The organism is Mangrovivirga halotolerans (genome assembly GCF_026241165.1).
GTDB classification, from domain to species: Bacteria; Bacteroidota; Bacteroidia; order Cytophagales; family Cyclobacteriaceae; genus Mangrovivirga; species Mangrovivirga halotolerans.
Window position 1 is genome coordinate 173015 of record NZ_JAPFQN010000001.1, and the last position, 57671, is coordinate 230685.

Genomic DNA, 57671 nt, shown 5'->3' on the forward strand with positions numbered 1-57671 from the left:
TCTTTTCCTTCAACACCCACCTTACCAGCTTCTTTAATCGCTTGTTCAGTTTTATAATGTTCGTAATCGGGTAGTTTAATCACTTCAGCCCGAATAAAACCTCTTTCGAAATCAGTATGAATAACCCCGGCAGCCTGTGGCGCCTTCCATCCTTTTCGAATGGTCCATGCTCTGACTTCCTTTTTACCGGCTGTGAAGTAAGTAATCAAATCCAAAAGCTCATAAGATGCTCTGATTAGCCTGTTCAACCCACTTTCCTTAAGACCATACTCTTCAAGAAAGATTTGTTGTTCTTCTTCATCATCCATCTCTGCAATTTGAGACTCAATTGATGCGCAAACCATGATTACTAAGGCATTCTCATTATTTACTGAATCTTTCAAAGCATCAACATACTTGTTACCAGAAATTATCGAATCCTCATCTACATTTGCAACATAGATAACAGGCTTAACGGTTAATAACTGTATATCTTCAATTACTTTCAATTCTTCATCAGTAGCCTCCACAGCACGGGCATTATTCCCTGACTCCAAAGTCTTTTTAAACTTTTCAAGCACTTCCAGATCTGCTTTTGCAGCCTTATCACCTGTATTGGCAATCTTTTTTACCTTCTGAATTTTCTTTTCAACACTTTCAAGGTCCTTTAGTTGAAGCTCAGTATCAATAACTTCTTTATCATTTACAGGATCCACCTTACCATCTACGTGAACTATATTATCATCTTCAAAACATCTGATAACATGTATAATAGCATCTACCTGTCTGATATTACCAAGAAATTTATTTCCAAGCCCCTCACCTTTACTAGCTCCTTTCACAAGTCCGGCAATATCAACGAATTCAATAATCGCTGGTAAAACCTTCTCAGGATCCACAAGATTTTTAAGAATACCTAATCTCTCATCAGGTACCTTAATTACTCCCACGTTTGGTTCGATGGTACAAAAAGGGAAATTCGCTGCTTCCGCTTTATTTTTAGACAATGCATTAAATAATGTTGATTTACCAACGTTAGGTAGCCCAACAATGCCACACTGTAAACCCATTCTTCTTAATTATTTTTAAAAACGTAATATTGATTATATCCACTATAAAACTCCAATACTGTTACTCTCAACACTGTGTATACAGGGATAGCTGCAATCATTCCGACGACACCCGCCAGATTTGCGCCCACAAAGATAATAACAAAAATCTCAAGAGGATGAGCTTTTACACTTTTTGAAAAAATTAATGGTTGAAAAATCATATTATCCATGATCTGTACTACTGCAAAGACTGTACAAATCTTAACTACAAGTATTAACAATGATCCACCATCACCATTTCCTAATAACTGGGTACTTAAACCGATCAGAATCCCAAAGGTAGCCCCCATTATCGGGCCGACATAAGGTATCAGGTTAGCCAAAGCGGCAAATAAAGCGATCGTTATAGCATATTTGATGCCGAGAATAGATAAACCAACAGAAGCGACTGTAAATATTGCTGTCATTTGTAATAACAGACCCACGAGATAATTAGTTAAAAGTCTCTCTATCTTAGTTATGGCAGTAATAGTTACTTCAAAATAACTGTTAGGAATTAACTTATTAAATTGCCTTCTTACCATGCCTTTTTCATATAAAAGGAAAAAAGTTATAAAGGCAACAGCAAGAATTCCAATAAAAAGACTACCGGTAAATCCTACTAATGTATTTAATAAATTGCTAACGTTAATTCTAGTGATAAACCCAACAAAATTATCCTTTATCGAATCTTTAATAAATCCTCTTGACTCTGATGTCAAATTATTATTAATAAGAAATTCTTCCAGCCAGTTAACTGGTTCAGCAGCTGTCCTGAAGAGTTTGTCGTAATTTAAATTAGCAAGAACATTTATCTGGTCAGAAATAAGGGGAATAAATGTAATGATAAAGAGTAACACCACAAGTAACAGTACCAGGAAACTAAAAATAACTGCAATTACCCTTGGTACCTGAAACCCAAAAACAGATATCTGGCTAAGGTAATTTGCCGGTCCTCTTAAAATGGCAGCAAAAATTACCGAGATTACTATATAGACAAATATATTGGAGAAAAACCAGGCGAGAAAAATAAAAAGTGCTACACCCAGAACTACATATATGATTCTTTTTTGGAACATGGCTAAAAATAAAAAAGGCCTACCTAATTTGGTAAGCCATTTGAGTTTTTATTTTAGTCCCATTTCAATTCATCACCGAACGACGATCCAATTTCGTCTGCTTCTTCTTCTTCTTTAGGTCTATACTGATCAAAATCAACCTCAGGAAGTAATTCGGTTTTGATGTGGTCTACTGTATTTTGAAGGGCAAGAATGAATTTATCAAAATCCTCTTTATACAAAAAGATTTTATGTTTTTCGTAATAAAATCCATCTTCTTTATGACGACGCTTGCTTTCAGTAATTGTTAAATAATAGTCATTTGACCTGGTTGCTTTAACGTCAAAAAAATAAGTCCTCTTTCCCGCTTTCACACGTTGAGCGAATAACTCATTCTTGTCTTTGTTATCTTCCACAATTCAAAAGTTTAAGTTTAAATAATCATGAATGAAAACAACCGGAAGGACTGGAAATCTACCCGACTACCTTTCATTCTCAATCCAATTTTAGTCACCAATATAGTATATAAATATTCATAAATGCAAATGGAAAAATTATTTTCATTCAAATTATCAATCCTGCAATTAATTTTTAGTGATTTATTAACCGTATCATTAACTTTCAATAATAATGAAAGATCAGGATAATAAAATCTATAAGAATTTTGAATTTCTAGCGAGGCAACTCGTGGAAGGATTCATTACAGGTCACCACAAATCTCCATACCATGGGTTTTCAGTAGAATTTGCCGAACATAACCCATATAATACAGGAGAATCGACCCGCCACATTGATTGGAAAGTATATGCACGTACAGATAAACTCTACACCAAAAGATATGAAGAAGAAACCAACCTCCGGTGTAGATTACTTATCGATCATTCTGCAAGTATGCACTACCCTGAACCTGAAAAGGAAAAATTACAATTTTCTCTTCTTGCAGCTGCAGCTCTAAGTTACCTGATGCAAAAACAACGAGACGCTGTTTCCGTTGGTTTTTTCAGTGATAAAATGGATAATCAAACCGACTGTAAATCAACGGGAAATCATCTTTCTAATATTTATTCACTGCTTGAAAAAGAATTACAAAACCAACCTCCTAAAGGAGTAACCAAACTGAGTGATGTGTTACATACTGTCGCCGGAACTATTCATAAAAGATCTCTGGTGATTTTGTTTACAGATTTTATTTCTGATGCAGAACAATTAGAGGAAGTTTCTGTTGCGCTTCAGCATCTCAAGCATAAAAAACACGAAGTAGTAATCTTTCACGTATATGATAGTGAAACTGAGCTCAATTTAAACCTTGATGACAGGCCATATCTTTTTGTTGATAAAGAAACCGGGGAAAAGTTAAAATTAAATCCAAGTGAAGTGAAAGAAGAGTTTTATAAAACTCAACTGAAAGAATTTGCGATGATTGAAAACAGATGCAGAGAATTGAAAATGGACTTTGTACCATTGGATATCAGGAAAGATCTTAAAAATGTATTGCTGACCTACCTGAACAAAAGAAAAAGAATGAGATAAAAAAAGCCCTCCAATTCAGGAAGGCTTAAAATTTATTCTCCGTGTAACCACGCTTTTTTCTCCATTAACTCATCCTCAGTCTCCTCATAATCCGGATCAGGTACACAACAGTCCACAGGACAAACAGCTGCACATTGAGGTTCTTCATGAAAACCTGTGCACTCCGTACATTTAGCCGGAACTATATAATAAAATTCGTCAGATACCGGTTCTTGAGGCTCATCAGCATCTACTGAGGAACCATCTTCAAGTTCAACTTCGTCGAGTTCAGTACCCCCGCCCCAGGTCCATTCAACACCACCTTCATAGATAGCTGTATTGGGGCATTCGGGCTCACATGCACCACAGTTGATGCATTCGTCTGTGATCATTATTGCCATAGTAGTAGTTGTCTTTTTTTTATTGCGTAACAAAAATACGCACTTAAAGTTTGCAATCAAACCAGATTACTTTCATTATACGTATTTCTCATTCATTTGATTATTTTTGAATCAAATTTAAATAAACATGAATCACCCACAAATAGATACCTGGATAGAATTAGGAAACGAACTCAATTCTTTAAGCGAAGAAACTTTGGAAGATTTAGCCTTTAAAGCGGGCCAAAGGAATCCATGGTTTACTAAAGAGTCTGTAGAAAAAGCTGTTCAGGGAATCGCTACCCTCCTCAAAGAGGAAAATTTAAGATCATGGCTTAATAAATACCCTGACATTCCTGTTAGCTCACCAAAGAAAATTGGTATAGTAATGGCTGGCAATATACCTGGGGTCGGATTTCATGATTTATTAAGTATACTTTTGAGTGGTCACATTGCTAAAGTTAAATATAGTTCTCAAGATCAGGTAATTATAAGTTTTATATTAAACAAATTATTTAAATTAAACCCACAACTATCTGAAAAAGTTGATATTGTGGACAAATTAAAAGATTTTGACGCTGTTATAGCAACAGGTAGTGATAATACAGGAAGGTATTTTGATTACTACTTTGGAAAATATCCTAACATCATAAGACGTAATCGAACCTCCGCCGCGATTCTGACAGGTAAAGAATCCAGTGAAGAATTAAAAAATCTTGGGGATGATATCTTTACTTATTTCGGGTTAGGATGTCGAAACGTTAGTTTATTGTTGGTTCCTGAAGGATACGAGTTTAAAAGCTTTTTTGAGGCAATAGAAGGATTTAACTCTATTATAAATCACCATAAATACAATAATAACTACGATTACAATAAATCTATTTATCTAGTAAATAATGAAAAACACTTTGATAATGGATTTTTACTATTAAAAAAGGCTGAAAATCAAATAGTATCTCCTATTAGCGTAGTTTATTATAAAGAATATAAAAACCAAGAAGAACTTCTTAATTATCTTGAATCTGTAGATGACAAAATTCAATGTATCGTTGGAAAAGATAATAAGTATATTGACTTTGGTGAAGCACAAAATCCTAAACCCTGGGATTACGCTGACAATATTGATACGCTTCATTTTTTAAGCAATCTGTAGTAAGTTGGAGAAAATTAAAAATTAATGAGACATCCAGATAGAAAAAGTTATTTTGATTTTTTGCCTTCTCCGTTTGGAATAGCAGTTATCCTTACGGTTGTTACCATGATCCTATCGATTATTCTTGGTTCAGAGGAAGAATCAGGGATTCTAAATAAATCGATGGCAACATTAGAGTATTGGAACAAAGGCTTTTGGGACCTTCTGGCTTTCTCTATGCAAATGTCTTTAATATTAATATTAGGACATACACTGGCCAAAACTCCAATGGTTGATAAGGCAATTAATTTTTTTAGTTGCAGGTGCACTTCAAATGCCAAAGCAATATTAATAATTGCCATAAGCTCAATGATCATGGGGTGGATAAACTGGGGATTAGGCTTAATTTTCGGAGCGGTGTTAGTTAGAAAAACTGGAGAGCTTGCAGCGAAAAATAACTGGAAACTTAATTATGGAGCTCTTGGAGCTGCTGGATATGCAGGAATGATGATTTGGCACGGCGGTCTTTCCGGATCTGCTCCTTTAACCGTAGCTGAACCCGACCATTTTCTGGTTGATCAAATGGGGGTGTTACCTGTAAGCGAAACTATTTTTACTACTGAAAATATTTTAACATGTGTAGCTATTATAGTTTTTGTTCCACTTGGGCTCTTAGCAAGAAATCAAATCACCGGACGAAGCTTAAACCTCCCTTCATTCTTATATGAAGAGAAGGAGGAAGAGCAAGAAGAAAAGAAAGAAGAGAATGGTGAGAAAGATATTAACCCTGGAGAGCCTCCGTATCAAAAAGAAGATTCAATGGGTATGGAAAAAAGTATAATTACCTCGACAATATTAGGTATACTTTTTATTGCAGCGATAGCAGTGGTGATCTTCAATCAAGAATATAATTCTGCTTTAGCATTTTTAAATCTGAATTTCATCAATTTCATCTTGTTTGGTGTCTGTATTATTGGTCAGGGTAGTTTACTTAAGTTTCAAAAAGTAGCTACTTCAGCTGTGTCAGAAAGTGCAGGTATAATTTTACAATTTCCATTATATGCTGGAATTATGGGGATAATGAAGTATTCAGGTTTAGTAGAAACTATTTCTGATCAATTCGTGTTTTGGAGCTCACAAGATTCCCTACCAATATTTACATTTATAAGTGCAGGAATTCTTAATGTATTTGTTCCTTCAGGCGGAGGTCAATGGGCAGTACAAGGCCCTGTGTTAATCGATGCTGCAAAATCCCTTAATGTTCCAATGGGCAAAATGGTTATGGCTATGTCATACGGAGATCAAATTACTAACATGCTTCAACCTTTCTGGGCTTTACCTTTACTAGGAATAACAGGCTTAAAAGCCAGTCGGCTTATCCCCTACTGCCTGGCAATATTTGGTGTTGGCGCTACAATATATATAATAAGCCTGGCTCTTTGGTAAACCTAATATAAAGAATGGCGTAAACTATTTGTGTAGTGAAATTTAATTATTGATTAACTTTGCCCAGCAACTATCTAAAATGATGATTAAAAATATTGACATAAAAGCTGTTGAGAAAAAAGGATTTCTGGATATTGAAATACCATCAAGCGTTAATTTAGTTGAAGAGATCAACAGGCTTCGAAAAGAAAAAAATGCAGTAATACTAGCTCATTACTACCAGGAATCAGAGATACAGGAAATCGCAGATTATATTGGAGATAGTTTGGGTCTATCTCAAAAGGCAGCTGAAACCGATGCGGATATGATTGTTTTTGCCGGGGTTCACTTCATGGCTGAAACCGCAAAAATTCTTAATCCTAACAAGAAGGTTGTTCTTCCTGATTTTAATGCAGGTTGTTCATTAGCAGAATCATGCCCGCCTGAAGAATTTGAAAAATTTGTTAAGCAACACCCGGACCATGTGGTGGTAACTTACATTAATTGTTCTGCAGGTATTAAAGCTTTAAGTGATATTGTTTGTACTTCATCTAATGCAAAAAAGATTATTGATTCAATTCCTGAGGATAAGCCAATCATTTTTGCTCCAGATAAAAACCTTGGTAGATATTTAATTAAAGAAACTGGTCGGGATATGCTTCTTTGGGATGGTAGCTGTATTGTCCATGAGGCTTTTTCTATAGACAAATTACTTGAATTACATAAGGAAAACCCGGATGCTACTATTATAGCTCACCCGGAATCTGAAAGTCATATATTGAAAACAGCCTCATATATCGGTTCAACAAGTGGACTGATAAATTTTGTCAAAAATGATGAAAACAATAAGTATATTGTAGCCACAGAAGCTGGCATACTCCATGAAATGCAGAAAGAAGTGCCCGAAAAAATTCTTATTCCGGCTCCTTCTAATGAAGATAATACTTGTGCCTGCTCAGAATGTGGCTTTATGAAAATGAATACCCTTCAGAAGTTATATGTTTGTATGAAATACGAAACTCCTGAAGTAAATATTAATGAATCACTTCGATTAAAGTCTTTAAAACCGATCGAAAGAATGCTGGAGTTATCTAAATAACTTTTTAATCTATGCCTAAAAGCGATGTGTTGGTAATCGGTTCCGGCCTGGCCGGATTAACTTTCTCAATAAAGTTTGCCGAAAAGTTTCCTGATAAAAAAGTCACTATCATTACCAAAGCAGATGAAAGTGAATCAAACACCAAATATGCACAAGGAGGCATTGCTGTTGTATTAGATGAATTGTCGGATTCATTTCAACAACACATCAACGATACGATAAAGGCTGGCTCGGGGCTTGGTGATCCAAAAGTGATAGAAACTGTAGTTAAGGAAGGCCCTGACAGACTTAAAGAAATAATTTCCTGGGGAGCGCAATTCGACGAAACCCCAGATGGAGATTTTGATCTTGGCCTTGAAGGTGGACATTCCGCAAAGAGAATTGTTCATCATAAAGATATTACCGGGTTTGAGATGGAATCGACTCTTTTAAATAAGATCAAGTCGCTTCCGAATTTGCAATTACTTTCACATCATTTCGCGATTGACCTCATCACTGAACACCAGGTTTCTGAAAGGGTACATAAATATGAAGAGGGAAAACAATTAAACTGCTATGGTGCCTATGTTCTCAACCAGAAAACTGATTCTATAGAGACATTTAAAGCTAAATTTACTGTAATGGCATCCGGTGGAATTGGTCAGGTCTATCGAACAACCACCAACCCATTAATAGCTACTGGAGATGGAATAGCGATGGCTTATCGAGCTAAGGCTAAATTGCGCGACATGGAGTTTGTTCAATTCCATCCTACTGCACTGTATAAACAAGAAGAAAATCCATCGTTTTTAATTTCAGAAGCGGTAAGAGGATTTGGTGCTCAATTAAAAAACAGATCGGGTGAACGATTTATGTTTAAATACGATGACAGGGGTGAATTGGCCTCCAGAGACATCGTTGCAAAAGCTATTGACAGGGAAATGAAGAGGCTTGGTGATGAGTGCGTCTTTCTGGATTGCACTCATCTAGATAATGACAAATTCAAAGAACACTTCCCTAATATTTTGAATAAATGTATTGATATTGGTATCGATCCTTTTAAAGAATATATCCCAGTAGCTCCTGCTGCCCATTATGTTTGTGGGGGAATAAATGTTGACCTTAATGGCAGAACCAATATTAATAATTTATACGCTTGTGGTGAATGCTCAAGAACAGGTTTACATGGAGCTAACAGACTCGCGAGCAACTCATTGCTTGAAGCCATCGTCTATGCTCATCGTTGTTTTGAGGATATTTCCTCAAAAGTGGATTTGGTAAAAATTAATAAAAATTTACCAGCATGGAATGCGGATCTAACTGTTCCTCCTGAAGAATTGGTTCTTATCACTTGCAGTATGAATGAACTAAAGACTCTAATGAGCGACTATGTTGGTATTGTGAGGTCAGAAGAAAGGTTAAAAAGAGCCTTGAGAAGGCTAAAAGTAATGTATGAGGAAACTAATGCTTTATATAAGCAGCTCATCATTTCTACACAATTATGTGAACTTAGAAATATGATCGATGTTTGCTATACGATCGTAAAAAGTTCAGAAAAAAGAACTATTAACGTTGGTGGTTACTATAATATAGATCTTGAAGAGACTTTGCAGGATTAGTTCTTTTATGCCTCTGAAATCCACTCAATTGATTTACCAGGTTTCCTAGTCTTATTATCCTTCAAGGGTAATAAAAGCTATAATAATTGACAAAGATACCTACAACTGATAATAAAATATATTCTAAATGATGAGTAATTCCAAGTACAGGAATCTTGATTTGAACTTAAAAAAAAGCTCCTGAAACTTAAATACAGATATGATATTGAGATATACTATAATAAATATTGGATTTATCGTTTCAGGATTTCTCACCAGTTATTTAGTAGACCTGGCCAAACTATTTAATCTAAGTGATGCCCATGATCAGGGATTAACCAACTTATTCTTTTGCATTTTCATTTTTACCTTAATGGGTTTAATCACATCAGTCAAACTATATCGAAAAAGTAAATCCCTGGTAATTTTCTCAATATTATTAATTGTAGCTTTAGTAGCTTTTGCTCTTTATTTCAACCTCTTTTAAAAGCTAAATAATAATCAATTAATTTCCTTATGAGATTAATTAGAATCAGTTTCTGGTGGCTGCTCTAAGTCTTTATTAGATTTCCTTGTCAGATTTTCCAATTTTTCTCTGACATTTTTAGCGGCTTTATTAATGGCTCCAAAACCAGATTTCACTGTGTTTACGCCAGTATCTTTCGTTGCTTTTATAAGACTCTTTACAACTTTTGAAGATGATTGATAAACAAGTGTTCTTAACATTCCCGAAGCTTCAAGATAAGAGTTTTTTCTTACCTCCCTTTTATCCAAATCACCTATAGCACCACAATATCTTTTAGTTACCACGCCTACCCTTAAAGTTAAAAATGCATTAGTTGATCCTTCTAAAAGTGAATCGGTAATAATATGGGCTGCGTGACCAACAATTGGCAGCGATCTACCGGGACTCTTAACCATGGCATTTATTATGGGTTCTATTTGTCTTGAGAGATCCAGATCTTCTATTTCTGAGGCTAAAAATGTTGCCCCACCTACATTAGCATATAAATTTATCATATCTCTTAAAGCAGGTCGTTGCCAATAAATATGAGATACTTTCCAAACCATACGAGTTTGAGTAATTAAAACAGTAAATGCATCCAGTTTACCATTTTGTGAAACAGCTGTTGTCAAAAATACACTGGATGCTGTTTCCTGGATTACTTTATCAGCCTCGTTGTTTAAATAGGTAAGAGCGTCTAAAATGCCTTCTTCCGTTGAGAGATCATATTTACCTCCTATGAGTTTATTAGTTGCTAACCTGGCAATTACTTTTTTTCGGTATTCAGGAAATTCATCATCTGACAATGGTTTAGCAATAGCCTTTGGAAGTCTAATAAATATAACAAGAGGAACAGTAAAGAGGCCTATCAAAATAATTATAACAGAAATCGTTACTACTACAGCAAGAGTTTCATTTATGACTATTAAATTGGCATAGAGATCAACCAACTGATTTATTGTGAAGATCATAAATACAATTATGATCAAAATAGACAATGTAGTTATTAGCTTTCTTAGTTGATTTCTCATTCCGGCACTTTTATAATTATTCTTATTAAATTTAAAACAATAGCCATATTATAACATGAAAAACAACATTATTATAAGTGAAAATCTAATATTATATTAAAAAGACTACCTCATTTTGTAGTAAACTTTCTTCTATCTAGTCAACTCATTGCCCTACCCTGCTTTACCAATTAATAGTTATTTTTTAAATATTACCTGCTTTATTTTTAAGATGGCTTTTACAACAAATAAAGCTATAATCCCAATAGCCAATCCCACTAGAAATTCACCTGAAATTGAAGGAAAATTATGTATAAGGTCATGAACGAAATCAAGGTTATGAACAAATATTCCGCCAGCAACCAATATCATAGCAATAGTTCCAATTACAGCTAAACTTCTAATTATAACTGGAAGAGTTTTCACCATGGCTTTACCAATGTTTTTTGATATTTTAGAATTGCTTTCAGCTATTAATTTTAAACCAAAATCATCCATTCTAACTAACAGAGCTACCAAACCATAAACTCCGACAGTAGCTAATAAGGTAACTATTGAAACTACAATTATTTGCATATTTAATGGCTCTTCAACGACAGTACCTAAGGCTATAATCACAATCTCAACTGACAATATAAAATCAACAATTATAGCAGATTTAATTTTTTTCTCTTCATAAGCAACTGCTTGCTCCTCAGTCATTTCTGAGACTTTAACCTTTTCCTTAGCATCTTTTTTATGGAACAGATATTCATAAATTTTCTCTGCACCTTCATAGGCCAGATAAATCCCTCCTGCTAAAAGGAGATAAATAATAGCTATAGGGAAATATGCACTCAGCAGGAAAGCTATTGGTAGAATTATTAATTTATTCAAAAAAGAACCCTTTGCAATTTTCCAAAGAACTATTAATTCTCGTGATGACACAAACCCTGAAGCTTTTTCGGCATTAACTGCCAAATCATCGGCAAGGATACCAGCTGTTTTTTTGGTGGTTATCTTACTCATAACAGCTACATCATCCATGAGTACCGCTATATCATCTAATAGAGCAAAAAATCCTGAAGTCATATTATGCGTTATATGTTGTTTTTATAATTAATCAATTATTATTACAGCATCACTCAGAGAGTGACTACTGTAAATAAATTTAATAGAATGTGGACAAAAATATAATAATTTCCAATCAAGAAGATTATCATCAATGATTTAAAATCTCAATAAGAAGTACTATTTGATTTAATCTCCAACTAAAGATTACAAAAAGCTTCATCAGTTTCTTTTAAAATTTTAAAACCAATTACAATCAGTCAGGTAAACAACATAACTTCAAAAAATCAATAGGAATTCTATTCTTCGTGTTGATCAATGAAGTATGTTGTCTGAAGAACAATTTTTAGATTGCTCCACACTTAGTTGAATATATTTGATGTTTATGGCGCCAGACTTTCAACTTTACATTCGCCACGGACTAAAAACATTGGCAAACGAGGATCTTCAACAGTTATCTCCCAGCCATTAATAATTTTATTTTTAGTCCAATTTACGGCTTCTATTTGAACTTCTTTCTTCTAAAACGTACAAAGCTGAATTATTTTCAATATCAATTATTTCTTCTCTATTTAAACCATCTCTTTTATGTTTTGCAAGTCTTTTTTCCCAAGGTTATCCTTTAGCATGTCCTATATCAGCTCTTGGTTTTCCTACCAAGTTAGCTGGCACGGGTTGACCCGCTTTTGGATGGGGGTGACCTAATGGAGTTTTTTTAGGATAATGAGTTCCATAGTTTGGTATTGGTTTAAATGTTTTTTGGTCAAGGTAAATTGTATACCCATTGGCTTCTTTCAAACCAGAATCTGCATTTTTATATACTTCATCCCTAACTTCCTTTCTTAAAGAAACTCTTTCACTTTTTGCTCCCCCTCTTATCCTATTTCCCCTAAGTTCATTGGTCATTCCGGAATTTGTTAACTCAGCAAATTCATCTATCGCTTTGGCTTCATCAGCATCCAAATCCTGAACATACTTACTACCTGTAAATTGGCTATCATCTATTCCCTTTCCTTTTGAAACTTTTGTATCCTGCCATCCTATTAGCACACCATCTTTATCTTTATCCCATTTAGATTTGCTATTCTTATCTAATTTCACTTTACTACCAACACGTTTTCCCTTTACTCTTGAATCATTAGCATCAAAATGTTTAACCTCTCCACTTGCCAATAACACCCATGGGTTCACCTCTCCTTCAAGCTTAAAACGACGCTTCTGAACTCTAATTCTGAATTTTTTAAATCTAAGTCGCTTACTTAATTTCTTACCCAGATCATCAAAAGTCTTTGCCCCGCTTGTCATGCTCTTCCGGACACTCTTCAAGGCTACTTTCCCATTTTCAACAAGTGTCCTGCCACCTTACTTGGTTGTATACCATAAATTACCTAAGGCCTCTTTTGCCTCGCCGATCGATTTTTTATCCTCTGAATTAGCAGCTTGGGCACCAATAAAAGGTTAATTCCTCATAGTAATTTTATTTATTCTGATAAATTTATCTAATCATAAAAAAAGCCTTCAATACTAACTGAAGGCTTCATTTCTTAATATAGAATAATTATAATGTCATCGTAATATGTTTTACATTCTTGAGACGATTGATTCCAAATATGAAATATCGATTTTCTAATTAGAATTCAAATATTTTTTTTAATCTTACTAACTAAACTGAAAATCTATATCCAAGAAGCATTTCCTAATTTCAAGTTACCAATGTCAAACTTTTTAATACAACTTAGAAATTGTTCAGTAATTATGGGTTTATTATGCATTTCACAATAAAAAATATCCTCACCTTTCCAGGAATCATATTTAATTTTAAGACTTTCTTCACTTCCTTCACCTGTAACGCCTTTTATTAAAGCATCTAATCCATTATCCTTTAATTCCCATTTTTTTAGTCCACATTTATTGCACTCAATTTCATTATAAATTTTTGATACACAATATATATTCTTATTAAGAACATCTAAATAATAAAAATCAGGCAACGTATTTTTCTGTACAGAAGAATCTATTTCAAAATACTCCCTTTTTGAAGCTTCTATTTTTAGAAATTCCACACTTTTTATCCCATCATTTATCATCTCATTTTTTAATCTTTCTGAGACAAAGAAACTCTTTGAACCTGCCAATACATCACTTCCTTCCCATGTATCGAATATATATTCAACTTTGATAAACTTTGGTATTAAAGGACGAATAATTCCACATTCACATTTATTTGTGGCCAATTCTTTGGTATCAGTCCCTAATTCTCCATCTACAGATGCAGACTCTAAAATATATATTTTTGGTTTCATTTATTTACTATTTTGAATTCCGTCAGTTAAACATTCTTTTAATATGTCATCCCAATTATTTTCATCAAGCCAATTTTGAGCAATATCCTTAATTTCATCTTTAGTAGGCGTTCTTCCAAGGGTAGTAGCCATTTCATCAATCTTATCAAACACTGCACTTATAAAATCATCAGTTTTTTCTGCATATTTTGATATAGCCTTAATAGCTGCCTGATTATTTATAAGCCCCCTTCTCGACAATTCATCTAAACTATCATACATATTATTCCACGCTACCCTGATTTTTGATAAATGTAAAGCACTATTAATATCTCCTTTTGGAATAGCTTTTAATCGCACTGGGGCGTGAATATGCTGATCAGAAAATAATTTAGAATATCTTGATTTTTTTTCTATCATATGATGAATAACACTTGAGCTAGATGATTTACCTGTAAAAATCTCAAATACTCTCTATAATTTGCACTGGCTGTAGGTAGGTCATCTGCAACAGAAAGTAAACGCAATTTTTCTCCATCTTTCACAAAATCATCTCCTTTTCTTATACCTTTTGGAATTTCTACATTTTTAACTTCAACAATCTCTCCAGATAACGGCCCCTCCATTATAACTGCCCATGGATTAATTTGTCCTTCAACTATCCATTTTCGCCCATCAATGCGCAATCTAAACTTTTTAAACCTTAGCTTCTTGCTAAGTTTCTTGCCCAGGTCGTCAAAGGTTTTCGCTCCTTTTGTCATGCCTTTGCGAACTATAAATAGAAAAATAGCACCATGCCATTGCACAGTGCTATTTAATTTTATTATCCTTGTAAAACATTATCGTTTATTTAGGACTAGTCATTTCAAAATATCGGATTTATAACTTATTCTTAATTCCTTTTATTAAGTTTATTCAAATAAGTGTTTGATATCTTTATTCTTCGGCATGTTTAATAGATTAAATAAAGAAATTCCATGATTATTTTCAATTTTGGGATCAATACCTTTCTCTAATAATAGTTTAATTATCCGATCATCTCCTCGATAATGCATCACTGCATTTGCTAATAATGTGTTGCCATTGGGGTCCGTTTTTGCTATCTCAGCCCCTCCTTTCAGTAAAGCATTTAAAGCTTCATAATTATTTCTTAAAGTTGCTGATTGAGCAGGGGTATATCCTTGTTTATTTAAAATATTCGGATTTGACCCTTTTTTAATTAACATTTCAATTAATTCCTTATTATTATTTTCTGCTGAAATGTGCAACGCTGTTTTACCAGTATCATTTGTTTTATTTAAATCAATTCCTTTTTCTAAACAACTCTTTACTATTTCAACATCGCCATCATAAACAGCTTTAAAAAACTTATCCATATCAATATTTTATTTAATCTAACTTACGACTCCTATTTGAACTACGCTCTTCCAAACCATATAATACTGGATTATTTTCAAATTCGATTATCTCTTCTCTAGTTAAATTATTTGCCTTATGTTCTGAAAGTCTATCCTTCCAAGATTGCCCTTCCACATGACCAATATCAGCTCTTGGCTTCCCTACTAGATTAGCTGGCACTGGCTGACCTGCTTTTGGGTGAGGATGACCTAACGGTGTCTTTTTAGGATAATGAGTTCCATAGTTAGGTATTGGTTTAAATGTCTTTTGATCAAGGTAAATAGTATATCCATTAGCATCCTTCATCCCGGAATCTGCATTTTTATATACTTCATCCCTAACTTCCTTTCTTAAAGAAACTCTTTCACTTTTTGCTCCCCCTCTTATCCTATTTCCCCTAAGTTCATTGGTCATTCCGGAATTTGTTAACTCAGCAAATTCATCTATCGCTTTGGCTTCATCAGCATCCAAATCCTGAACATACTTACTACCTGTAAATTGGCTATCATCTATTCCCTTTCCTTTTGAAACTTTTGTATCCTGCCATCCTATTAGCACACCATCTTTATCTTTATCCCAATTCGTTTTGCTATTCTTATCTAATTTCACTTTACTACCAACACGTTTTCCCTTTACTCTTGAATCATTAGCATCAAAATGTTTAACCTCTCCACTCGCCAATAACACCCATGGGTTGACTTCTCCCTCAAGTTTAAATCGACGCTTCTGAACCCTAATCCTGAATTTTTTAAACCTTAGCTTCTTGCTGAGTTTCTTGCCCAGGTCATCAAAGGTCTTCGCTCCTTTAGCCATGCCTTTCCGGACACCTTTCATGGCTACCTTACCGTTTTTAACAAGGGCTTGTCCACCTTCTTTTGCGGTTTTCCCAAGTTTACCAACGGCCTCTCCTGTCTCTTTAAAGGATTTCTTTACACTTGATTTAGCCGCTTTAGCACCAGACTTCACCGCTCCTTTCACTCCTTTTTTACCAACGGTTTTGACGGCTGTCTTGGCTCCTTTTAACGCTGCCTTACCTCCAAAAATTAAAGCAAATACCAATTCGATCGTCAAGGCTGCAAGTCCACGAGCTAAGTGTGTCGCACCCTGAACCAGATTACCCGGCCAGGCTTGGCCTAAATACGATCCAAAATGCTTGGCCATCTGATAGATTCCTTCCACAGCAAAAAATGCCCCAACTATCTGAAGCAGTAATGGTATAGCTGCCATTACAGCACCACCAGTTAATATGTTTGCTAATATCAATCCACCTATTGCCCCGATCAGACTTAAAATAATCTTTGTCTTATTATCGCTAAACCATTTAACCACGGCATCCTTCATGGTACCTGCCAAATATGCTGCGCGTTCCATTGGAGAATTAAAAGGCCCAACTTTTGGCCCTGCTTGTTGTGCCTCGCTGGTAGTTGGCGTTTCTGCTTGAGGAGCTGTTGATGATGAGGAAGCTTCTGCCATTGTCTCAGAAGTATCAACTGCATCTTTTTTAACAGCATCCATACCATGCTCCTTATCATCCGATTCACCAAATTCTACAGTTCCACCTTCAGGAATCATACCAATTTGTGCCAGCAAGGCATTATCTAACTCCAGATCTGTAATAACCTGATCAGCCACTACATCTGATTCTTCATATGATTGCTTTGAAAGTAATTCCTTATCTTCGCGAACCATATTTGCTTGGGCAATAGTTTCATCAACAGCTACACCTTCAGCATTTTCCGCAAATTCTCGTTCATTTGGCAATCGTTGGGTAACATCTTGCCCTAGAAGTTCAACGGACATCTGTCCCATAAAATGATCGGGAGACATAATTGCTGCTTTACCCAAATTGGTGATCCCCTTGTATATCTTAATCAATCCGATAACTAATCCCTCTACTACACTTAGAACAGCATTTACAAGTACACGATAGGCTTCTATATAAAATTTAATTGCTGCCGCAAAGGCATCAAGCAACATGCTCACAGCCTTTTTAAGTAACTCTGCTGCTTTTTCAACGGCTTTAACCGCAAAGTCAACAGCTTTATCAATTAAATCATTAAACTTCTTAGCAATTGAGGGGAACGCAGCAAATACAACTGAAACAATTCCTTTTAATATATCACCGAATGCCTTTATGAAACCTGTAATAGCTTTGGTTGCAGCATCTATTAATCCATTTACTGCTGCTTTTGCTGCTTCAACGATCGATTCGACGAGTTTGACTAATCCGTCGAATATACTATTGATTGCAGATTTTAGACTATCAAATACACTTGCTACTGCATCTGCTGCTTTATCCCACCAGCTTTTATCTTGTTCGACCTCTTGCTTTGTAGACTCTACTTTTTCATCTGCTTCAGCAATTGCAGTATCTGTTTTACTCTGTGTTTCACTTAATTTTGCAGATACCTGTTTGTCAGTTTCAGTGAGTTTATCCTGTATTTTATCACTGGTTTGTTTATCTGCTTTTGCAGCATCTGCTTCATATTTCTTATATACAGCCTCATTTTCTTTCTCCCATTCTTTCTTTTTGGCATCTGCGTCTGATTGTGCCTTTGCTTTGGCTTCCTTTTGTTTTTGTTCGGTCTCTAATGCTTTCTCATTTATTTTAGCATCCAGATCACTTCTTGCTGACTCTTTCTTAGATTCAAGATCCTTTTTACCGCTATCAAGTTTATTTTGTTCCTCTTGTAATTTTTGACCAACACTTTTTTCCGCTTCAGCTGCAAAACCCTGATCAATTTCAGGAATTGAGTCTTTAACTTTTTCCTGAATATTGGTATTTAATTCTTCGGACTCCTCCTGTAACTTTTCTTTTGCCTTTAAGATTTCATTATCGGGCTTCGGCTTAATCAGGTCAATTCCTCTGTTTGCCTCTAGAAATTGTTTAAAGCGCTCTTTCCTGTCCTTAATTTCTTTAGAGGAATCCTCTTTTAAATTATTAATGTTTTCAGGATCTGCTTTACCTTCAAGTGGTACATCAGGCTTAGGCCCAAGGTCAACCTCAAGATCCGGCAATGATTCCGGAAACTCACTAATATCTTGTGGGAGATGTTCTACTGCCTTTGATTGAGCTTTTTCTACTTTAGATTCAACTTCCTTCTTAACTGGTTCTTTAGTGGTGACCTCTTTTACCTTTTCTTCAGCCTTTTCAACTGGTGAAATTTCTGGTAGTTTAGTATCCCCTTCTGGTAACCCTGTTGGTGTTTTTATTTCTGGAATTGACTTTACCGCTTTATCATGTTGTTCAGATAAATCTTCTGTTAAAGTATTTGCAATCACTTCTGGTTTTTTCACCAGCTGAAGTGGTGATCTTTTTACTCCCGATCCAACAGGAATACTAACGGGTGATTTGCCAATATTTTGGTTTTTATCTTTAGTAGATTTTAAGGCCTCTTTATTAGCTTGCTTGTTTTCCTTTTCTGCCTTTTTATTTTTGCCATTATCAGCACTTACAGTTTTCTCTGATGTTTCTTTATTATCTTCCTTCTTAGAATCTTTTTTATTATCCTCAGAATTATCTTTTAAAGGCTTTTCCCCTTCTTTTAGCGTATTCTCCTCTTTATTATCCTCAGCAATTTTATCAGGAGAAGCGTTTTTAAGAATATTTAATTGATTATCTAATCCTGAAAGATCAATCTCTGGTTGTTGCCATTCAATTTCAGGGAAGTTCTTATTTAATTCCTTTATAAAATCAGTAGTTCCAATCTCAATTTTCTGATTGGTTAATTGTTTTTCAAAGTCTTCAAATTGCTTTCTTATTTTACTCTTTTCCCTAAAACCTTTAACTGAGGCAATTTCTGCTCTTTTAAGTCCATTAAAGTACTTTTTGACCGGCTTTAGAAGTAAATCTTTCTTTTTCCTTATCTCGGTTATCTGCTGCATTTTTTGCAGCTTATCCGTTGATTGATTTAATGGATTTCTCTTCTTAAAATTTTCAACTGGCTTGTCTGTTGAAGGAAATGCAAATTTTGGTTTTCGTCTACCTGCCCTTTTCTTTATTTCTGAAACTTTTTTAGTAAGTGTCCCCTTTGAAACATCTTTAGCCGATGGTTCCAGAATTTCAATAATTTCTTTTGTTGTCAGGGAAGAAATATCTCTGGTTTCCATACCAGAAGTTTTCTCTATCAAATCAATAAGCGCTTCTTTTTCAGAAGAAGAAAGATTCTCTATTGAGACATTTCCCCGATACTTATCCTTTAGATTATTAACAGCAGAAAGTGGCTCTACATATGCTATTTCCTTTTCAAACATATTAATTTCTTTCCTTTGCTTGTTCTGCCTTAACGTACTTGGATAAAATATTTAAAGAAAGAATATCAGAACCATTGCTTTTAGCTTCCAGACAGGCCAGCTTAATAATATTACTAATATTAGCCCCAGTGAGTTGATAAGTTTCCGCAAGATATTCAGGGCCGTGATTCTCCTCAAATTGAAACCCGGAAGGGATACTTTGATTCCATAAATATTGTCTTTCTTCTTTTCCCGGAGGAGATATAAAAATGGAAGTAAGAATTCGTCTTCTAAAGGCAATATCAAGATTCTGATTAAAGTTGCTGGCTAATAAAACCAGACCTGGAAATTTCTCAATACGCTGTAAAAGATAAGCTACCTCCTGGTTAGCATACCGATCTTTAGCATCTTTCACTTCAGTTCTTTTACCAAAAAGGGCATCTGCCTCATCAAAAAACAATATGCATTCTTTAGATTCCAGTCGGTCAAAAATCTTTTCCAGATTTTTCTCTGTCTCACCTATATATTTTGAAACTACTCTCGACAAGTCTACTGCATATACTGGTGTATCCAGTTCCTTACCCAGAACAGAAGCTGTGAGTGTTTTACCTGTACCCGGAGGTCCATATAACATTGCTACATAGCCTCTCTTAACCTTTTTAGCAAAGTCTGCATCCTCATACAATTCATTGCTGTACTTAACATAATTAATTAAGGAATTAAGCTGTTCTTTGGTGTTCTCTTTTAATACCAGATCGGAAAAACTTTTATTGGTTGTCAACAATGTTGCCGGGAAGTCAGCGGAAACCTGGATAACAGGCTTTTTCCCGGTCATCAGAGAACAATAATGTTCATCGCTAACCCTGAGTATTCCATTCTCAAAAGTCTCTGTCTCTGCTCTGTTTACATGCAGTACCTGTTCTTTTATCAGTCTGCTATCTATTAACTGATTTAAATACAAGGCTCTTTTTACGCTATCAAATCCAGCGAGTAAAAATAAAATAGTTCTTATCGTTGGGGAAATAGTTGTTTGATCCTTTTCCTTCCCTCCCCCGGCCCAGTAATTCAATTTTTCATTAGACCATAACGGTAATAATGAAAAAGGCTGGAACTGTGAGGTAAAAACTACGGAGACCATGAATAACTCGGCAATTGAAGTATCAAATTCTTCGACCAGTTGTGACCAAGAAGAATTTTCAGGCACCTGTGGTATATCGCTTAAATCTTTAAATTCTTTAGGTGAAGAATTATTTTTAATCTCATCCAGTCGAGAATACATTACTTTTTTAACCCAGGATTCTACTTTGCTAAAAGCAGAAATATTCGTGGCCAAAGATTCGAATTCTATTGAATTGCCGGTAATTTTACTAACAGATTTTTTTTCACTGGTTTTCTTAAGGGTATCCAGCATATAAAAATATTATTATGGTTGAAAAAATGAATTCGATCAAAGGTTGAAAGATTTTCTCGAATTGATCCCAATAATACAATATACTGCGTTTTCAACCAAACTCTAATAATAAAAAAGCCGGATAAAAAATCCGGCTTTATATTTTCGATATATTTTTATCAATTTATCAGTCAGTTGGACCTTTCCAAATTTCAACCCATCCTGAGAATGAATCACCACCCGGAACTTCGAGGTAGTAGTAGTAAACACCATCAGGCTCATCACCACCATCAAATCCATCTTCATTATCGTAATCATCAGTTTCATAAACTGTACGTCCGTATCTGTTCGTGATTACTAATCTGGAATTATCCGGAAGATTTCTGATATAGAAGGTATCATTAAAGCCATCATTATTCGGTGTAAATACGTTTGGTATAAAGATACTTTGATCTTCAGGCACTTCTACCTCGCTTGGATCTTTTGTTATTACACAACCTCCTGCATCTCTAACCGATACTAAATAATTACCGGCATATAATTCATCAAAAGTAATCTCATACTTTAATGAATTAGGATTTCTTGGAACATCCATCCAGTCAATAAATACTGCATGACTAGGGTCACTAGCTGGTTCTATGAGTTCTATAGAAACTTCATATCCAGGAGTTCCACCAATAATATCTGTCACTCGGAAAGAACCAGTTGGTCTGTCTGGGAATGACACTTCATAATTATCGATTACGAATGATATTGGTTGATTAATGATAAATTCTTTGACTTCACTATTTACATCAGATCCCGAAGGACAATTAGATTGCGTTTGAGTTAATTGTGCTGAATAAAAATCCTCAATTAATAAGAAATCAAAAACATCAGTATCATCGAGTAAATAATTTCCTCCTGAAATATCACTATATGCAATATCAAAAGTTCTGTTATAGCTACCTGGTCCACCAGCTAAATCTCTAATCTGCAATTTAAAATCTACACCAATTTCACCCTGAATGTCAGTAAGCAACAATAACTGTTGATTATCCTGACAGATCACTTGTGGTGTAAAATCAACCGCTAATGGGCCTCCTGAAATAGTAATTACCTGCTCATTTGGACAAGCATCGGCATCAATACCTTTTACAGCGACATAATAAGTACCCTGATCCAAATTAGAGAATACAAATCTTCCATTGGATGGGACTGATACAAAACCAGTATCAACACCAGGCTGTTCAGCTATTGCTATCTCATAAGTTCCCGGAAGGAATGAAGGATCTATCTGAATTTCAATTGCTCCGTTTCTACCATCTCCTGCACAAGTAGGATTACTTGCATTTGATGTAAATGCAACTAAACCAGGACTTGGAACAAAGAATTGAATAGCTTTACTGCAATCTACTCCAGTATCAATAATCAATAATTCATGAGTACCTCCTGTTAATCCATCAAATATTCCATCAGCAGGGAATGCAACCGGAGTTCCATCCAGTTGATATTCATAGCTTCCTGTACCCCCGGTTATATTGGAGATTTCAACAGCACCATCATTTGTATTACAAGTTGCTTCTTCAAGCACTGTTACATCGGCATCATAGTCTTCATACTCATTTCCAATAATTATTGTTGTTCCTGCAAAACAGGCATCATTTTCACTTCTTCTAAAACTGATTACCAATTCATTTGATGGTTCAGCTCCTGCAGGTAACCCTGTGATCACGTCTCCATTGATAAATGAATTCCAGTTAACTCCATCAACAGACCATTGTAATACATCTCCATTAGGTTCATCAGGGAATGTTACCCTCGCCGACCCTGAAGGACTACCTACACAAGTTGAGTTTTGAACTTGCGTTACTACCGGCTCACCAATTGTGCCCGATCGGTCTATTGTAAATTGACCTGTCTTAATACAAGAAGAATCACCATATACTACAGTATAATCATAGATTCCCTGAGGAAGTCCGTCAAAGGTGAAATCATTAAAATTAGTTCTTTCAGCTGGTCCGGTAATGTCAATAATTACTCCTACAACATTATTTGCCGGAGTTTCCGGAACAATATCAAAGAATACCCCACCATCAGAATTTGAACATGTTGCAGCTGTTGGTTCAGGGGTAATCTGTACTGTGGCACATTCGCCTGTGCCCCCACCGGTACATGCCGGATCATCTGCAGCAAGTGTAGTCGATTGAACCACATTAGAATTTATACTTGTGGCACAATTGTTTATTGCTCTTACTCTCGTAAATAATGTAGTCTCAGCAGGAATACCTGTTACTTCAAAAGTGTTTACATTTCCAATGTCTCTACTATTGTAATTAGGAAGTATAGTATTAAATCCTGCATCAAAAGCAACGTCGATAACATATGAAGTTGCTGATGGTACAGCATTCCAGTTAACGGTGTATCTGTCACACAATTCATTTGATGATGAGATTGCAGGTGCAGATGGCGTTCCAATTGTTGTTATAGAAGCTACAGTTGAATATTGACCTGTGGCACATGTATTATAGCCAGCTACACGGACAAAATATTCAGAATTCTGAGTTAAACCAACAACATCATAGCTAAGGCTATTACCAACATCAGCATTGTCTACAATCTTTGTAGTGAAGCCAGCATCAGTTGCGATATCTACAAAATAACCTGATGCTCCGACTGCTGCATCCCATATCAATGTAAATGCATCACAATCAATTGTTGAAGCCTGAATATTTGAAGGTGCTTGTGGTCCTTCATTTGAAGGAGTTGCTGATTCAATATTGCTATCTCCAGAAATCCCACAACCATTTACTGCTCTTACTCTTACCTGGTAATTCGTGCCAGGTGTAAGACCGTTAATAACCTCAGTAGTCTGATCAGTTGAAAAACCGTCATAACCAGGAATAAAGGTTGTAAAGTTATCCGTAGAAATATCTAATTCGTATGAAGATGCAGAGGTGACACTATTCCAGCTAACCGTAATAGATTCACAGATTGCATCAGTAACCGGATCAAGAACAGGTGCCGTAGGTGCCGCATCATCAACCTGAATTGCAATACCAGCAGATTCTGCTGGACTTCCTACCGCACAAGTTAAAGTTGGATCTGCTATAACTCTAACGGAAACCACATCTCCATCTGTTAAAGTACTAGTCGAGAATGTCGAAGAAGTCTCTCCAGAAACATCTACACCATTTATTATCCATTGGTAAGATGGATTCTGTCCGGCATTAGAAGCATTAGCTGTAAAAGAAACTACTGTACCAGAACAAATTGCTGTTTCCGAAGCATTAACATCAACTGCTACGGGTGCCTGACCACCTACATTAATTATTATTCCACTTGACTCAAATGGTGAATTAGTTACACAACTTAATGCTGGATCTGCAGTTACAATCAGGCTTACCTCATCTCCATCGCTTAAAGTAGTGGTCGTGAATGTTGCTGAAATAGCCCCATCTACTACATTACCATTAATCAACCATTGATATGATGGATTTGCTCCGGCATTTTGTGTCTGAGAGGTAAAATTAACTTCTTCACCATCACATACCTGTGTTCTGTCTGCATTAATAGTAACATCCATTGTCAATTCAGATACTCTTTGAATCTGAATGGTATTTGACGTTGCTGGACTTCCCTGTACACAACTAGCCGACGGATCTGATGTCATTTGGACATAAACTTCATCACCAGTTACAACCGAACTGGTAGTAAAAGTTTCTCCAAACTCACCTGTCGGATTTCCATTTATAAACCATTCATAAGTTGGGTTTATTCCTGAGCCTATGCTGAGGGCAACACTAAATGTTACATCATCATTAGTACAAGAAGGATTTTGATCAAGTTGTATCGCCACAAATGCTGTTAACTGATCAACAACATTTAATGTTATTTCATTTGATTGAACAGGATTTGCTGCTGCACAGGTAAATGATGGATCAGCAGTTACATCCAGTCTTATTACATCTCCATCTGATAAGGTATCAGTAGCATAGGTATCTGAATTTAAACCTGCTACTAAGGTTCCGTTTACATACCATTCATATGTTGGATTAGTACCTGCATTGGTTACTGAAGATGTAAATGTCACTACATCATTTATACATACTGGATTTTGGTCAGCTGATATCTGAACATCAGGATTAATGTTGTTAGTTGTATTAACAGTTATTTCATTTGATTCAGCAGGGTTATTGGTTACACAAGTTAATGCAGGATCTGCATCAACAACTGCTTTCACTAGTTGACCATCTGCTAAAACAGCTGAATAAGTTAATCCGGTTTCTCCCGAAACAACTACATTATCTACCAGCCAGCTAATCGATGGGTTTCCTCCTGCATTGCTAAGAGTAGCAGTAAATGTAATTGGCTCTCCATCACATACCGGATTTTGATCAGCTGTAATACTTATTCCAACCGGAGTTGGTGTATTTAATTGTATAGTTTGATTATCAGAAACTGTAGTTGTTGTGGCACAAGTTAATGATGGGTCAACAGTCATCTCAACAGAAACAACTTCTCCACCATTTAAGGTAGTCGTATTAACTGTTAAAGATTCTGTGTTTTCACCCGCAATTAAATTGCCATCTATAAACCATTCATATGTTCGGTTAGCTCCTCCATTTGTTGGCTGAGCTTCAAATATTATATCTTCTCCTGGACATGCCGGATTATTCGAACTTGTTAGAGTAACTGATGGATCAATTGATGTTGATACATTAATTATTACTGCATCAGATGCTTCAGTTGTAGTTGCACAGGTAAAAGAAGGATCAACTGTTACTGTTAATGAAACTTCCTGACCATCAGTCAGGCCTGAAGCAACAAAAGTGTCTCCATTTTCTCCTGCCTGATCAACTCCATCTATTTGCCATTGGTAAGTAGGATTAGGTCCTACTGCATTAACTGTTGAAGTAAATAAAACATCATTTCCTGAACAAATTGGATTTTGATCCGGAGTTATTGAAACAGTCGGATTAAAATCAGTACCTATTGACATTGGAATTGAGTTGGACTCAACTGTTGCCGGTGTGATACAATTTGCTGTTGGATCTACAGTCAGGAATGCTGTTACTACATCACCATCATTTAGAGAGTTCGTTACGAAAGTCAGACCGTTTTCACCTGCTATATCAGTACCATTTACTCTCCACTGAATTCCAGGGTTAGTTCCTCCGTTAGTTACATTTGCTGTAAAAGTAACATCATCACCTATACAGGCTGGATTTTGATCCACTGAAATGGAAATATCAGAAATAAGATTAGGTTCTATTGTTATAGCAACCGGTGTTGAGGTAGCCGGACTACCCGTTGCACATGGATTACTACTAATCACTTCTAAAGAAACATCATAAGTTCCAGGAGCAAGTCCGGATAAAACAAATGTATCGTTAGTTTCTCCGGCAACTGCATTGCCATCAACTTGCCATTGGTAAGAAGGATTTGTTCCACCACCGTTAATGGTTGAAGTGAAAGTAATCGATCCATCCTCACAAATTAAGTTTTGATCTGCCGTAATATCTACAGTGAGATTTTCAGTTGGAGAAATATTAACAGTTTCTGTAGAATTAGCCGGACTTCCACTTACACAGGTAAATGTTGGATCAGCTGTCATAATTACCTCGACAACATCGCTATCATTTAATGTCGATGAAGTAAATATTTCAGAGGTCTCCCCTGACTGAAGGGTTCCATTTACATACCATTCATATGATGGATTTGTTCCACCATTAGAAGGAACAGCTGTAAATGTTATCAAATCTCCGGCACAAGCTGGATTTGGATCAGAAATTATATCAACTGATGCCACCAGGTTATCCTGATAGTCAACAGTAATATCATTTGATGTGGATGTATTTGTAGTAACACAAGTAAATGTCGGGTCGGTTATTCTTACTTCAGCAGAAACCAGGTCGCCATCATTTAAAGATGAACCTACGTAGATTCCTGAATTATCTGCCTGAACTTCACTGCCATTTACGAACCATGCAACTTCAGGGTCAACACCTGAATCTGATGTTGAGGCAATAAATGTAATAGTTGTTCCGGTACAAGCAGGATTTTGATCCGCGGAAATCGTAATTGACGGGGTAACTCTAGGCGTGGTATTTATAACCTGATTACCCAGATCAACAAAACACCCACTAGCGTCTAATACAAATAATGAATAATTTCCTGCTGGTAAATCATCAATTAATGAATTATCATATGGGTAACTATTTCCTCCATCAACACTAAATCGATATGGTGGCGTACCTCCATTTATATTTTGTAATTCGATACTTCCATCTGCATTTCCTTCACAGGATTCATCCGTGAGAATAATATTATCTACAGTGATATTTGCTCCCGGATTTATTGTAGCTGTTGAAGAGACTGTACATCCGTTGGCATCACGAACTACAATATCATAAGTTCCTGCTGACAGACCTGTGAAATTATTCGAGTTCTGGAATGTCGATCCATTATCTATACTGTATTCATAATCAAGTGTACCTCCTGATGCAGAGATAGTTATTTCTCCTTCATTACCAGTTGTACATCCTGCATCTATAGAGCTAATATTATCAATAACCAATGGTGCTGGTTCACTAACATTTGCTTGAACTGTTGCTAAACAACCATTGCCATCTCTAACAACTATATCGTAAGTTCCAGCTACGAGACCGGTATAAGTATTGGATGCCTGGAAAGTGGCACCACCATCAATACTATATTCAAAAGCACCGTTTCCTCCTGAAGCAGTTATTACTAACTCACCATCGGAATTTCCATTACAAGTTATATTTGTAACATCAACATTATCAATTATTACTGATGGAGCAGCATTTATCGTCACCTGGTTAACTGCAGATTCACAATTATTTCCATCTCTGGCAATTACATCATAAGTTCCTGCTGCTAATCCAGAAAATGAATTTGAAGTCTGGAAAGTTGCCCCACCATCAATGCTATATTCATAAGGTGCTCCGGCTCCTCCACTTACTGCATCTATAGTAATGGTTCCGTCAGAAGCTCCATTACAAGTTTCGTCTGTAGAAGAAACCGCATCTATAGAGACTGCAACTGGTTCATTTACAGTTGCATTACCACTGATAGTACATCCATTCGCATCTTGAACAATTACATTATAAGTCCCTGCGCTTATTCCTGCGAAGCTATTTGTTGTCTGGAATGTTGCTCCATTATCAATGCTGTATTCATAAGGAGCAGTGCCACCAGTTACATTATTTATAGTGATTGTTCCATCCGATGCTCCATTACATGTTGCATCAGTTGCATCGATCGAACCAATTGCCAATGCTGTTGGTTGATCAATTATAATATTTGAAATAGCTGATAAACAACCATTTGAATCTCTTACCTGAACATCATAGGTTCCGGCTGCTAAACCTGTGAAGGAATTCGAAGCCTGGAAAGTTGTACCCCCATCAATGCTATATTCATAAGTTCCACTTCCGCCGGACACTGCATCGACAGTAATCGTACCGGTTGATTCTCCAAAGCAAAGTGCATCACTTGCTGTAAGATTGTCGATTGTTACTTCTGCTGGTTCATTGATTGTAGCCTGAGTAATAGTAGACAAACATCCGTTTCCGTCACGAACTTGTACGTCATAAGTTCCAGCTGCAAGACCTGAGAAAGTATTGGACGCCTGGAAAGTAGCTCCACCATCAATACTGTATTCAAAAGTTCCGTTTCCTCCTGAAGCAGTTATTGCTAATTCACCATCGGTATTACCGTTGCAGGTAACATCTGTTGTTCCAATATTGTCAATTAAAACCTCAGTGGCTGCATTGATTGTCACCTGGTTAACTGCAGATTCACAATTATTTCCATCTCTGGCAATTACATCATAAGTTCCTGCTGCTAATCCAGAAAATGAATTTGAAGTCTGGAAAGTTGCCCCACCATCAATGCTATATTCATAAGGTGCTCCGGCTCCTCCACTTACTGCATCTATAGTAATGGTTCCGTCAGAAGCTCCATTACAAGTTTCGTCTGTAGAAGAAACCGCATCTATAGAGACTGCAACTGGTTCATTTACAGTTGCATTACCACTGATAGTACATCCATTCGCATCTTGAACAATTACATTATAAGTCCCTGCGCTTATTCCTGCGAAGCTATTTGTTGTCTGGAATGTTGCTCCATTATCAATGCTGTATTCATAAGGAGCAGTGCCACCAGTTACATTATTTATAGTGATTGTTCCATCCGATGCTCCATTACATGTTGCATCAGTTGCATCGATCGAACCAATTGCCAATGCTGTTGGTTGATCAATTATAATATTTGAAATAGCTGATAAACAACCATTTGAATCTCTTACCTGAACATCATAGGTTCCGGCTGCTAAACCTGTGAAGGAATTCGAAGCCTGGAAAGTTGTACCCCCATCAATGCTATATTCATAAGTTCCACTTCCGCCGGACACTGCATCGACAGTAATCGTACCGGTTGATTCTCCAAAGCAAAGTGCATCACTTGCTGTAAGATTGTCGATTGTTACTTCTGCTGGTTCATTGATTGTAGCCTGAGTAATAGTAGACAAACATCCGTTTCCGTCACGAACTTGTACGTCATAAGTTCCAGCTGCAAGACCTGAGAAAGTATTGGACGCCTGAAAAGTAGCTCCACCATCAATACTGTATTCAAAAGTCCCGTTTCCTCCTGAAGCAGTTATTGCTAATTCACCATCGGTATTACCGTTGCAAGTAACATCAGTACTGGTAATATCATCTATTACAACCTCAGGGGTTGAATTAATAGTTACCTGGTTTATTGCAGATAAACACCCATTATCATCCTCAGCAACAACGTCGTATATTCCAGCAGCCAAATTGTTAAAAACTTTAGAAGCCTGAAATGTAGTTCCTCCATCGATACTATATCGGTAAGGACCATTTCCTCCGGAGACTCCATCAACAGAAATTCTTCCATTTGTATCTCCGCTACAAACTACGTCGTCTGTATTAATAAGATCAATAACGACTTCTGCAGGTTCAGAAACTGTAGCTATATCAGTAACAGTACAACCATTTGCATCTCTAACAACTATATCATACGTTCCGGCTGTCGGATTAAAAACATTTGAGGATTGAAAAGTTGTCCCGTTATCAATACTATATTCATAAGGTGTGGTACCACCTGTTACACCACTTATAGTAATTGATCCTGGTTCTCCAAAGCATGTTGCGTCAACTACATCAACAGAGCCAATAGAAAGAGCTGCAGGTTCTGATAGAGTTACACTTTCTATATTGGAAAGGCAATTATTTAAATCTCTAACTATAAGGTCATATGACCCTGGTGTCAGGCTAGTAAAAGAATTTGTATTTTGATAAGTTGCCCCACCATCGATACTATATTCATAACCACCATTTCCCCCTGCTACATTATCAAAGATTATAGTTCCATCATTAGCTCCGTTACAAGTAATATTAGAACTATTAACATCAAAGGTTATTGGGTCTGGTTCACTAACGGTGACTTCATTAGAGCCTTCTGAAGGACCTGTACCATTGTTATCCCGTACAAATACCTGATATTTTCTAGGTTCAAGATTTGTAAAAGTATATGTATCCGTTGAAATATTAGGTACTGTTTGTAATAGTCCACCTGGAAATGCATCTGCATCAAAAAGAAATAAAGTATAATCTGGGGTCCCATTTTGGATGGTAACTGTAACTGTTCCATCATCAACACCATTACAAGTTATGTCTGTAGAAACTGCTGTCACAGATATCTGTGCATTGGCTGTGTATGCAGATACTATAAAGAATAAAACCAGAAATAAATTTTTCGTTATATAATTTTGTTGACTCATTCTGTAATGAATAATTTAATATTTACTGACCGTTATAAAATTGAATAAGTCCGGTATGAAAGCTAGTTCCATCACTTTGAAAAAACTTCACAACATACTCCTTATTTTTATCCAGATCGCTAATAATTAATTTATCATTAGTGACAATACCCTTTTTTATAATTTCAAAATCAGGCATTTCACCTTCAAAAAGCTGGTATTTCAATCCTTCTTGTTTATTAGTCAAATCAATCTCTAATGAGAAAATATCATCCCCCTGATCAATTATTTTATATTCAATAGGATCATTACTAGAGTTAAATGACAAAGAAGCGTTGAAAGACGCTAATATTAGCAATAGTGAAAAGAATACCTTTCTCATATTAAAAAAAATCCGGATTTAACTTTATTTATAAATAGGTTCTAAATCGTTATTGTAACCTCTTTTATCGATAATTTTCTTTTACTAATCTAAAAAATAAGGCTGATCTTAAGAAAATTCAGCACGAGAAACCATATACTATCCCGTGAAATTACATCATTAAATGATAATTATAGCCATTTTTCAATTAAAAATACAATTTTAAGAGACCTTAATTCGCTAATGGGTGTATAAATTCCTTTATATATAACACTTATAATTATTTCTTCTTTAGACAGCCTCTAAATAGCTTTTAAAATCTCTAATCCATTAAATAGTCTTTAAAGATTAATTCCTTTTATTTATCTTCGTGGCTCAAATTAGTTTAAGCTAAAATTAGACTGTACAAATATGGCATTTGATATTGACATGATTAAGGCAGTTTATGAGTCAATGCCAGGCAAAATTGAAAAAGCCAGGCAACTTGTAAATCGTCCACTTACTTTAACTGAGAAGATCTTATATAGTCACCTTCACGACAATCAGCCGCTTGAGAATTTCGAGCGTGCAAAATCGTATGTTGATTTTGCTCCGGACCGAGTTGCGATGCAGGATGCGACTGCACAGATGGCTTTGTTACAGTTCATGCAAGCAGGAAAAAAGCAAGCTGCTGTACCATCAACTGTACACTGTGATCACCTTATCCAGGCAGAAATTGGCGCTGACAAGGATCTTGAAAAGGCAAAATCTAACAATAAGGAAGTTTATGACTTCTTAAGTTCTGTTTCAAATAAATACGGAATAGGCTTCTGGAAACCGGGAGCGGGTATCATTCACCAGGTGGTTCTTGAAAACTATGCTTTTCCTGGTGGAATGATGATCGGTACTGACTCTCACACTGTTAACGCAGGTGGTCTTGGTATGGTCGCTGTAGGTGTAGGTGGTGCTGATGCCGTAGATGTTATGGCTGGAATGCCTTGGGAACTTAAATTCCCTAAACTTATTGGTGTTAAGCTTACTGGTAAACTTAGTGGCTGGACATCTGCAAAAGACGTCATCCTAAAGGTTGCAGGAATCCTTACTGTAAAAGGCGGTACTGGTGCAATTGTCGAATACTTTGGCGAAGGTGCTGAGTCTCTCTCTTGTACTGGTAAAGGTACAATCTGTAACATGGGAGCTGAAATTGGAGCAACAACTTCAACTTTCGGTTATGACAACAGCATGTCTGAATACCTGAGATCTACCGAAAGAGCCGAGGTTGCAGAAATGGCTGATAAAATCAAAGAACATTTAACTGGTGATGCGGAAGTTTATGCTGATCCTGAAAAATATTTTGACCAGGTAATCGAGATCAATCTTTCTGAGCTTGAGCCTCATATTAATGGTCCTTTTACTCCGGACAGGGCAACTCCTTTGTCTCAGTTCGCTAAAGAAGTAAAAGAAAATAACTGGCCTGAAACTCTTGAGGTTGGATTAATCGGTTCTTGTACAAACTCTTCTTATGAGGATATTACCAGAGCAGCTTCAGTTGCTGAAGAAGCACAAGCTAAAGGACTTAAAGCAAAAGCTGAGTTCACAATTACTCCTGGTTCTGAGCTGGTAAGATATACTGTTGAAAGAGATGGCTACCTGAAAACTTTCGAGAACATGGGTGGTGTAGTTCTTGCAAATGCTTGTGGTCCTTGTATTGGCCAGTGGGCAAGACACACTGATGATCCGAAGCGTAAGAACTCGATCATTACTTCATTCAACAGAAACTTTGCTAAAAGGAATGATGGTAACCCGAATACCCATTCATTTGTAGCTTCTCCAGAGATAGTTACAGCATTTGCCATTGCGGGTGATCTTACTTTCAACCCAATGACAGATACGCTTAAGAATGAAGCAGGTGAAGAAGTGAAACTTCCTGAGCCAAAGGGTATCGAGCTTCCAATTAAAGGATTTGCTGTTGAGGACGCTGGTTATCAAGCACCTGCAGAAGACGGTAGCGATGTTGAAGTAATTGTTAATCCTGATAGCGAAAGATTACAATTACTATCTCCATTCGATGAATGGGATGGTGAGAATATCACTGGAATGAAGCTACTTATTAAAGCTAAAGGTAAATGTACTACTGACCATATTTCTATGGCTGGCCCATGGTTAAGGTACAGAGGTCACCTAGACAACATTTCAAATAATATGTTAACCGGTGCTGTTAACTTCTTTAATGAAGAAACTGACAGTATAAAAGATCAGATTTCAGGAGAATATGACAGTGTGCCAAATGTAGCTCGTCATTATAAGGCTGAAGGCATTCCTTCTATCGTAGTTGGTGATCATAACTATGGGGAGGGTTCTTCTCGTGAGCACGCAGCTATGGAGCCTCGTCACCTGGGTGTAAGAGTGGTATTAGTAAAATCATTTGCTCGTATCCACGAAACAAACCTTAAGAAGCAAGGTATGCTAGGTCTTACTTTCGAAAATGAAAATGATTACGATAAGATTCTTGAGGATGATGTGATCGACATCATTGACCTTGATTCTTTTGCTCCTGGTAAACCAATTACCTTAAAGCTTACTCATGCTGATGGTAGCACTGATACGATTGTAACTAACCATACTTACAATGAAGGTCAGATCGAATGGTTTAAAGCGGGCTCTGCATTAAATCTTATCAAAAAGCAAAATGCTTAAAATCATAATAAGTACATAAATAAAAAGGGATCGAAAATCGATCCCTTTTTTTATTAATTTAAAATATATTTTTGTAAATACTTCTCTCCTTCATCCGGCTTTACTTTCACATGCCAGTTATCCTTAATGATCAAAACAGGTGATTCTTTACACCTACCCGTGCATTTGGTTTTTATTACTTTGAACTCCGCCTTAAGATCATGCTTCTTTGCTGCTTGTGACAAGCTCTTTTCCAATTCCTTACTACCACACTTTTTGCATGACTTCCCGTTACATACAAAAGCAAAATGTTTTACAGCATCTTTTTTACTCATAACTCATGTAACGCAATAAAACCTAATATGTTAATTGAATTTTGAGCAAAAACTCACTAAATCTTTCATCATCAAATTACCCGCTAATTGCCTGCATTAACAATGCGCAAATATAAGCTCCATAGGTACCCAACGCATAACCTAATACAGCTAATAGAACTCCTACAGGTGCTAGAGAGGGGTGAAACGCTGCTGCAACTACGGGTGCAGATGCTGCTCCTCCAATATTTGCTTTACTACCTACAGCAACAAAAAAGAATGGGGCTTTAATTATTTTAGCCACAACTAACAAAATAATGACATGGAAAGACATCCAGATCAGTCCAATCAGAAAATATTGCGGATATTCAACTACTGCACCAACATCCATTTGCATACCTATCGAGGCTACCAGTATGTAAATGAAAATACTCCCAAATTTACTCGCTCCTGAACCTTCTAATTTACGTGCCTGGGTAAAAGATAATACAAATCCAATAGTAGTAGTCACTATAATTAACCAGAAAAAGGAAGAACCCAAACTCATTTTACGACTTGCATCAGGGAAGTTGGTTGAAAACCATGGGGCAAGATTATCAGCAACAAAGTGACCAATCGCCACTGCAGTAAATGCAACAGAAAGAATGATCATCATATCTCTGAAAGAAGGAATTTTGGCTACTGAAAGACTAAAATCCTCCATTTTCTTTTTAAGATTATCAATGGCTGAGGTATCTGCTTTCAATTTTTTATCTAAGATGTGTGTCCTTGCCGCACCGATAAGTAAGAACGCCATCCATAGTTCGGCAACCAAAACATCTACTGCAATCATAACTGAATACAATCGGCCACTTGGTTTAAACACTTCATACATAGCAGCCTGATTGGCTCCACCACCAATCCATGACCCGGCTACTGTTGACATTCCTCGCCATAAGGTATCAAAAAACTCTTCTCCTATCAAACCCGGAAATAAAGTATATGCAAGCCACAAAGCAACCGGACCTCCAATTATAATGCTTATAGTCGCAGTGAAAAACATGATTAACGCCTTCGGACCCAGTTTTAATACCTCTTTAAAATCAATACTTAACGTTAATAAAACCAACCCTGCAGGTAACATAAACCTTGATGCCACATAATATACATTAGATAATGAAGCGTTTACTATTCCAAATAAGCTAAGTAAAGAAGGAATAAAATAGCATAATAATAGAGCCGGAATTACTGAATAGAATTTCTTGAAAAATGGTATTTTACTACCGGAAGTGTAAAATATCAATCCGAGAATAAACATTAACAAACCAAAAACAACAGCATCATTTTGAATTAATGGTCGTTTTTTGATCAAATAAAATGATTTAGCAATTGTTTCCTCTCCGGAAATAATTTTCACTTTAATTTTTTCATGTCTTGAACCACTTAATCTTATATAATTTTTATCAGGAATGGTTTCCAGCCCGTAAGCTTCAATTATCAAGCTGTCCTTTCCTACTTCCATATAATCATCTAAATGGATAAAAAATGGACCTTCCTTAAGAAAATAGGCACTTTCAGGTCGTAAAAGATCTATCTCTACTCCCTCTTCATAAGTATTTTCAAATGCGAAATCAGATTTTTCCTGACTTAACCCGAAATAAAAAGTAGAAAGAATCAATAAAAGTGATAATAAATTTTTCATGAATTATAGGTTCTTAAGTATGGTTCGTAATTCAGACAACATCATTGCTGTTGCACCCCAGACAATATGGCCTTCAACATCAAAATAAGGAGCATGCAATCTGATGCCTCTTGCAGCCTGAATGTTTGTTGTTTTTACAGTCTCCGGATCAATCAAACTTTTAACCGGAAACGGAATAATCTTTTCAACCTCTCCCTCTTCCGGGACAAAGTCTGGTTTGTAATCTAGATAACCAATAGAAGGTATCACTAAAAAATTACTTGCGAATATAAAAAGCTCAGATAAATTACCCAAAATATTAATATCTGAAGAATTAACACCTATCTCTTCCTCTGTTTCCCTTATCGCAGTTTCAATTAAATTTTTATCCCCCGGTTCTTGCTTTCCTCCAGGCAGACTGATCTGTCCACTATGAACCCCAGGATACTCAGGCCTCAGCATTAATGGTAGCGAAATAGTTCCATCATCTTCGGGGTAAAACAAGACCATCACACCGCCCATTTTAGCATCCCGGCCAGGATTAAAATATTTTTCAGCAAGATTTTCATCAAATCTGGCAGACATTTCCAGCTGCGCAGACCTCCCTGGCAGCGGTTTTTTTAATATCCTTTCAAGTTTCTCTATAAAACTCTCAAAATTTAACTCCTCCATAAATAAGGTTTAACATAAGCATTTTATATTTGCTTTGATTTATAAACTTTAAAAATAGACAAAACCAGCTATTTTACTACAAGAATTTGTTTTGAGTAATTAATTGTATTAGATTTCAGTTATTTAGTTGCATTTTTCAGGTTGAAATCTGAGATACTTTTTCTAAGACGCCATTTTTTGTTGATATGTATAGGTATATTTTTCTACTAGCAATAGTTATCTTAATAGGAACGGAGCATGCTGTTAATGCCCAAAGCCCAGGTGAAATAATCCAACCTTCTTCTGATGCAGGAATTGATGCAATACTCGATCCTAATGGTGATGGGTGGATTACGAATACGGGTTCCGCTTTTACAGGAACTAATGAATCATCTGAATTTGAATTGAATTTCATTGGAATTCCTGGCCCTAATGAGATTAATGGAGATGCTATCGAAGGTGGCGATTGCGGGAATTATGATTTTGTAACAGGTCAGGATCAAACCGGGCTTTATTATTATTATTTAAATCCTGATAGCGCAATCAATACTGCAGATGACGGGGTTATATTCAGAGCTAGATCCGGTGACTTAAACTCAAATGACGTTTCTCTTCATGTATTAATAGAATCAAATCCTGACCATGCCGGTTTTGACAGAGAAATATCCATATCAACTTACACTTTCTTTGGTTTCCAATTACAATTAAAAAGCATTTTTAATCTTGAAACCGGTCAGGAAACAAATGTATATGAAAACGTATTTCAGCACAGTTTGGCTAATCCAAATGCGGGAAGTTGTGTAGTTCCGGTATTTACGGATATGTACTTCGATCTTTCTGAAATTGGTATATCAGCCGATCAGGATATCAAAATCACAACAGTTATTGCCAGAAACAGAAATAACTGGACTGGAGCTATTAATGCAACAAGTAGCGTTTTTGATAAAGAAATCTCTGACATTTATAATGTAGATGACTCTGGAATCACTGATATTAATTCTGGATTAGCCCAAAGCATATCAGGCTATCAGTATTTCACTTTGGCGGGTGAACCTCCGGTTATTAACACCACAGATGCCAATGTTGATGAAAATGCACCGGTGGGCACAGAGGTAATTACGGTTGATGCCTCAGACCCGGACAATGACAACCTCCTGTTTAAAATTATTGGAGGTAATATCAATAATGCTTTCACTATTGATAAAAACACTGGATTAATTACTGTGACTAATCCTGCAGCAATTGATTACGAGACAAATCCAACATTCGAACTTATCATTGAAGTAAGAGATAGAAATGGCAATAAGGTTCAGGGAACAATTACTATTACAGTAAATAATGTTAATGAACCACCTTCAATATCTGGCACTGATCAGGAAATTGATGAAAACGCTGACGCAGGTTTACTCCTGACCACATTAATTCTGAGTGATCCGGAAAACAATATTGAAACTGTTGAAATTACAGGAGGAAATATTAATAATGCATTCTTAATTGACTCGGATGGTAATATCAAAGTAAATAATTCATCTGCAATTAATTTTGAAGAGACCCCGGAATTTAATCTCGAAATCACTGTAACTGATATTAGAGGGCTCACTGCAATCATAACTATAAAAGTGACAGTGATAGATATCAATGAACCTCCTACAACAGATAGTAAATTTGTGGAAGTAGTTGAAAATTCTCCTGTAAATACTATTGTTTCAGAATTATTGGCAACAGATCCAGATGGTAATTTTGCAGGATTTGAAATAATTGGAGGAGACGGAGCTGATTATTTTAATCTTTCTGCAGATGGAACTCTAACTGTGGGAGATGCTTCTGTTTTAAATCATGAAGTAAATCCTGAATTTACAATAATTGTAAGAGTTGTAGATGAGGAAGGTCTTGGAAGTGAAGCCCAAATTACAATTAAAATTGGTGATATTCCGGAACCACCGGCAATTTCGGCATCTGATGAAACTGTAGAGGAAAATAGTCCTAATGGCACCTTAATAACTACAGCTATTGTCACAGATCCAGAAAATAACGTACTCCGGTTATTTATAACAAACCCTGATACTCCTTTTGGAATAAGAAATAATGGAGAGATTTATGTTGCTAATCAGTCTCTTTTAGATTTTGAATCACAACAATCCTGGACACTTCAATTGGGGGCAATTGATAATACTGACCTTGAAGGATCAACCTCTATAACAATTACCGTATTAAATATTAATGAAGCCCCTTCTGCAGATACTTTATTTTATGAAGTATTAGGTGGTGAAATGATTTCTGACAATATAGTTAAATACCTTAGCGACCCTGAAAATGATCCAGTGAATTTATCTTCAACTGGCTCTATTCAGAGTGACTTTGGTACTATCACTTATAATAACACAGGGTTTGAATATCTGGCAAACAACTGCTCAAGTGGTACGGATTACATTTCTTATAAAGCGTGTGATAATGGTAGTCTTTGTGCTGAATCTATATTAGCAATTACCGTTATTGTGATGGATAGTGATGAGGATGGTATACCAGATCATATTGAAATTGGTGAAGATATCAACAACCCACTGGATTCTGACGAAGATGGCACTCCTGATTACCTATCAACAGATAGTGATGGTGATGATATCCCTGATTCAGAAGAAGCGGGTAGCGATCCTTGTAATCCGGCAGACTTCAATAATAATGGCATTCTTGATTATAGAGAAGAAGAAATAGTTATTAAACCTTTAAAACCAACTAAAGGATTTTCACCAAATGGTGATGGTAATAATGATTTCTGGACAATCGAGGGAATCGGAGAATTTCCACAGAATAGAGTAGAAATTTACAATCGATGGGGGAATTTGATCTATCAGGCCACAGGTTATGACAATTTTAATGTAAGGTGGGAAGGTCAAAATACAGAACTAAACTTAGGTGGTGAAGGAGCTCCCGATGGGACATATTTTTATTTCTTATACATTGAAGGATCATCTAAACCCTTGCAAGGATTTTTAGTGTTAAAAAGGTAACAAATGAAACGGGTTTTAATAATATTTATTTTTTTAAATATCGCAGGATGGAATATCCAGGCTCAGCAAATGCCTATGTATTCTCAATACATGTTTAATGGTGCTGCGATTAATCCTGCTTACGCAGGTAGCCAGGATGCATTTTATGCTTCAATTTTATGGAGAGAACAATGGGTTGGAGTCGAAGGAGCTCCTTCGACACAGACTTTATCAATTCATAGCCCATTGAAAAATCAAAAAATAGCGATCGGTGGTTTATTGTACCAGGACCAAATAGGAGTTACCACTAACAGGGCTATTATTCCTCAATTAACATATCGTATTCCGAGTGATAATGGAATCATGTCATTCGGATTACAAGCCGGTGTAATAAATTATGATGCGGATTATTCCGAGATTTCTTCAACCGATCCTGCTTTCAAAAATGTGACAATAAATAGCTGGAAGCCAACATTTGGTTTTGGTATATATTATTATACTGATAAATTTTACCTGGGTGCTTCTATCCCTCAAATGAATGAGATCTATATCGATGATACAAATGACAGTTCTGAAGCTGTATTAACTACGCATGCTTTTGTTACCGGTGGTTATGTATTTGATATTAATGCGGACATTAAACTTAAACCACATTTGCTTGTGAAATATGCAAAGGGATCACCCTTGGGTTTTGATATGAATGTTACAGCCATTTTCCGTGATGTTTTATGGACAGGAGTATCCTACAGATATCAGGAATCATTTACAGGATTACTTAAACTTCAGGTAACTGAAGGATTGCAATTTGGTTATAGTTATGATTTCATGACAAATAAAGACTGGAGAATTTATAGTTCAGGTACTCATGAACTTATGCTTAGCTATAGATTTACTTTTGATAAGAATACTACGGTTACTCCAAAATACTTTTAATACCGGATGAACGACATTAAATATTTTATCATACTTATAATATCGCTAAACTGTTTTTCATCGACAGATGCATTTGCTCAGGGGTCTATTTTCACAAACCTGAAAAATCCCGTTGATATTGCTCAGAATTATTACGATGACAAACAATTCGAGAAGGCGATCCCATATTTTCATCAGGCGATAGATGAAAATAAAAATGTGCCTGATGTGATTAAACTTCAATTAGGCGAATGTTATTATCGAACTAATAAGCCTTCAAAAGCTTCAAAATGGCTTGGTGAAGGTTTAAAGTCAGGTGGTCTTGATCAACCTCGTTTCTTTTTATATTATGCAGAAGTGCTAAGCAGCCAGGGTAAATATACTGAAGCTGGTACTTTTTATACTTTATACAGAAAAAATACTGATGAGGTTAGCAGACCAAAAAACAAATTGGAAGGTATTTACCAGTTAAACACCTTCTTTGAAGACACTGCCTATTTAAGTGTTAAAGAAGTTATTGCTCCTGAAAATTCAAATATCTTTTCACCATATATTTACAATGATCAATTATATGGTGTCTCCAATAAAACCGGTCACCCTGCATTTAAAGGCAGTGTTTCTGATTATGATCTTTTTAAAATTGAATTTTTCAATAATGAGACAATTAAAATAGAACTTCCTTCACCTATCAATTCAAATAATCATGAAGGGCCAATAACCTTTTTTGATGAAGGGAAGAAGGTTATTTTTACCCGTACTGTTACAACCAGAGAAAAGCCTCAGGGTGTGCTTAAGCTTTTTTATTCGGAACTCATTAATGAGAAAAAAAATAAATGGTCAAATCCTGAAGCATTACCATTCAATAACGATGGCTATTCCTGTGGTCACCCGGCAATATCAGAAGATGGCAACACTTTAATATTTGCCAGTGATAAACCAGGAGGAGAAGGCGGTATGGATCTCTACATAACCTTTTACAGGAATGGAGAGTGGAGTGTACCAGTAAATATGGGTGATGAGGTAAATACTGAAGGGCACGAACTTTTTCCATTACTAATAGACCAAACCCTTTATTTTTCCGGAAATGGTCATGGCGGACTTGGCGGTATGGACATTTACAGAGCCATTGTGCACAACACTCAGGTTGTTAAAGTAGAAAACATGGGTGCTCCAATAAACAGCCAGAATGATGACTTTGGTATCAGTTTTAATGCGGATCAGAGGTCAGGTTATTTTTCTTCTAACCGACCGACTAAAAGTGGTGATACAGATAAAGTATTCCGTTTTAATAAAAGTCTTGTTCCAACTCCGCATCTAAGTGGAATAATTATGGACTTTGATAATAACCTTAAGGTCAGAGGTGCCGAAATCCTTTTGATGAATGAATCTGGTGAAGTATTAGAACAATTTTTTGGTGGTCGAAACGGACAGTTTAGATTTCAATTAGAAAGAAATAAAAACTACAAATTGATGGCCAGAAGAAAAGGATTTGCTTCAGAAGAAACCCTCGTCAATACTTCAGACTTGTTTGTGGACAATCAATTAATAAAGTTACCTCTTGTCCTTGAATCTTTATTATTACAAGGGGTGATCAGAGATAAAGAAAATTCTGGTTTTATAGATGGTGCCAAGGTAATTTTAGTTGATGAGACCAATGGCCATTTCTATGAGTATACAACCGGTGACGATGGGATGTATGACTTCATCATGGAAGAAGGATCTGATTATTCCTTATTTGTTACTAAAGAAGGTTTCTTTGAGAAAACTATTGATATCGAATCATTCGGTCTCAATTATGGATTGATTTCATATACAGTAGATATGAATCCTGTCATTTCAGGCGAAAAATTACTTTTTGATGACATAATGTTCGAAGATGGGACAGCTAATTTGACTGAAGATGCTAAAACTGAATTAAATAATATTGCAAAAGTCTTAAATGCTCAAAAGTTTTATAAGATCAAATTTTACGTCCACACAGATAGCCGCGGTAATGCCGTCGAAAACATGAAATTAACACAAGAACGAGCAAGAGGGATTAAGAATTATCTCGTTCTCAAAGATATAGATCAGGATAGAATACAAGCATTTGGTCTTGGTGAATCAGAACCTATAAATAAATGTGTTGATGGTGTCGAATGTACTGAGCCTGAATATATGATGAACATCAGAGTTGAAGCAGAGCTGACATATTAGCAAATAAAAGTGATGAGAAAATAAAAAAGCCGGCTAATACCGGCTTTTATTTTTTTTCAAATATCTCTTTATTATTCCTCTCTGTAAGTGATTTTAGGAATTTCCCTATCGATCATATAACGACCTTGGGTCTCCTCTCCTATCACATCGAATAATTCAAGACATCTTCTGGCTACATATTCTTCCTCACGTTGTTCTTCTAGGAACCACTGTAAGAAATTAATTGTACTATGATCTTTTTCCTTGTAGCAAACATCTACTAGATTATTGATAGATTTTGAAACAGCTATTTCATTTTCTAATGCAACCTCAAAAATTTCTTTGAAGCTTCCATAATCCTGTCTGACTTCTGTTATTGTTGGTGAAACTGCGTGACCTCCAACATCATTCACATACTTAAATATTTTAAGCATATGAGCTCTTTCTTCATCAGATTGTTTATAGAAATATTCTGCACTGTTTTCAAATCCATTAACCTCGCACCAGGATGCCATAGCAAGATAATGAGAACTTGAGGCAGCCTCAATTCTTATTTGTTCGTTCAACTGACTTTCAACTTTTTCAGTCAGTGATGTATTCAATCTTATTAAATCTTTCATGGTTATAAGATTTTATTTATACTTTAATAACTGTAAATGTAAAAAGAAGTTACTGAAAAACAGTGGTAAAAAACCAATTCAGAATAAGTCTAAATCAGGGATATTTTAAAATAAAGCAGGATTTAGAGCATCCTGAAGAATTGAATTTAGCGATAACATCACCATTGCTCCATCGAAAAGATCTCTAATTTGAACCATTTCGATGCATGTTAAAACGAAAATTTCATCTTTCTCAGGTACGATCAAAATTTCTACTGGATTTGAATTCTGAAGTAACATATTCTCAAGATTAAAATTCTTCACTTTATTCTTGAGCCTTAGAAATTGTTGAGGTGTCAGGATCACTGATTTATCATGAATTGATAATTCAAAAGCATAATTCTCATCATTTTGAGAAATACTTCCGAGGCAATTTTTGTAGACCAAATGTGATTCCTGATTTTTCATTGAAACAAAAATAGCTCTTGTTTAGAATAAGTCCAAATAAATCTTAAACTAAAAGTGCCACCCATATTACATTCGGGTGGCACTTATTACTAACAGGTTGGGTGAATTAATTCACCGGGTATAATCATTAATTGAATTGAGCTGTCTCTGTGGAGCCTGCCATAGCATTAGTAGAAGACAAGCCACTGGTAACTGTATTCTGAACTGCATCAAAGTAGCCAGTTCCAACAAAAGCCTGATGTTTAACAGCTCTGAATCCTTGATTTTGTAAAGCGAATTCTCTTTCCTGAAGAGCTGAATATCCAGCCATTCCTTTTTCTCTATAGGCGCTGGCCAATTCAAACATTGAAGTATTAAGTGCATGGAAACCTGCAAGAGTAATAAACTGGAATTTATATCCCATTTCAGCTAATTTCTCTCTGAAAGTCTCCATTTCCATTTCAGTAAGATGAGCTGCCCAGTTGAAAGATGGCGAACAATTATATGCTAATAGTTTTCCAGGATATTTTTCATGTATAGCTTCGGCAAATGCTCTGGCCTGGCCAAGATCAGGGTTACTGGTTTCCATCCATAAAAGATCGGCATAAGGTGCATAGGATAATGCACGATCAATACCCTGCTCTATGCCATTGCGTACATTATAAAATCCTTCAGGAGATCTACCCTCTTCCTTTTTGATAAACTTATGGTCTCTGCTATCAATATCTGAAGTGATCAAATTGGCTGCATCAGCATCCGTACGAGCAATAATAATAGTTGGAGTTCCCATTACATCTGCAGCAAGTCTTGCAGCGATAAGTTTATTAACTGCTTCCTGCGTTGGTACGAGAACTTTACCACCAAGGTGACCACATTTTTTTGCAGATGATAACTGATCTTCAAAATGTACGCCTGAAGCGCCGTTTTCGATCATGGCTTTCATTAATTCATAAGCATTCAAATTTCCACCAAATCCAGCTTCTGCATCAGCTACAATTGGTACAATATAATCAGTATTGCCGGTACCATTAACACTTTGTATCTGGTCTGCACGTTGAAGTGCATTATTTATCCTTTTAACTACCATCGGTACTGAGTTTGCAGGATAAAGTGATTGGTCAGGATACATTTCCCCGGCAAGATTGGCATCTGCAGCAACTTGCCATCCACTTAGATAAATTGCATTTAATCCGGCTTCAACTTCCTGAACAGCCTGATTTCCTGTTAAAGCACCAAGTCCGGCTACAAATTCTTCAGTATTTAATTTTGCCCATAGCTTTTCAGCTCCTTGCTTGGCTACTGTATATTCTATGTTGAAATTACCTCTCAATTTTATAACCTCCTCTGCGGTATATGGTCTTTTTATACCATTCCATCTCGGGTTAGTTTTCCAATCGTTCTGTAATTCCTGTATTTGTTCTTTCTTATTCATGATATTGTATGTTTTGGTTATCAATTAATCTAAATATTCGTATGCTAAAAGAGTTAGGAATGGGAGAAACTCCTGACTTTTTACCAGGTTGTCAAAGACCCTGACAGCTTTATTTAAATTGCCTGAGGCCACTCTTTCTTCTCCCAGCATTTCTTCGATCGCTTTGCGTTCTTCATTTAAGAAATGCTCATATATTTGAAAATCTATTGGGTTACCATTAGCAAACTTCAACCCTCCGGTATGAAGCCATTGCCAAATCTGTGCCCGGCTTATTTCAGCAGTAGCTGCATCTTCCATCAGATTATAAAGGGCTGCAGCACCTACGCCATTTAGCCAGCTTTCTATATATAGAATCGCAACATTTATATTATTTCTGAAACCGGCTTCAGTGATCTTTCCACCTTCTATTTCAATTTGTAACAAGTTATCAGCTTTGAATTCTACTTGTTCTCTCAGGTCGTCTTTCTGATTCACCTTACCCTCAGATAAAACATTATTGAATTCTTCCATCGCCACAGGTACAAGTAAAGGATGAGCCACCCAGGTTCCGTCGTAACCAATTGATGCTTCTCGCTTTTTATCTTGCTTTACTTTTTTAAAGGCTTGTTTATTGACTTCTTCGTTCTTTGAAGGAATAAATGCTGACATTCCGCCAATCGCATGAGCTCCCCTTTTGTGGCATGCTTTTACTAATTGCTCAGCATAAGCTGCCATAAATGGTGTAGTCATTGTTACCTGACTGCGATCGGGCATTATAAAATCAGGATTGGTCTTAAATTTTTTGATAATGCTGAATATATAATCCCATCTTCCAGCATTTAAGCCCGCCATGTGTTCTTTTAAAGCGTAGATGATCTCTTCCATTTCAAAAGCTGCAGAAATTGTTTCGATCAAAACTGTAGCTTTTATAGATCCCTGAGGTATTTCCAGGTAATTCTGAGCCATCACAAAAACATCATTCCATAATTTGGCTTCAAGATGACTTTCTAGTTTAGGCAGATAGAAATACGGACCACTTCCTCTGCTTAATAATTCTTTAGCATTGTGAAAGAAATAGATCCCAAAATCAAATAATGAGGCCGAAACTTCTTCACCATCAATTTTTATATGTTTTTCTGTCAGATGCCACCCTCTAGGCCTTACTTTTAAGACTGCAGGATCTTCCTTCAATTTATATTCCTTGCCACTATCGGCTGTGAAATCTACCTGCCTTCTATTTGCATCGTATAAGTTAATCTGACCATTAATACAATTTTCCCATGTAGGAGAGTTTGCATCTTCAAAATCAGCCATAAAGACTTTTGCGCCACTGTTCAGAGCATTAATAACCATTTTCCTGTCGACCGGACCAGTAATCTCAGTTCTTCTGTCCTGAAGGTCTTCAGGTATTGGAGCTACAGTCCAGTCAGAATTTCTGATATTTTCAGTTTCAGGAAGAAAAGACAACATTTTGCCGTTATCAATTGATTCCTGAACCTGTTTTCTTTTTTCCAATAATTCCTTTCTTCGATTATTGAATTTTCTGTGTAAGGCTGCTACAAATTCAAGTGCATCTTCAGTCAGGAGTTCTCTTCCTGTATCTAAACTGGGAGCTACTATTTGCAGACCTTCTATTTTTTCCAGTTGGTCAATCATAATATTTTTTGGTTTTTGTTTATGACTGTTACAAATGTAGAGGAGCGAACAACAAATAAAAAGCGAATTTTCGCTATTGAAATATTTACGCCGTTTTGTTATATTACGCGAAAATGATCTAGACTATGCAGGAAATCAACGAACAAAACATCAGATTAATATTTGGCCTAAAACTCAGGCAACTACGAATGGATAACGAATTAAGTTTGTCCGATTTATCAAAGAAAACGGGCATTTCGGTATCATATCTCAATGAAATAGAGAAAGGAAAAAAGTATCCTAAAGCTGACAAAATAGCTGCACTCGCTGAGCAATTTGAAGTCACATACGACTGGTTGGTTTCATTACAATTAGGCAAAAAACTAGCTCCGATTGCCGACCTAATTCGCTCAAATATTTTAAATGAATTGCCATTGGAGATTTTTGGAATAGAACCTGTAGAGCTTATTAATCTCCTGATGACCACTCCAACTAAGTTCAATGCATTTATTTCAACTTTGATTGAAATTGGCAGAAATTACGATATGGGGGTTGAAAATTTTTATTATTCAGTACTCCGAACTTATCAGGAGATGAATGAAAACTACTTTGACGAACTCGAAAGACAAGTAGATAAGTTTTACCAACAATTTCATCTGACAAAAGATGAAATCCTGGAACACAAACATTTGGAAAAAATTCTTATTGAAGACTTTGGAGTGAAAATTTCCTATACTCTTCAGGACACACACAATTCTTTAAGAGATTTGAGATCATTATTGGTACCGGGAAAACAACCAATGCTATTATTAAATAAATATTTAACTAGTGAACAAAAAGCTTTCATTTTAGCTAAAGAGATCGGGTATATATTCCTAAAATTAGATACACGCGAGTATGCAGGCTCTATGTTGGAAGTTAACAGCTTCGAAAAGGTGCTCAACAATTTTAGGGCGGCCTATTTTGCTGGTGCGCTTTTAATAAGAGAAAAAGCCATAACCACTGATATTAAAACACTATTCAATAACGAAAAATGGTCTCCGGATGATTTTACCAGTATAATAAAAAAGTATCATTGCACTCCGGAAGTATTTTTCCACAGAATGACCAATATTTTACCTAAGCATTTTGGACTCAAGCAGCTCTTTTTCCTTCGATTTACCAGAAATGAGGAGAATAAAGACATTAGTCTGACTAAAGAAATGCACCTCGCAGGATTGCACAACCCTCACGCTACTGCATTAAATCAACATTATTGCCGAAGATGGCTCAGTTTAACTTTAATGGATGACCTTGAAGAATTAAAAAAAACAGGAAAATCTATTTATCCGATACTTAAAGCTCAGAAGTCAAGGTATATTAATGGTGAAAATGAATATTTATTATTTACAGTGGCCATGCCCCGACCTGGAACTAAAACTGTGAATTATAGTATTTCAATTGGGATTCTTATTAATAGTAAACTGAGAAAAACTATAAAATTCTCTAATGATGAACGAATAAATACAAGGATGGTAAATGAAACTTGTGAGCGATGCCCGGCTGTAGATTGTAACGAACGTGCTGCTCCACCTCTTGTATTAAATCACGAACAAAAAATAAAACAAATGAAATCTGCTATCGATAGATTAATGAGTAGAACTTAATCTATCAAAAATGGAATCTTCTTCAATTATTAAATATTCAGAATCATCCATATTACGAGCTTTATTTAAAAAATAACCGACTGAATCTGTATTTTTAATTGAATGATACCAGGCGAAATTTCTCCATAAATAGTAATTATCACTATCTATGCTTTTGCTTTTCTCGAGCATTCTTTTTGCCTGGTCTGCTTCTCCCATGGCGAGGTAAGCCTGGGCTTTGTTGTTATAATAATTGGCATTTTCTTTTAATTCAATTGCCCTGTCAAAAGCATCAAGAGAAGCATTATAGTCCTTATTTGCCAATAAAATCATCCCAAACAAATTAAAAGCCTCATGCCTGGTAGCATCCTGGCTTATTACTGAAAGAGTAAGATCTCTGGCTTCATCTGTTTCTCCACTAAATAAATATATTGTCGCCAGATTTATTTTTGCATCAATATTTTCAGGCTGCCTGTCTAAAACTATTAAAAATTTTTCTTTAGCCTTTTCAAAGTCTCCAATTTGCATTGAGCCCATTCCAGTCATCAATTTCAATACAGTCGAATCAGGATAATTTATCTCCATTTGTGAAGACTCATTTACAACTCCCCTAAAATCTCTCATAGCCAATAAAGCCTGAACTTTATTTAACCTGGCATCATAATAATTTTCATCGAGTTGTATTGCTTTCTCTAAATAAAACAATGCTGAATCTGGCTCTCCACTTCTTAAATACGCCGCCCCAAGATTATTATATATCCTCTTATCTATTACAGAATCTCCTAAAATTGATTTATAAAGTTCGATAGAAGATTCATACTCGCCATTTTTTAATAGAGAATTAGCGTCTTTAAATTTTTCGGTGTGGTCACCGCTTTCTCCACAGGAAAAAATAAAGATTGATATATATAAATATAAGAATACATTTTTCATCTCAATTCCGATTGAATTTTTGTCAAAGATAGCTTTCAGCCGACATAATTATAAAAAAGAATTACTTACTTTTATTATTTTAATATCAGAATGTATTCAAATGATCGATCCTAAAGACACAATAGAAATTAACGGTTATACTCATCAGCGCTATTACCAGGATTCTTATTCTACTGAAGAAATGATTGAGAGATCAAGATCGTTACTAAAACTATCTTTAAACAGGCGATCAGTAAGAGATTATTCAGAAAAAGAAGTTCCTTATGAGATTATTGAAAACATACTGAAAACAGCCTCATCGGCTCCCAGTGGTGCAAATAAACAACCATGGACTTTTTGCGTAGTGAAAGACCCGAAAATTAAGAAAAAGATTAGAGAAGCTGCTGAAAAAGAAGAAAAGCAAAGCTATGAGTCAAGAATGAGTGATAGATGGTTGAAAGACCTGGAACATCTTGGCACAGATTACCACAAGCCTTTTCTTGAAACAGCTCCTTATTTAATCATAGTATTCAAAAGGGTATTTGAAATTGAAAACGGTGAAAAACAAAATAATTACTATGTTAATGAATCCGTTGGCCTGGCATGTGGCATGCTGATTTCAGCTATCCATAATGCAGGGTTGGTAACTCTTACCCATACACCCTCACCAATGAATTTTCTCCAGGATATTCTAGAAAGACCTAAAAATGAAAGGCCTTTCCTTTTATTACCAATAGGGTATCCGGCAAATGAAACTTATGTTCCTGCAATAACTAAAAAATCGGTAGATGAATATATCAAGATTTATTAAACATCTTGCGAATAGATAAGTAATCCAGAAAATAAGTAAGCTTCAAAGAAAAATTATTGGTATGGCCTGATTCCAGTATACCGTCCAGGTTATCTCTATAAGATGATTGAACTACGTTAGTTTGCTCAATAGCTGCATCTTTCCAACTAAATGTTAAAAAACTTCCGGGAGCGAACTGCCATGAATAAACAAAATCTACATTAAAAGAATTAAAATTCACATCATATTCCGAGCTATTGTTTTCTGAAATGTCACCGAATTCTGTGTCCTTCATATTTCCGTCCTTTCCAAGTTCAAAAAACTCCTCGTAATTTGCATTAGACAGATAATGCCTTGCCCTTATTGTAAAAAACATTTTAGGATTAAATGTATACCTGGCAAAAATTGTATTATTTATCTCTGTTCGATCTCTTCTCCCAAAGTAAATATTAAAATCATCATCATGTGATTCACCCAGATTAACAAAGCCATATTCATTTCTGACCTGTAAATATGATAAATTATAATTTAGTGACAGTGAATTAGAAACTCTGAAACTTGGTGAAATTGAGACCCAGTTATCAAATTGATCTCTTTCCGGCAAAGTCCAAAAGCCCCCATTTAAACTAAAGCTAACTCTTTTTCTACTATCTGACCTGATATTTATTCCGGTATTAAGATTCTCTGGCTTATTAAAAAATCTTCCTTCCACACGAGGCTCAAAGTAATCATTTTCACCTATAGGTCTGTAAGAAGCATTCCAGCTAAAACTCCAGAAACTGGTAGTTTGGGCCCAGGCAGATGCATTTATGGATGCCCTTGTAAAAACTCGCGGTTCATATAGCATATTATAAGATGCTGACACGTATGCTTCTGCCCTGTTAAATATGCCAAATCGATTAAATTTTTCATATCCGATAAAAGCACTATGATTAAAATCATTAGGCGCCCTTAAAAACCCAAGGTCATTTATATCATAGTTATCTGATTCTACGCTTCTATTCACTCCATATCTTAAATTACCACTAATCTTACTTGCTGATATCTGATAAGAAAATCCCTGATCAAGCACTCTTTCACCATTTGCATTATTTTCCCAAACATTGCTCAATGCTCCAAAACCATAAAATTGAAATCTGTTCTTCTTATCTCTGAGCCTGATTTCAGCACCTGTAACATTTGCATCCCGGCCGGCTTCTCCCCGGGTAACATTGGTATTAATTACACTGAAATTAGAGTTGTTCTTAAGATTTTGATCCACAACCATTACGTTGAAATTAGTATATGGATCAACAGTAACATTTCTTCTCTTACCTGTTTCGGTATTGATCACCGTCATTTCAGTTCTATTAGTCACGGCATTTAGAAATCCAATACCTAATCCTCCTTTAGTTCGACCAGAAATTTTTAATGAGTTGATCAATGGTGGGTCTCCAGGAAAAATTGCGGTACTGTCAAGATCAGAATATTCTCCGGCTATTTCTCCTGACGCCTGTCCTATTCTTCTCGAATAGAATAGACCGTTTTTATCAAAAAGTTCAATTCCCTCAGTAAAGAAAGGACGATTTTCAGCGTATTTAACTTCAAATGGAGAGAGATTCAGTACTACATTATCGGATTGAACCTGGCTGAAATCCGGGATAAGTGACATATCAAGAGTAAAAGCATCAGATAGTCCATATTTTAAATCCATTCCAAAAGATGCCTGATTAGACATCCTGCCATTAGGTTCTACTACTCCCACATATCCAACAAAAGGGTATAACTGCAATCTTACAGGTGGTTTTATATTTTTCAATCCTTCTAACCTGCCAAACTGATTTACAAATCCGGAAATTGAATTATCTACAAAGTTCCAATAAGACTCTTCATTGGTTTCCCGAATTCTCCTCATGAAATTCACCTTCCAGTTTTGGATATTATTTTCCGGAAATCTCAGTGCAGAATAAGGTATTTTCATTTCAATCTGCCATCCTTCGTCTGTGATTTTCACCTCACTACTCCAGACAGCATCCCAGTTTGTATCTCCTCCTGATTGAGTATAATAAACATCTGCCTGTACATTAGCGGATGTTACCTGAAATCCAAAAGCGTTCTGACCTTTGGCATATGTATCAAAGAAAACTCCGAAATAATCAGAATTTAATCCTCGATTATCACGTTGCCCTATTTCAACTGGTATTTCTGAAGGATTAGGATCGAATAATTTGGCGCCAACATATATAGCAAAATCATCATAAATCACTTTTACAGATGATCTGTAGTTCGATTTGGCACCATTTTCTGGTACACGTTGAATAAACTTTTCTGAATTTTCTAAATTAACATCGTTCCAGATCTCTTCATTAAGATCACCATCTATATTTATTTTTTGCTCTGAAGTGAACCTTGTTGCTCTCAAACTATTTTCCGAAAAATCTTCCGACCCGAAAACCTGCAATGAATACACACAAAAAAACAACAGTCCTGAGAAAACTCTCCGGTCCAACATAGATAGAATATTAAAAAAGATTAAAAATACTTAACAGATATAAAAAGCTCTTGGGAAACTCTTTATATAGTACAAATTTACGCACATTAAACAGATTTTGTTTCAACAATTTCTATTTCGATGTAGATTTATAAACAAGTGTAAGATTTTTTACAATTATGGGTACAGATGAACGATATCAGGAGATTATTGAAGAGCTTAAACAAGCTGGCTCGGAAAGTGATCGAATATCAAAACAAAAATTCGGAATTTCCTCTCAAAAAGCCCTTGGGGTTCGGAACCCGGAAATAAGAAGGATAGCAAAAAGCATCAAACCAAAAAATAATAAATTAGCTCAAAATTTATGGGATTCAGAATACCTTGAAGCTCGTATTTTGGCTTCTATAATTGCTAACCCCAAAACAATCAGCAAGAACACAATTCAAGAATGGGCTAACGACATAGACAACTGGGCAGTCTGCGACCATTTATGTATGGATCTTCTTGATAAAACCATATTTTATGATGATCTGATTTCAGAATGGGTAGATTCAAAGCAGACCTATAAACGAAGAGCATCTTTTGCAACCATTGCTGCATCTGCTGTCCATAACAAACACTTGAAAAATATCGAATTTGAAAAATATTTTGATCTAATAAAAAATGGCAGTATTAATGAAAAAGAAAAAATTGTTCTAAAAGCAATAGACTGGGCTGGCAGACAAATCGGAAAACGCAATTCTCATCTTAACATGAAAATGACTGAGCTTGCAGAAGAAATGATCAAAATTAATAAAGGAAAGTCAAAACTTGTCGGGAATATCATTTATAAGGAGATTACAAGTGATAAAGTTCAGAAGCGTATAAAAAAGATAAAATAAACATGAGGATTGGCTTGATATCCGATACACATAGTCACCTGGAAGAAAAAGTTTTTAAATATTTTGAAGAGTGCGACGAAATCTGGCATGCCGGAGATATTGGTGATATCTCAGTTCTACGCAAACTTGAAAAGTTCAAACCTGTAAGGGCAGTTTTTGGTAACATTGATGGTAGAGAGGTTATTAATGAAGTGCCTGAAGATCAAATATTCACTATTGAAGGATTAAAAGTATGGATTACCCATATCGGTGGTTATCCTCCAAAATATACTGCCCGTATTAAGAAAAAGCTAGATGAAATAAACCCGGGCTTATTTATTTGTGGCCATTCCCATATTCTTAAAGTAATCCCTGATCGTGAAAGAAATTTAATTCACATGAATCCCGGAGCTGCCGGGAAAACAGGATTTCATAAGATCAAAACCATTCTTCGTTTTACAATTAATAATAGTAAGATCTCAGATCTTGAGGTAATAGAACTGGGGAACCGGGCATCTTTAAAATAAAAAATGCCCTGTCGAAAAACAGGGCACTATATTTTTTAATGAGGAAGAAAAAATTAATCTTCTTTCTCTTCTGCTTTTTTCTCTTCTTCTTTTGCAATCTTTTTTGCAGGCTTCTTAGTCCCTTTCTTGAATTCTGCAGCAGCTTCTTCAACGTCTACTTTCTTGACAGTAGGCTGAAAGTTTTGAATTTTCATTTTTTGCTTTCTCTGTGAAGACCTTGCTTTATTCTTAAGCGCTTTTCTTTTTAATCTAGTAACTGCCATCGCTATATATAATTTAAAATTCTTGTTCTGTATTGTTAATTGGAATGCAAAAGTACAATAATTTTTTAATCTCACTAAATATTAACATATAAATCACTAAAATTATCTTAAATAATATAGCTTTTTAATATTTCTATTAGCATATACCCTGCTTCGAATAGCAGTTAGAAGGAATATTTCCTAGTTTTGTGCAAAAATTTTAAAGTAGCCTATAAAATGCAAAAACCTTCATTACCAAAAGGAACCAGAGATTTCGGGCCGGAAGAAATGGCCAGAAGAAACTACATCTTTAATAAGATTAGGAGCACCTTCGAAAAATTCGGGTTTCAAGCTCTGGAAACTCCTTCGATGGAAAACCTCTCGGTTTTAACCGGAAAATATGGAGATGAAGGAGATCAATTACTTTTTAAAATTCTTAATTCCGGCGAATTCCTGAAAAAAACCTCTCCGGCGGAATATGAAGCTGGTGAAAAAGCAATGCTACCTAAAATTGCAGAAAAAGGACTGAGATATGATCTGACAGTTCCTTTTGCTCGTTACGTTGTAATGAACAGACACAATGTCAACCTTCCTTTTAAAAGGTACCAGATTCAACCTGTTTGGCGTGCAGACAGACCTCAAAAAGGTCGATACAGAGAATTTTATCAATGTGATGCCGATGTAGTCGGTACTGACTCTCTAATATGTGAAGCTGAAATTATCATGATGATGACCGAAGTTTTCGGAAAACTTGGTCTTGAAAATTATGAGATCAAAATTAATAATCGAAAATTATTAAGTGCTCTGGCTGACCTCGCGGGAGCCAGCGATAAAGAAAGCGATCTTCTTGTAGCAATAGACAAACTGGATAAGATCGGCATGGAAAAAGTGCTTGAAGAACTTAAAGAAAAAGGCTTTAGTGATGAATCGCTAGAGAAAATTCTTCCTGTTTTAAATTTGTCCGGATCTAATCAAGACAAAATATCAGAATTAGAGTCTTTATTCAGGGATTCTGAAACAGGTAAAAAAGGGACTTGGGAAATTAAAGAAATTTTCGATATTCTTAATTCAACCAATACCCCGACAGATAAAGTATCACTTGATCTCACCCTAGCAAGAGGCCTTAGCTATTACACCGGAGCTATCTTCGAAGTAAAGCCATTAAAAGTAAAAATGGGAAGCATTAGCGGTGGCGGAAGATATGATGACCTGACAGGAGTATTTGGTATGCCAGGGCTTTCTGGCGTTGGATTTTCTTTCGGAGTAGACCGAATTTATGACGTTATGGAAGAACTTGAATTATTCCCTGATGAAGGTTTGAAATCCATTGATGTAATGATTGCTCATTTTGACAATGAATCTTTAAAATATGGTTTGGGAGTAATTTCGAAACTCAGGGCTAATGATATATCATCAGAGATTTATCCTGACCTGGCAAAACCCAAGAAACAATTTACTTATGCCAATAATAAGAATATACCATATGTTGTAGTTATTGGTAGTGAAGAAATTAAAAGCGGATTACTTTCATTTAAAAATATGAAAACGGGAGACCAGGAGTCTCTTACTATCGACCAAATCATTGAAAAATTGAAATAACAGCATAACCCCTAACCCCCTAAGTAATGCAAAAAGAAAAACATCTTATTTCCAGCAAGCATCTGGACTTTGATAAGATCAATGATCTGGTAACTCACAATATAGAAATAGAGCTTTCAGAAGAAGCTAAAGGTAATATCATCAGGTGTCGTGAGTACCTTGACAAAACAATTCAGGAGTCCGACCAACCCATTTACGGAATAAACACAGGCTTCGGATCATTATACAAGCATAGTATTAGTAAAGAGGATCTGGGCAAATTACAGGAAAACCTTGTAAAATCTCATGCTTGTGGAGCTGGAAAAGAAATAGATCCCAAGATCGTGAGAATAATGTTATTATTGAAAATCCAGTCTCTTTCCTATGGTAATTCAGGAGTTCAATTATCAACAGTTGAGCGATTGATCGGAATGTTCAATAACAACATTACCCCTATAATATATGAATATGGTTCTTTAGGGGCATCTGGCGATCTTGCTCCATTAGCTCACTTATGCCTGCCTTTGATTGGAGAAGGAAAAGTTCATTATAAAGATGACATTCTGAGTGGAAAAGAGATTAATACAATAATGGGTTGGGAACCGATCCAGCTTCAGGCTAAGGAAGGCCTTGCTTTATTAAATGGAACTCAGTTCATGAGTGCCTTTGGAGTATGGTGCCTTATCCATGCAAAGAGAATTAGTACCCTTGCTGATGTTATAGGTGCTGCATCACTAGATGCTTTTGACGGAAGAATTGAGCCATTTAATGCTCTTGTCCATAAAATCCGGCCTCAAAAAGGTCAGATTGCCACAGCTGAACGCATAAGAAAATTATTAGAAGGCAGTGAATTGATCAAGCAGACTAAGAAACATGTGCAAGATCCATATTCGTTCAGATGTATTCCACAGGTTCATGGCGCAAGTAAAGATGCATTGAAATACACTTACGATGTATTTGTCACCGAAGTAAATTGTGTTACAGATAATCCTAATATCTTCCCCGAAGAAGATGAAATAATCAGTGGGGGAAATTTTCATGGACAGCCCTTAGCTTTGGCTCTGGACTTTTTAGCTATTGCCCTGGCAGAACTTGGTAATATTTCTGAACGCAGAACATTCCAGCTTGTGAGTGGATCCAGAGACCTTCCTGATTTTCTAGTCGCTAAGCCAGGATTAAACTCGGGCCTGATGATTCCTCAATATACTGCAGCTTCAATGGTAAGTAGCAACAAACAATTAGCAGTTCCTTCTTCAACTGATTCAATTGTTTCATCCAATGGACAGGAGGATCATGTGAGTATGGGAGCAAATTCTGCTGTTAAAGCTTTCAAAGTTATTGATAACCTTTATTCTATTCTTGGGATAGAATTAATTTGTGCTTCTCAGGCTATTTCTTTCAGAAGACCACTGAAAACAAGCCCTTTGCTTGAAGATTTTCTCAATAATTTTTGTAAAGAAGTTTCGTTTATAGATATTGACCGTGTTTTACATGATGACATTGTCAATGCATCTAATTTTTTAAAACGTGTTGAGATCGAGAGATACTAATATAATTAAGTTAACAACCTTTATTTTAGCTATTCTTTGTCATTATCAATTTGCTTTTGGACAAGTTGATAGTGACAATGGGTTGTTTACTGCTGATTATGCTTCAGGCTGTGCTCCTTTAACAGTTAATGTTTCTCCCACTGAACCTTCTGAAGCAGATGGCTTTATATATGAATTTAATGGGAACTTCGCCGGCATTGTTGAAGATGAATCTTATGAATATACTGAACCAGGAATTTACACAATTGCCTATATAAAAAATGCAGGAGCAAGCGATCCTGAAACTGATTTTCTAACAATTACGATTCTTCCAGCCGGGACAAGTCCACAATTCGATATTTTCACTTGTAAAAATAATGAAATTCTGATCGACTTTTCGAGAGATGAAAATTTTGAAAATTT

Annotated in this window: 42 protein-coding genes (2 of these 42 running past the window's edge); 17 read left to right on the forward strand and 25 right to left on the reverse strand. The window is 35.9% G+C overall.

Annotation, left to right across the window (positions count from 1 at the left end; translation table 11 throughout):
- The 3 genes in view from ychF to OO013_RS00715 are tightly spaced (at most 53 nt apart) and all read right to left on the reverse strand, a layout consistent with a single transcriptional unit that may run on beyond the window.
- Positions 1-1049, reverse strand: the 5' portion of a protein-coding gene (gene ychF / locus OO013_RS00705) for a redox-regulated ATPase YchF (RefSeq protein WP_266054598.1). Its footprint begins 49 nt before the window's first position; 1049 of the gene's 1098 nt are visible here — the first part of the coding sequence; the start codon lies at positions 1047-1049; its stop codon lies beyond the left edge, outside the window.
- 5 nt (positions 1050-1054) lie between these two features.
- Positions 1055-2149 carry an AI-2E family transporter gene (locus OO013_RS00710; protein ID WP_266054599.1) on the reverse strand — a complete coding sequence of 365 codons (1095 nt, stop codon included), beginning with the start codon at positions 2147-2149 and terminating at the stop codon, positions 1055-1057.
- A gap of 53 nt (positions 2150-2202) precedes the next feature.
- Positions 2203-2544: a DUF3276 family protein gene (locus tag OO013_RS00715; RefSeq protein ID WP_137090421.1), complete on the reverse strand. Its 342-nt coding sequence runs from the start codon at positions 2542-2544 to the stop codon at positions 2203-2205.
- Positions 2545-2758: 214 nt separating this feature from the next.
- Between OO013_RS00715 and OO013_RS00720 the strand changes: the two genes are divergently transcribed.
- Positions 2759-3658, forward strand: coding sequence for a DUF58 domain-containing protein (locus OO013_RS00720; RefSeq protein WP_266054600.1), 900 nt, complete (start codon positions 2759-2761; stop codon positions 3656-3658).
- A 32-nt stretch (positions 3659-3690) separates the two neighbouring features.
- Here the strand turns inward: OO013_RS00720 and OO013_RS00725 are convergent, their stop codons facing one another.
- On the reverse strand, positions 3691-4038 hold the full coding sequence (locus tag OO013_RS00725; RefSeq protein ID WP_266054716.1) for a 4Fe-4S dicluster domain-containing protein: 348 nt from the start codon (positions 4036-4038) through the stop codon (positions 3691-3693).
- Between the two features lie 127 nt (positions 4039-4165).
- On the opposite strand from OO013_RS00725, the gene OO013_RS00730 reads away from it, so the two are divergent.
- The 5 genes from OO013_RS00730 to OO013_RS00750 all read left to right on the forward strand — a co-directional run bounded on the left by OO013_RS00730 (position 4166) and on the right by OO013_RS00750 (position 9737).
- Complete coding sequence (locus tag OO013_RS00730; protein WP_266054601.1) at positions 4166-5170, forward strand: acyl-CoA reductase; 1005 nt, start codon at positions 4166-4168, stop codon at positions 5168-5170.
- A 24-nt stretch (positions 5171-5194) separates the two neighbouring features.
- Positions 5195-6595, forward strand: a complete 1401-nt coding sequence (locus OO013_RS00735) for a TIGR00366 family protein (protein ID WP_266054602.1) — start codon at positions 5195-5197, stop codon at positions 6593-6595.
- A 79-nt stretch (positions 6596-6674) separates the two neighbouring features.
- Complete coding sequence (nadA, locus tag OO013_RS00740) at positions 6675-7673, forward strand: quinolinate synthase NadA (RefSeq protein ID WP_266054603.1); 999 nt, start codon at positions 6675-6677, stop codon at positions 7671-7673.
- Positions 7674-7684: 11 nt separating this feature from the next.
- On the forward strand, positions 7685-9271 hold the full coding sequence (nadB, locus tag OO013_RS00745; RefSeq protein WP_266054604.1) for an L-aspartate oxidase: 1587 nt from the start codon (positions 7685-7687) through the stop codon (positions 9269-9271).
- A gap of 205 nt (positions 9272-9476) precedes the next feature.
- Positions 9477-9737, forward strand: coding sequence for a hypothetical protein (locus OO013_RS00750; protein ID WP_266054605.1), 261 nt, complete (start codon positions 9477-9479; stop codon positions 9735-9737).
- Positions 9738-9772: 35 nt separating this feature from the next.
- Here OO013_RS00750 and OO013_RS00755 read toward each other — a convergent pair whose 3' ends face one another.
- From OO013_RS00755 to OO013_RS00805, 11 genes are all read right to left on the reverse strand, one after another.
- Positions 9773-10786: a DUF697 domain-containing protein gene (locus OO013_RS00755; protein WP_266054606.1), complete on the reverse strand. Its 1014-nt coding sequence runs from the start codon at positions 10784-10786 to the stop codon at positions 9773-9775.
- 177 nt (positions 10787-10963) lie between these two features.
- Positions 10964-11836: a DUF808 domain-containing protein gene (locus tag OO013_RS00760; protein ID WP_266054607.1), complete on the reverse strand. Its 873-nt coding sequence runs from the start codon at positions 11834-11836 to the stop codon at positions 10964-10966.
- Positions 11837-12430: 594 nt separating this feature from the next.
- The gene (locus tag OO013_RS00765) at positions 12431-13141 is read right to left on the reverse strand and encodes a hypothetical protein (protein WP_266054608.1); all 711 of its coding nucleotides are present in this window, start codon (positions 13139-13141) and stop codon (positions 12431-12433) included.
- A 350-nt stretch (positions 13142-13491) separates the two neighbouring features.
- Positions 13492-14118, reverse strand: a complete 627-nt coding sequence (locus OO013_RS00770; protein ID WP_266054609.1) for a hypothetical protein — start codon at positions 14116-14118, stop codon at positions 13492-13494.
- Positions 14119-14517 (reverse strand): hypothetical protein, encoded by a 399-nt coding sequence (locus OO013_RS00775; RefSeq protein WP_266054610.1) that lies wholly within the window; start codon positions 14515-14517, stop codon positions 14119-14121. It abuts the gene before it with no gap.
- The gene (locus OO013_RS00780) at positions 14514-14858 is read right to left on the reverse strand and encodes a hypothetical protein (protein WP_266054611.1); all 345 of its coding nucleotides are present in this window, start codon (positions 14856-14858) and stop codon (positions 14514-14516) included. Before OO013_RS00780 ends, OO013_RS00775 begins: the two co-directional genes overlap by 4 nt.
- A 150-nt stretch (positions 14859-15008) precedes the next feature.
- Positions 15009-15473: an ankyrin repeat domain-containing protein gene (locus OO013_RS00785; protein ID WP_266054612.1), complete on the reverse strand. Its 465-nt coding sequence runs from the start codon at positions 15471-15473 to the stop codon at positions 15009-15011.
- A 13-nt stretch (positions 15474-15486) separates the two neighbouring features.
- Positions 15487-19749 carry a GH-E family nuclease gene (locus OO013_RS00790; RefSeq protein WP_266054614.1) on the reverse strand — a complete coding sequence of 1421 codons (4263 nt, stop codon included), beginning with the start codon at positions 19747-19749 and terminating at the stop codon, positions 15487-15489.
- Between the two features lies 1 nt (position 19750).
- On the reverse strand, positions 19751-21139 hold the full coding sequence (locus OO013_RS00795) for an ATP-binding protein (RefSeq protein ID WP_266054615.1): 1389 nt from the start codon (positions 21137-21139) through the stop codon (positions 19751-19753).
- A gap of 166 nt (positions 21140-21305) precedes the next feature.
- Complete coding sequence (locus OO013_RS00800; RefSeq protein WP_266054616.1) at positions 21306-30929, reverse strand: fibronectin type III domain-containing protein; 9624 nt, start codon at positions 30927-30929, stop codon at positions 21306-21308.
- Positions 30930-30951: 22 nt separating this feature from the next.
- The gene (locus tag OO013_RS00805) at positions 30952-31290 is read right to left on the reverse strand and encodes a hypothetical protein (RefSeq protein ID WP_266054617.1); all 339 of its coding nucleotides are present in this window, start codon (positions 31288-31290) and stop codon (positions 30952-30954) included.
- 390 nt (positions 31291-31680) lie between these two features.
- Between OO013_RS00805 and OO013_RS00810 the strand changes: the two genes are divergently transcribed.
- A complete protein-coding gene (locus OO013_RS00810) occupies positions 31681-33945 on the forward strand; it encodes an aconitate hydratase (RefSeq protein ID WP_266054618.1) in 2265 nt (754 codons plus the stop codon).
- Between the two features lie 53 nt (positions 33946-33998).
- Here the strand turns inward: OO013_RS00810 and OO013_RS00815 are convergent, their stop codons facing one another.
- The 3 genes from OO013_RS00815 to OO013_RS00825 all read right to left on the reverse strand — a co-directional run bounded on the left by OO013_RS00815 (position 33999) and on the right by OO013_RS00825 (position 36570).
- On the reverse strand, positions 33999-34259 hold the full coding sequence (locus tag OO013_RS00815; RefSeq protein ID WP_266054619.1) for a (2Fe-2S) ferredoxin domain-containing protein: 261 nt from the start codon (positions 34257-34259) through the stop codon (positions 33999-34001).
- A 76-nt stretch (positions 34260-34335) separates the two neighbouring features.
- The gene (locus OO013_RS00820; RefSeq protein ID WP_369414875.1) at positions 34336-35919 is read right to left on the reverse strand and encodes a DUF819 family protein; all 1584 of its coding nucleotides are present in this window, start codon (positions 35917-35919) and stop codon (positions 34336-34338) included.
- A 3-nt stretch (positions 35920-35922) separates the two neighbouring features.
- Positions 35923-36570 carry an NUDIX hydrolase gene (locus OO013_RS00825; RefSeq protein ID WP_266054620.1) on the reverse strand — a complete coding sequence of 216 codons (648 nt, stop codon included), beginning with the start codon at positions 36568-36570 and terminating at the stop codon, positions 35923-35925.
- Between the two features lie 185 nt (positions 36571-36755).
- Here OO013_RS00825 and OO013_RS00830 point away from each other — a divergent pair, with 185 nt between their 5' ends.
- Genes OO013_RS00830 through OO013_RS00840 form a run of 3 tightly spaced genes read left to right on the forward strand, consistent with a single transcriptional unit; the run spans position 36756 to position 42644 of the window.
- Positions 36756-39557: a cadherin domain-containing protein gene (locus OO013_RS00830; RefSeq protein ID WP_266054621.1), complete on the forward strand. Its 2802-nt coding sequence runs from the start codon at positions 36756-36758 to the stop codon at positions 39555-39557.
- Between the two features lie 3 nt (positions 39558-39560).
- Positions 39561-40469 carry a PorP/SprF family type IX secretion system membrane protein gene (locus OO013_RS00835; RefSeq protein ID WP_266054622.1) on the forward strand — a complete coding sequence of 303 codons (909 nt, stop codon included), beginning with the start codon at positions 39561-39563 and terminating at the stop codon, positions 40467-40469.
- A gap of 6 nt (positions 40470-40475) precedes the next feature.
- The gene (locus tag OO013_RS00840) at positions 40476-42644 is read left to right on the forward strand and encodes an OmpA family protein (RefSeq protein ID WP_266054623.1); all 2169 of its coding nucleotides are present in this window, start codon (positions 40476-40478) and stop codon (positions 42642-42644) included.
- A gap of 71 nt (positions 42645-42715) precedes the next feature.
- Here the strand turns inward: OO013_RS00840 and OO013_RS00845 are convergent, their stop codons facing one another.
- The 4 genes from OO013_RS00845 to aceB all read right to left on the reverse strand — a co-directional run bounded on the left by OO013_RS00845 (position 42716) and on the right by aceB (position 46736).
- Complete coding sequence (locus OO013_RS00845) at positions 42716-43243, reverse strand: ferritin (protein ID WP_266054624.1); 528 nt, start codon at positions 43241-43243, stop codon at positions 42716-42718.
- Positions 43244-43348: 105 nt separating this feature from the next.
- Positions 43349-43690 (reverse strand): hypothetical protein, encoded by a 342-nt coding sequence (locus tag OO013_RS00850; protein WP_266054625.1) that lies wholly within the window; start codon positions 43688-43690, stop codon positions 43349-43351.
- Positions 43691-43817: 127 nt separating this feature from the next.
- Entirely contained in the window at positions 43818-45101 is a 1284-nt protein-coding gene (gene aceA, locus OO013_RS00855; protein WP_266054626.1) for an isocitrate lyase, read from the reverse strand.
- Between the two features lie 24 nt (positions 45102-45125).
- The gene (gene aceB, locus OO013_RS00860; protein WP_266054627.1) at positions 45126-46736 is read right to left on the reverse strand and encodes a malate synthase A; all 1611 of its coding nucleotides are present in this window, start codon (positions 46734-46736) and stop codon (positions 45126-45128) included.
- 125 nt (positions 46737-46861) lie between these two features.
- Here aceB and OO013_RS00865 point away from each other — a divergent pair, with 125 nt between their 5' ends.
- Positions 46862-48361, forward strand: coding sequence for a helix-turn-helix domain-containing protein (locus OO013_RS00865; RefSeq protein ID WP_266054628.1), 1500 nt, complete (start codon positions 46862-46864; stop codon positions 48359-48361).
- On the opposite strand, the gene OO013_RS00870 is transcribed toward OO013_RS00865, so the two are convergent.
- On the reverse strand, positions 48344-49273 hold the full coding sequence (locus OO013_RS00870; protein ID WP_266054629.1) for a tetratricopeptide repeat protein: 930 nt from the start codon (positions 49271-49273) through the stop codon (positions 48344-48346). The genes OO013_RS00865 and OO013_RS00870 overlap by 18 nt on opposite strands.
- A 100-nt stretch (positions 49274-49373) precedes the next feature.
- Here OO013_RS00870 and OO013_RS00875 point away from each other — a divergent pair, with 100 nt between their 5' ends.
- A complete protein-coding gene (locus OO013_RS00875; RefSeq protein ID WP_266054630.1) occupies positions 49374-50063 on the forward strand; it encodes a nitroreductase family protein in 690 nt (229 codons plus the stop codon).
- Here the strand turns inward: OO013_RS00875 and OO013_RS00880 are convergent.
- A complete protein-coding gene (locus OO013_RS00880) occupies positions 50050-52533 on the reverse strand; it encodes a DUF5916 domain-containing protein (protein WP_266054631.1) in 2484 nt (827 codons plus the stop codon). The two genes, OO013_RS00875 and OO013_RS00880, sit on opposite strands and share 14 nt — an antisense overlap.
- 158 nt (positions 52534-52691) lie before the next feature.
- Here OO013_RS00880 and OO013_RS00885 point away from each other — a divergent pair, with 158 nt between their 5' ends.
- On the forward strand, positions 52692-53393 hold the full coding sequence (locus tag OO013_RS00885) for a DNA alkylation repair protein (protein ID WP_266054632.1): 702 nt from the start codon (positions 52692-52694) through the stop codon (positions 53391-53393).
- A 2-nt stretch (positions 53394-53395) separates the two neighbouring features.
- Positions 53396-53899 carry a metallophosphoesterase family protein gene (locus OO013_RS00890; RefSeq protein WP_266054633.1) on the forward strand — a complete coding sequence of 168 codons (504 nt, stop codon included), beginning with the start codon at positions 53396-53398 and terminating at the stop codon, positions 53897-53899.
- Positions 53900-53952: 53 nt separating this feature from the next.
- On the opposite strand, the gene OO013_RS00895 is transcribed toward OO013_RS00890, so the two are convergent.
- Positions 53953-54162: a hypothetical protein gene (locus OO013_RS00895; protein WP_266054634.1), complete on the reverse strand. Its 210-nt coding sequence runs from the start codon at positions 54160-54162 to the stop codon at positions 53953-53955.
- Positions 54163-54378: 216 nt separating this feature from the next.
- On the opposite strand from OO013_RS00895, the gene hisS reads away from it, so the two are divergent.
- The 3 genes in view from hisS to OO013_RS00910 are tightly spaced (at most 26 nt apart) and all read left to right on the forward strand, a layout consistent with a single transcriptional unit that may run on beyond the window.
- Positions 54379-55740: a histidine--tRNA ligase gene (gene hisS / locus OO013_RS00900; RefSeq protein WP_266054635.1), complete on the forward strand. Its 1362-nt coding sequence runs from the start codon at positions 54379-54381 to the stop codon at positions 55738-55740.
- 26 nt (positions 55741-55766) lie between these two features.
- A complete protein-coding gene (gene hutH / locus OO013_RS00905) occupies positions 55767-57269 on the forward strand; it encodes a histidine ammonia-lyase (RefSeq protein ID WP_266054636.1) in 1503 nt (500 codons plus the stop codon).
- Positions 57247-57671, forward strand: partial view of a T9SS type B sorting domain-containing protein gene (locus tag OO013_RS00910; protein WP_266054637.1) — the beginning only. 1525 nt of this gene lie beyond the right edge of the window; the window shows 425 of its 1950 coding nt (coding positions 1-425); the start codon lies at positions 57247-57249; the stop codon falls past the right edge of the window. Before hutH ends, OO013_RS00910 begins: the two co-directional genes overlap by 23 nt.

Bases quoted from the DNA above. Each gene is read 5' to 3' on its own strand.
- OO013_RS00710 (WP_266054599.1), bottom strand. From the start codon at position 2,149: ATGTTCCAAAAAAGAATCATATATGTAGTTCTGGGTGTAGCACTTTTT.
- OO013_RS00720 (WP_266054600.1), top strand. From the start codon at position 2,759: ATGAAAGATCAGGATAATAAAATCTATAAGAATTTTGAATTTCTAGCG.
- OO013_RS00725 (WP_266054716.1), bottom strand. From the start codon at position 4,038: ATGGCAATAATGATCACAGACGAATGCATCAACTGTGGTGCATGTGAG.
- OO013_RS00730 (WP_266054601.1), top strand. From the start codon at position 4,166: ATGAATCACCCACAAATAGATACCTGGATAGAATTAGGAAACGAACTC.
- OO013_RS00735 (WP_266054602.1), top strand. From the start codon at position 5,195: ATGAGACATCCAGATAGAAAAAGTTATTTTGATTTTTTGCCTTCTCCG.
- nadA (WP_266054603.1), top strand. From the start codon at position 6,675: ATGATGATTAAAAATATTGACATAAAAGCTGTTGAGAAAAAAGGATTT.
- nadB (WP_266054604.1), top strand. From the start codon at position 7,685: ATGCCTAAAAGCGATGTGTTGGTAATCGGTTCCGGCCTGGCCGGATTA.
- OO013_RS00755 (WP_266054606.1), bottom strand. From the start codon at position 10,786: ATGAGAAATCAACTAAGAAAGCTAATAACTACATTGTCTATTTTGATC.
- OO013_RS00760 (WP_266054607.1), bottom strand. From the start codon at position 11,836: ATGACTTCAGGATTTTTTGCTCTATTAGATGATATAGCGGTACTCATG.
- OO013_RS00770 (WP_266054609.1), bottom strand. From the start codon at position 14,118: ATGAAACCAAAAATATATATTTTAGAGTCTGCATCTGTAGATGGAGAA.
- OO013_RS00775 (WP_266054610.1), bottom strand. From the start codon at position 14,517: ATGATAGAAAAAAAATCAAGATATTCTAAATTATTTTCTGATCAGCAT.
- OO013_RS00780 (WP_266054611.1), bottom strand. From the start codon at position 14,858: ATGACAAAAGGAGCGAAAACCTTTGACGACCTGGGCAAGAAACTTAGC.
- OO013_RS00785 (WP_266054612.1), bottom strand. From the start codon at position 15,473: ATGGATAAGTTTTTTAAAGCTGTTTATGATGGCGATGTTGAAATAGTA.
- OO013_RS00790 (WP_266054614.1), bottom strand. From the start codon at position 19,749: ATGTTTGAAAAGGAAATAGCATATGTAGAGCCACTTTCTGCTGTTAAT.
- OO013_RS00795 (WP_266054615.1), bottom strand. From the start codon at position 21,139: ATGCTGGATACCCTTAAGAAAACCAGTGAAAAAAAATCTGTTAGTAAA.
- OO013_RS00800 (WP_266054616.1), bottom strand. From the start codon at position 30,929: ATGAGTCAACAAAATTATATAACGAAAAATTTATTTCTGGTTTTATTC.
- OO013_RS00805 (WP_266054617.1), bottom strand. From the start codon at position 31,290: ATGAGAAAGGTATTCTTTTCACTATTGCTAATATTAGCGTCTTTCAAC.
- OO013_RS00810 (WP_266054618.1), top strand. From the start codon at position 31,681: ATGGCATTTGATATTGACATGATTAAGGCAGTTTATGAGTCAATGCCA.
- OO013_RS00815 (WP_266054619.1), bottom strand. From the start codon at position 34,259: ATGAGTAAAAAAGATGCTGTAAAACATTTTGCTTTTGTATGTAACGGG.
- OO013_RS00820 (WP_369414875.1), bottom strand. From the start codon at position 35,919: ATGAAAAATTTATTATCACTTTTATTGATTCTTTCTACTTTTTATTTC.
- OO013_RS00825 (WP_266054620.1), bottom strand. From the start codon at position 36,570: ATGGAGGAGTTAAATTTTGAGAGTTTTATAGAGAAACTTGAAAGGATA.
- OO013_RS00830 (WP_266054621.1), top strand. From the start codon at position 36,756: ATGTATAGGTATATTTTTCTACTAGCAATAGTTATCTTAATAGGAACG.
- OO013_RS00835 (WP_266054622.1), top strand. From the start codon at position 39,561: ATGAAACGGGTTTTAATAATATTTATTTTTTTAAATATCGCAGGATGG.
- OO013_RS00840 (WP_266054623.1), top strand. From the start codon at position 40,476: ATGAACGACATTAAATATTTTATCATACTTATAATATCGCTAAACTGT.
- OO013_RS00845 (WP_266054624.1), bottom strand. From the start codon at position 43,243: ATGAAAGATTTAATAAGATTGAATACATCACTGACTGAAAAAGTTGAA.
- OO013_RS00850 (WP_266054625.1), bottom strand. From the start codon at position 43,690: ATGAAAAATCAGGAATCACATTTGGTCTACAAAAATTGCCTCGGAAGT.
- aceA (WP_266054626.1), bottom strand. From the start codon at position 45,101: ATGAATAAGAAAGAACAAATACAGGAATTACAGAACGATTGGAAAACT.
- aceB (WP_266054627.1), bottom strand. From the start codon at position 46,736: ATGATTGACCAACTGGAAAAAATAGAAGGTCTGCAAATAGTAGCTCCC.
- OO013_RS00865 (WP_266054628.1), top strand. From the start codon at position 46,862: ATGCAGGAAATCAACGAACAAAACATCAGATTAATATTTGGCCTAAAA.
- OO013_RS00870 (WP_266054629.1), bottom strand. From the start codon at position 49,273: ATGAAAAATGTATTCTTATATTTATATATATCAATCTTTATTTTTTCC.
- OO013_RS00875 (WP_266054630.1), top strand. From the start codon at position 49,374: ATGATCGATCCTAAAGACACAATAGAAATTAACGGTTATACTCATCAG.
- OO013_RS00880 (WP_266054631.1), bottom strand. From the start codon at position 52,533: ATGTTGGACCGGAGAGTTTTCTCAGGACTGTTGTTTTTTTGTGTGTAT.
- OO013_RS00885 (WP_266054632.1), top strand. From the start codon at position 52,692: ATGGGTACAGATGAACGATATCAGGAGATTATTGAAGAGCTTAAACAA.
- OO013_RS00890 (WP_266054633.1), top strand. From the start codon at position 53,396: ATGAGGATTGGCTTGATATCCGATACACATAGTCACCTGGAAGAAAAA.
- OO013_RS00895 (WP_266054634.1), bottom strand. From the start codon at position 54,162: ATGGCAGTTACTAGATTAAAAAGAAAAGCGCTTAAGAATAAAGCAAGG.
- hisS (WP_266054635.1), top strand. From the start codon at position 54,379: ATGCAAAAACCTTCATTACCAAAAGGAACCAGAGATTTCGGGCCGGAA.
- hutH (WP_266054636.1), top strand. From the start codon at position 55,767: ATGCAAAAAGAAAAACATCTTATTTCCAGCAAGCATCTGGACTTTGAT.